The 55,393-nt window shown below is 69.7% G+C and carries 56 protein-coding genes and 1 tRNA gene (1 of these 57 cut by a window edge); 36 read left to right on the top strand and 21 right to left on the bottom strand.

All coding sequences use genetic code 11. The annotated features are described in order from the left end of the window. From AC0NZN_RS16960 to AC0NZN_RS16935, 6 genes are all read left to right on the top strand, one after another. On the top strand, positions 1-565 hold the 3' portion of the coding sequence (locus AC0NZN_RS16960) for an ABC transporter permease (RefSeq protein WP_474593499.1). Its footprint begins 467 nt before the window's first position; the window shows 565 of its 1,032 coding nt (coding positions 468-1,032); its start codon lies off the left edge, out of view; the stop codon is at positions 563-565. Between the two features lie 170 nt (positions 566-735). Further along, positions 736-1,305 (top strand): dihydrofolate reductase family protein, encoded by a 570-nt coding sequence (locus AC0NZN_RS16955; RefSeq protein ID WP_474593498.1) that lies wholly within the window; start codon positions 736-738, stop codon positions 1,303-1,305. Positions 1,306-1,320: 15 nt separating this feature from the next. Further along, on the top strand, positions 1,321-1,674 hold the full coding sequence (locus AC0NZN_RS16950) for a YciI family protein (protein ID WP_474593497.1): 354 nt from the start codon (positions 1,321-1,323) through the stop codon (positions 1,672-1,674). Further along, positions 1,671-2,948 carry an RNA polymerase sigma factor gene (locus AC0NZN_RS16945; protein WP_474593496.1) on the top strand — a complete coding sequence of 426 codons (1,278 nt, stop codon included), beginning with the start codon at positions 1,671-1,673 and terminating at the stop codon, positions 2,946-2,948. Before AC0NZN_RS16950 ends, AC0NZN_RS16945 begins: the two co-directional genes overlap by 4 nt. An 81-nt stretch (positions 2,949-3,029) precedes the next feature. Then, entirely contained in the window at positions 3,030-4,016 is a 987-nt protein-coding gene (locus AC0NZN_RS16940; protein ID WP_474593495.1) for a Dyp-type peroxidase, read from the top strand. A 4-nt stretch (positions 4,017-4,020) separates the two neighbouring features. After that, a complete protein-coding gene (locus AC0NZN_RS16935; protein WP_474593494.1) occupies positions 4,021-5,706 on the top strand; it encodes an AMP-binding protein in 1,686 nt (561 codons plus the stop codon). A 30-nt stretch (positions 5,707-5,736) separates the two neighbouring features. Here the strand turns inward: AC0NZN_RS16935 and AC0NZN_RS16930 are convergent, their stop codons facing one another. Together AC0NZN_RS16930 and AC0NZN_RS16925 are read right to left on the bottom strand one after the other, a co-directional pair. Next, positions 5,737-6,657, bottom strand: coding sequence for a cytochrome c oxidase assembly protein (locus tag AC0NZN_RS16930; RefSeq protein ID WP_474593493.1), 921 nt, complete (start codon positions 6,655-6,657; stop codon positions 5,737-5,739). 100 nt (positions 6,658-6,757) lie between these two features. Then, entirely contained in the window at positions 6,758-7,150 is a 393-nt protein-coding gene (locus AC0NZN_RS16925; protein ID WP_474593492.1) for an SHOCT domain-containing protein, read from the bottom strand. 252 nt (positions 7,151-7,402) lie between these two features. Between AC0NZN_RS16925 and AC0NZN_RS16920 the strand changes: the two genes are divergently transcribed. From AC0NZN_RS16920 to AC0NZN_RS16905, 4 genes are read left to right on the top strand one after another with little or no spacing between them, the layout of a single operon-like run. After that, the gene (locus AC0NZN_RS16920) at positions 7,403-8,224 is read left to right on the top strand and encodes a sulfite exporter TauE/SafE family protein (protein WP_474593491.1); all 822 of its coding nucleotides are present in this window, start codon (positions 7,403-7,405) and stop codon (positions 8,222-8,224) included. Between the two features lie 9 nt (positions 8,225-8,233). Next, the gene (locus AC0NZN_RS16915) at positions 8,234-8,680 is read left to right on the top strand and encodes an FAS1-like dehydratase domain-containing protein (RefSeq protein ID WP_474593490.1); all 447 of its coding nucleotides are present in this window, start codon (positions 8,234-8,236) and stop codon (positions 8,678-8,680) included. Beyond that, positions 8,677-9,096 carry a MaoC/PaaZ C-terminal domain-containing protein gene (locus tag AC0NZN_RS16910; protein ID WP_474593489.1) on the top strand — a complete coding sequence of 140 codons (420 nt, stop codon included), beginning with the start codon at positions 8,677-8,679 and terminating at the stop codon, positions 9,094-9,096. Before AC0NZN_RS16915 ends, AC0NZN_RS16910 begins: the two co-directional genes overlap by 4 nt. Next, entirely contained in the window at positions 9,089-10,225 is a 1,137-nt protein-coding gene (locus AC0NZN_RS16905; RefSeq protein WP_474593488.1) for a UDP-N-acetylmuramate dehydrogenase, read from the top strand. Before AC0NZN_RS16910 ends, AC0NZN_RS16905 begins: the two co-directional genes overlap by 8 nt. A 114-nt stretch (positions 10,226-10,339) precedes the next feature. On the opposite strand, the gene AC0NZN_RS16900 is transcribed toward AC0NZN_RS16905, so the two are convergent. The 4 genes from AC0NZN_RS16900 to aceB all read right to left on the bottom strand — a co-directional run bounded on the left by AC0NZN_RS16900 (position 10,340) and on the right by aceB (position 15,414). Beyond that, a complete protein-coding gene (locus tag AC0NZN_RS16900; protein WP_474593487.1) occupies positions 10,340-11,542 on the bottom strand; it encodes a pyridoxal phosphate-dependent aminotransferase in 1,203 nt (400 codons plus the stop codon). A 110-nt stretch (positions 11,543-11,652) separates the two neighbouring features. Next, positions 11,653-11,997: a YciI family protein gene (locus tag AC0NZN_RS16895; RefSeq protein ID WP_474593486.1), complete on the bottom strand. Its 345-nt coding sequence runs from the start codon at positions 11,995-11,997 to the stop codon at positions 11,653-11,655. A 140-nt stretch (positions 11,998-12,137) separates the two neighbouring features. Beyond that, entirely contained in the window at positions 12,138-13,733 is a 1,596-nt protein-coding gene (locus AC0NZN_RS16890) for an isocitrate lyase (protein ID WP_474593485.1), read from the bottom strand. A gap of 40 nt (positions 13,734-13,773) precedes the next feature. Beyond that, complete coding sequence (aceB, locus tag AC0NZN_RS16885; protein WP_474593544.1) at positions 13,774-15,414, bottom strand: malate synthase A; 1,641 nt, start codon at positions 15,412-15,414, stop codon at positions 13,774-13,776. A 229-nt stretch (positions 15,415-15,643) separates the two neighbouring features. Here aceB and AC0NZN_RS16880 point away from each other — a divergent pair, with 229 nt between their 5' ends. After that, complete coding sequence (locus AC0NZN_RS16880; RefSeq protein ID WP_474593484.1) at positions 15,644-17,101, top strand: helix-turn-helix domain-containing protein; 1,458 nt, start codon at positions 15,644-15,646, stop codon at positions 17,099-17,101. Between the two features lie 227 nt (positions 17,102-17,328). Here AC0NZN_RS16880 and AC0NZN_RS16875 read toward each other — a convergent pair whose 3' ends face one another. Together AC0NZN_RS16875 and AC0NZN_RS16870 are read right to left on the bottom strand one after the other, a co-directional pair. Continuing rightward, positions 17,329-18,702: an NAD(P)/FAD-dependent oxidoreductase gene (locus AC0NZN_RS16875; RefSeq protein ID WP_474593483.1), complete on the bottom strand. Its 1,374-nt coding sequence runs from the start codon at positions 18,700-18,702 to the stop codon at positions 17,329-17,331. Between the two features lie 166 nt (positions 18,703-18,868). Continuing rightward, positions 18,869-20,392, bottom strand: a complete 1,524-nt coding sequence (locus AC0NZN_RS16870; protein ID WP_474593482.1) for a PucR family transcriptional regulator — start codon at positions 20,390-20,392, stop codon at positions 18,869-18,871. 90 nt (positions 20,393-20,482) lie between these two features. On the opposite strand from AC0NZN_RS16870, the gene gabT reads away from it, so the two are divergent. From gabT to AC0NZN_RS16850, 4 genes are all read left to right on the top strand, one after another. Further along, entirely contained in the window at positions 20,483-21,835 is a 1,353-nt protein-coding gene (gabT, locus tag AC0NZN_RS16865; protein WP_474593481.1) for a 4-aminobutyrate--2-oxoglutarate transaminase, read from the top strand. Positions 21,836-21,941: 106 nt separating this feature from the next. Continuing rightward, the gene (locus AC0NZN_RS16860; RefSeq protein ID WP_474593480.1) at positions 21,942-23,312 is read left to right on the top strand and encodes a flavin monoamine oxidase family protein; all 1,371 of its coding nucleotides are present in this window, start codon (positions 21,942-21,944) and stop codon (positions 23,310-23,312) included. Positions 23,313-23,347: 35 nt separating this feature from the next. Further along, positions 23,348-24,814, top strand: coding sequence for an NAD-dependent succinate-semialdehyde dehydrogenase (locus AC0NZN_RS16855; RefSeq protein ID WP_474593479.1), 1,467 nt, complete (start codon positions 23,348-23,350; stop codon positions 24,812-24,814). 15 nt (positions 24,815-24,829) lie between these two features. Then, positions 24,830-26,194, top strand: coding sequence for an NAD-dependent succinate-semialdehyde dehydrogenase (locus tag AC0NZN_RS16850; RefSeq protein ID WP_474593478.1), 1,365 nt, complete (start codon positions 24,830-24,832; stop codon positions 26,192-26,194). A 59-nt stretch (positions 26,195-26,253) separates the two neighbouring features. On the opposite strand, the gene AC0NZN_RS16845 is transcribed toward AC0NZN_RS16850, so the two are convergent. Next, positions 26,254-26,877, bottom strand: a complete 624-nt coding sequence (locus AC0NZN_RS16845) for a hypothetical protein (protein WP_474593477.1) — start codon at positions 26,875-26,877, stop codon at positions 26,254-26,256. Positions 26,878-27,052: 175 nt separating this feature from the next. Between AC0NZN_RS16845 and AC0NZN_RS16840 the strand changes: the two genes are divergently transcribed. From AC0NZN_RS16840 to rplA, 5 genes are all read left to right on the top strand, one after another. Continuing rightward, positions 27,053-27,125 (top strand) — tRNA-Trp (locus AC0NZN_RS16840). 45 nt (positions 27,126-27,170) lie between these two features. Further along, complete coding sequence (secE, locus tag AC0NZN_RS16835; protein ID WP_474593543.1) at positions 27,171-27,443, top strand: preprotein translocase subunit SecE; 273 nt, start codon at positions 27,171-27,173, stop codon at positions 27,441-27,443. 54 nt (positions 27,444-27,497) lie between these two features. Further along, positions 27,498-28,514, top strand: coding sequence for a transcription termination/antitermination protein NusG (nusG, locus tag AC0NZN_RS16830; protein WP_474593476.1), 1,017 nt, complete (start codon positions 27,498-27,500; stop codon positions 28,512-28,514). A 99-nt stretch (positions 28,515-28,613) separates the two neighbouring features. Further along, positions 28,614-29,045, top strand: a complete 432-nt coding sequence (gene rplK / locus AC0NZN_RS16825; RefSeq protein ID WP_474593475.1) for a 50S ribosomal protein L11 — start codon at positions 28,614-28,616, stop codon at positions 29,043-29,045. Positions 29,046-29,059: 14 nt separating this feature from the next. Beyond that, positions 29,060-29,749: a 50S ribosomal protein L1 gene (gene rplA, locus AC0NZN_RS16820; protein ID WP_474593474.1), complete on the top strand. Its 690-nt coding sequence runs from the start codon at positions 29,060-29,062 to the stop codon at positions 29,747-29,749. A gap of 87 nt (positions 29,750-29,836) precedes the next feature. Here the strand turns inward: rplA and AC0NZN_RS16815 are convergent, their stop codons facing one another. Next, positions 29,837-30,112 carry an acylphosphatase gene (locus tag AC0NZN_RS16815; protein ID WP_474593473.1) on the bottom strand — a complete coding sequence of 92 codons (276 nt, stop codon included), beginning with the start codon at positions 30,110-30,112 and terminating at the stop codon, positions 29,837-29,839. A gap of 9 nt (positions 30,113-30,121) precedes the next feature. Here AC0NZN_RS16815 and AC0NZN_RS16810 point away from each other — a divergent pair, with 9 nt between their 5' ends. Continuing rightward, the gene (locus AC0NZN_RS16810) at positions 30,122-30,505 is read left to right on the top strand and encodes an iron chaperone (protein WP_474593472.1); all 384 of its coding nucleotides are present in this window, start codon (positions 30,122-30,124) and stop codon (positions 30,503-30,505) included. Here the strand turns inward: AC0NZN_RS16810 and AC0NZN_RS16805 are convergent. Further along, positions 30,483-31,166, bottom strand: coding sequence for a LysE/ArgO family amino acid transporter (locus AC0NZN_RS16805; protein ID WP_474593471.1), 684 nt, complete (start codon positions 31,164-31,166; stop codon positions 30,483-30,485). The two genes, AC0NZN_RS16810 and AC0NZN_RS16805, sit on opposite strands and share 23 nt — an antisense overlap. Before the next feature lie 44 nt (positions 31,167-31,210). Here AC0NZN_RS16805 and AC0NZN_RS16800 point away from each other — a divergent pair, with 44 nt between their 5' ends. Further along, complete coding sequence (locus AC0NZN_RS16800; protein WP_474593470.1) at positions 31,211-32,101, top strand: LysR family transcriptional regulator ArgP; 891 nt, start codon at positions 31,211-31,213, stop codon at positions 32,099-32,101. Positions 32,102-32,140: 39 nt separating this feature from the next. On the opposite strand, the gene AC0NZN_RS16795 is transcribed toward AC0NZN_RS16800, so the two are convergent. From AC0NZN_RS16795 to AC0NZN_RS16785, 3 genes are all read right to left on the bottom strand, one after another. Beyond that, positions 32,141-32,641, bottom strand: coding sequence for a MarR family winged helix-turn-helix transcriptional regulator (locus AC0NZN_RS16795; RefSeq protein ID WP_474593469.1), 501 nt, complete (start codon positions 32,639-32,641; stop codon positions 32,141-32,143). Positions 32,642-32,651: 10 nt separating this feature from the next. Beyond that, on the bottom strand, positions 32,652-34,373 hold the full coding sequence (locus AC0NZN_RS16790) for an MDR family MFS transporter (protein WP_474593468.1): 1,722 nt from the start codon (positions 34,371-34,373) through the stop codon (positions 32,652-32,654). Between the two features lie 234 nt (positions 34,374-34,607). Beyond that, positions 34,608-35,267 carry a YqaJ viral recombinase family protein gene (locus AC0NZN_RS16785; RefSeq protein WP_474593467.1) on the bottom strand — a complete coding sequence of 220 codons (660 nt, stop codon included), beginning with the start codon at positions 35,265-35,267 and terminating at the stop codon, positions 34,608-34,610. Positions 35,268-35,391: 124 nt separating this feature from the next. Between AC0NZN_RS16785 and AC0NZN_RS16780 the strand changes: the two genes are divergently transcribed. From AC0NZN_RS16780 to rplL, 3 genes are all read left to right on the top strand, one after another. After that, a complete protein-coding gene (locus AC0NZN_RS16780; RefSeq protein ID WP_474593466.1) occupies positions 35,392-35,715 on the top strand; it encodes a 4a-hydroxytetrahydrobiopterin dehydratase in 324 nt (107 codons plus the stop codon). A gap of 332 nt (positions 35,716-36,047) precedes the next feature. Then, the gene (rplJ, locus tag AC0NZN_RS16775) at positions 36,048-36,536 is read left to right on the top strand and encodes a 50S ribosomal protein L10 (protein ID WP_474593465.1); all 489 of its coding nucleotides are present in this window, start codon (positions 36,048-36,050) and stop codon (positions 36,534-36,536) included. Positions 36,537-36,585: 49 nt separating this feature from the next. After that, positions 36,586-36,969, top strand: a complete 384-nt coding sequence (gene rplL / locus AC0NZN_RS16770) for a 50S ribosomal protein L7/L12 (protein ID WP_320941729.1) — start codon at positions 36,586-36,588, stop codon at positions 36,967-36,969. A gap of 46 nt (positions 36,970-37,015) precedes the next feature. Here rplL and AC0NZN_RS16765 read toward each other — a convergent pair whose 3' ends face one another. Further along, positions 37,016-38,032: a LacI family DNA-binding transcriptional regulator gene (locus AC0NZN_RS16765; RefSeq protein WP_474593464.1), complete on the bottom strand. Its 1,017-nt coding sequence runs from the start codon at positions 38,030-38,032 to the stop codon at positions 37,016-37,018. A gap of 221 nt (positions 38,033-38,253) precedes the next feature. On the opposite strand from AC0NZN_RS16765, the gene AC0NZN_RS16760 reads away from it, so the two are divergent. The 5 genes from AC0NZN_RS16760 (at position 38,254) to AC0NZN_RS16740 (ending at position 45,662) form a co-directional block, all read left to right on the top strand. Beyond that, a complete protein-coding gene (locus AC0NZN_RS16760; RefSeq protein ID WP_474593463.1) occupies positions 38,254-39,558 on the top strand; it encodes an ABC transporter substrate-binding protein in 1,305 nt (434 codons plus the stop codon). Positions 39,559-39,616: 58 nt separating this feature from the next. Then, a complete protein-coding gene (locus tag AC0NZN_RS16755) occupies positions 39,617-40,750 on the top strand; it encodes a carbohydrate ABC transporter permease (RefSeq protein ID WP_474593462.1) in 1,134 nt (377 codons plus the stop codon). After that, on the top strand, positions 40,747-41,721 hold the full coding sequence (locus AC0NZN_RS16750; protein WP_474593461.1) for a carbohydrate ABC transporter permease: 975 nt from the start codon (positions 40,747-40,749) through the stop codon (positions 41,719-41,721). Before AC0NZN_RS16755 ends, AC0NZN_RS16750 begins: the two co-directional genes overlap by 4 nt. 17 nt (positions 41,722-41,738) lie before the next feature. Next, positions 41,739-44,132 carry an HAD-IC family P-type ATPase gene (locus AC0NZN_RS16745; RefSeq protein WP_474593460.1) on the top strand — a complete coding sequence of 798 codons (2,394 nt, stop codon included), beginning with the start codon at positions 41,739-41,741 and terminating at the stop codon, positions 44,130-44,132. Positions 44,133-44,432: 300 nt separating this feature from the next. Then, a complete protein-coding gene (locus AC0NZN_RS16740; protein ID WP_474593542.1) occupies positions 44,433-45,662 on the top strand; it encodes a multidrug effflux MFS transporter in 1,230 nt (409 codons plus the stop codon). A gap of 3 nt (positions 45,663-45,665) precedes the next feature. Here the strand turns inward: AC0NZN_RS16740 and AC0NZN_RS16735 are convergent, their stop codons facing one another. Further along, positions 45,666-46,148, bottom strand: coding sequence for a nitroreductase family deazaflavin-dependent oxidoreductase (locus tag AC0NZN_RS16735; RefSeq protein WP_474593459.1), 483 nt, complete (start codon positions 46,146-46,148; stop codon positions 45,666-45,668). 67 nt (positions 46,149-46,215) lie between these two features. On the opposite strand from AC0NZN_RS16735, the gene AC0NZN_RS16730 reads away from it, so the two are divergent. Together AC0NZN_RS16730 and AC0NZN_RS16725 are read left to right on the top strand one after the other, a co-directional pair. Beyond that, the gene (locus tag AC0NZN_RS16730) at positions 46,216-46,359 is read left to right on the top strand and encodes a hypothetical protein (RefSeq protein WP_474593458.1); all 144 of its coding nucleotides are present in this window, start codon (positions 46,216-46,218) and stop codon (positions 46,357-46,359) included. A gap of 42 nt (positions 46,360-46,401) precedes the next feature. Further along, a complete protein-coding gene (locus AC0NZN_RS16725) occupies positions 46,402-46,959 on the top strand; it encodes a GNAT family N-acetyltransferase (protein ID WP_474593457.1) in 558 nt (185 codons plus the stop codon). An 11-nt stretch (positions 46,960-46,970) separates the two neighbouring features. Here the strand turns inward: AC0NZN_RS16725 and AC0NZN_RS16720 are convergent, their stop codons facing one another. Continuing rightward, complete coding sequence (locus AC0NZN_RS16720; RefSeq protein ID WP_474593456.1) at positions 46,971-48,305, bottom strand: permease prefix domain 1-containing protein; 1,335 nt, start codon at positions 48,303-48,305, stop codon at positions 46,971-46,973. Position 48,306: 1 nt separating this feature from the next. Continuing rightward, the gene (locus tag AC0NZN_RS16715; RefSeq protein ID WP_474593455.1) at positions 48,307-48,660 is read right to left on the bottom strand and encodes a PadR family transcriptional regulator; all 354 of its coding nucleotides are present in this window, start codon (positions 48,658-48,660) and stop codon (positions 48,307-48,309) included. 97 nt (positions 48,661-48,757) lie between these two features. On the opposite strand from AC0NZN_RS16715, the gene AC0NZN_RS16710 reads away from it, so the two are divergent. Together AC0NZN_RS16710 and AC0NZN_RS16705 are read left to right on the top strand one after the other, a co-directional pair. Continuing rightward, positions 48,758-51,067 (top strand): FdhF/YdeP family oxidoreductase, encoded by a 2,310-nt coding sequence (locus tag AC0NZN_RS16710; RefSeq protein ID WP_474593454.1) that lies wholly within the window; start codon positions 48,758-48,760, stop codon positions 51,065-51,067. A 9-nt stretch (positions 51,068-51,076) separates the two neighbouring features. Further along, the gene (locus tag AC0NZN_RS16705; protein ID WP_474593453.1) at positions 51,077-51,556 is read left to right on the top strand and encodes a MogA/MoaB family molybdenum cofactor biosynthesis protein; all 480 of its coding nucleotides are present in this window, start codon (positions 51,077-51,079) and stop codon (positions 51,554-51,556) included. 61 nt (positions 51,557-51,617) lie between these two features. Here the strand turns inward: AC0NZN_RS16705 and AC0NZN_RS16700 are convergent, their stop codons facing one another. From AC0NZN_RS16700 to AC0NZN_RS16690, 3 genes are read right to left on the bottom strand one after another with little or no spacing between them, the layout of a single operon-like run. Beyond that, a complete protein-coding gene (locus tag AC0NZN_RS16700; protein WP_474593452.1) occupies positions 51,618-51,899 on the bottom strand; it encodes a DUF6457 domain-containing protein in 282 nt (93 codons plus the stop codon). After that, entirely contained in the window at positions 51,892-52,470 is a 579-nt protein-coding gene (mobA, locus tag AC0NZN_RS16695) for a molybdenum cofactor guanylyltransferase (protein WP_474593451.1), read from the bottom strand. The genes AC0NZN_RS16700 and mobA overlap by 8 nt, the downstream gene beginning before the upstream one ends. Beyond that, the gene (locus AC0NZN_RS16690; protein ID WP_474593450.1) at positions 52,467-53,696 is read right to left on the bottom strand and encodes a molybdopterin molybdotransferase MoeA; all 1,230 of its coding nucleotides are present in this window, start codon (positions 53,694-53,696) and stop codon (positions 52,467-52,469) included. The genes mobA and AC0NZN_RS16690 overlap by 4 nt, the downstream gene beginning before the upstream one ends. A 54-nt stretch (positions 53,697-53,750) precedes the next feature. On the opposite strand from AC0NZN_RS16690, the gene fdhD reads away from it, so the two are divergent. Together fdhD and AC0NZN_RS16680 are read left to right on the top strand one after the other, a co-directional pair. Then, positions 53,751-54,620 (top strand): formate dehydrogenase accessory sulfurtransferase FdhD, encoded by an 870-nt coding sequence (gene fdhD, locus AC0NZN_RS16685; RefSeq protein WP_474593449.1) that lies wholly within the window; start codon positions 53,751-53,753, stop codon positions 54,618-54,620. Then, positions 54,617-54,997 carry a DUF2255 family protein gene (locus tag AC0NZN_RS16680; protein WP_474593448.1) on the top strand — a complete coding sequence of 127 codons (381 nt, stop codon included), beginning with the start codon at positions 54,617-54,619 and terminating at the stop codon, positions 54,995-54,997. Before fdhD ends, AC0NZN_RS16680 begins: the two co-directional genes overlap by 4 nt. Positions 54,998-55,393: the final 396 nt, after the last annotated feature.

Below are 55,393 nucleotides of genomic sequence, written 5' to 3'. Positions count from 1 at the left end.
TGTGGGGCTCAGCGGCATCCTCGCCCGCCCGCTGTTCTCCGTGGCCACCACCTATCTCGTCGTGATGGCGCTCGTCGTCGGCACCGGTATCGCGTTCGCCCTCTCCGGCCTCGCAATCCGCACGGAGGTCACCTACCAGACCCGCGATGTCGTGTTCGACGGCAACAACGAGGCGAGCGGCTGCAGCGACTGGAATCACTACACCTCCGAGCAGCCGCGCTTCGATCAGGTGTGGTGGATGCTCGCGGCCAACCCGTTCGTGATCCTCGCCGACGCGACGCCCGCGACCTTCGACGAGAACGGCTATCCGCGTGATGCGTTCAGCGGGCTCAAGGCGGGGGTCCGCCAGGCGCAGATCGCCCCCGTCACCGAGGTGCGCTACGACGGGTGCCAGCAGTCCACCGGGTTCGATCGGACTCCCGAGCAGGTGGTCGCCACCACGACGCCGAGCTGGGCTGTCGGCCTCGGCATCCAGATCCTGCTCGCCGGCGGAATCCTGCTCTGGGGAGCATCGCGCACGCGTACACCCGCGCGTCGGCTGCCGCGGGGCACTCGCATCGCATAGCCCAGCGATGACTCCTCGCGCCGGCGGACGGTGCTCGACAGCCGAGAAGCCGCGCAAGCCGGCCCCGCAGCGAAACCTGATTATCCGGGGCGTGTCCGAATCCGCCGCGCTCGTTCGACGGAACAGGTGAAGGGGCCGAAAGGCGGCCCCGCCCACCGGAAGGACCGCTCATGCGGAAGATCGTCGCGTTCGCGCACATGACCCTCGACGGGTACGCCGCGTCGAATGAGGGGATGGGGCTCGAGTGGACCCATCGCGCCTACACCGAGGAGCTCGCCGACTACGCGCAGCACATCCAGGAGGACTTCGACCTGCCCGTCTACGGACGGGAGACCTACCTCGGCATGTCGGGCTACTGGAGCGCCCAGCCCACGGCCGAGAGCACCGAGACCGAGCGCGAGCACGCCGAATGGGTCAACGCCGTCGACAAGATCGTGGTCTCGACGACCCTCGAGTCGGCGGACTGGAACAACACCCGGCTCGTCGGCGGTGACCTCGCGGCCGAGTTCGGGCGGCTCAAGGAGACGGATGGCGGGACGATCGCGATCTACGGCAGCCCCAGGCTCGTCCACTCCTTCCTCGCCCTCGGCCTCATCGACGAGTTCCGGATCGTGGCGCACCCCATCGTGATCGGCGGCGGGACGCCGCTGTTCCCTGCGGGAACCGCGCTCGAGCTCGACCCCGTGGAGACGAAGCCGTTCGAGAGCGGCGCCGTGTACCTGCGCCTGACCGTGGCGTAGGGGAGGATCGGACACATGCGCTACCTGATGCTGATCCGGCCCGACATGGAGAACCTTCCCCAGTGGGGACCGGACGAGAAGCTGGAGGAGGAGATGGGCCGGCTCATCGAGGAGATGACGAAGGCCGGCGTGCTCCTGGACACGGCAGGGCTCCGCCCCTTCGACGAGGCCGCCCGCGTCCGACTCGCGAACGGCGAGACGACCGTGCTCGACGGCCCGTTCACGGAGTCGAAGGAGGTCGTGGGCGGTTACTGCCTGCTGCAGACCCGCTCGCGCGACGAGGCCATCGAGTGGGCGACGCGGTTCCTCCGCATCCACGGCCCCGAGTGGACGATGGAGCTCGAGCTGCGGGAGCTGGACGAGGCGTGACGGACGTGCCCATCGACCGCGCGGTCGCCCGCGCGGTCGATGCGGCCTGGCGGATCGAGTGGCCGCAGCTGGTCGCGGTGCTGACGCGGCTGGTCGGCGACATCACGACCGCCGAGGACATCGCCCAGGACGCGCACGTCGCCGCCCTCGAGCAGTGGCCGCGCGACGGCGCGCCGGCGAACACGGGGGCGTGGCTCATGACGACCGCGAAGCGGCGGGCGGTGGACCGCATCCGCCGGGAGGCGACCCTTGCCCGCAAGCTTCCGCTGCTCGAGGGCGAGCTTCTCGCTGACCTGGACTCGGCACCGGGGGACCCGGCATCCATCGTCGACGGCGAGATCGCCGACGACCTGCTGCGGATGCTGTTCACCACCTGCCATCCCGTGCTGTCGCGGGCGTCGCAGGTGGCCCTGACCCTGCGCCTGGTCGGCGGGCTCACGACGGAGGAGATCGCCCGGGCGTACGTCGCGGCGACGCCCACGATCGTGCGTCGCATCTCGCGCGCCAAGCGGACGATCGCGCAGGCGGGCGTCCCGTACGAGGTGCCCTCGGGCGCGGAGCTCGCGACGCGGCGGGATGCCGTGCTCGAGGTGATCTACCTCGTGTTCAACGAGGGCTACGCCGCGACGGCGGGCGACGACTGGATGCGCGCGGAGCTCTGTGCCGAGGCGCTGCGCCTCGTGCGGATGCTGTGCGGGCTGATGCCGGCGGAGCCGGAGGTCTTCGGACTCGCCGCGCTCCTGGAGCTGCAGGCGTCGCGCCTGCGCGCCCGGCACGATGCGAGCGGCAGGCTCGTCCTGCTGCGCGATCAGGACCGCACCCGCTGGGACCGGCTGCTCATCCGACGCGGCTACGCCGCTCTCGGCAAGGCGCATGCCCTCGCGCACGAGCGCGGACGGGCTCCGGGGCGCTACGCGCTGCAGGCCGCGATCGCCGCTCTGCATTCCATGGCCGCGACCGCCGACGACACCGACTGGCGACGGATCGCCGGGCTCTACGCCATCCTCGCCGCGCGCTTCCCGTCGCCGATCGTCGAGCTGAACCGCGCGGTCGCGGTGGCGGAGGTGCACGGCCCGTCCGCAGGTCTCGACCTTCTCGACGCGGTGGTGGATGCCGGGTCCCTCGACGAGTACCACCTGCTGCACGCCGTGCGCGGTGACCTGCTCGCCCGACTCGGTCGCCTCGCTGAGGCGCGCGAGGAGTTCCTGCGCGCGGCGGAGCTCACAGCGAACGCGGCCGAGCGGGCGCTCATGCTGAGCCGGGCGGACGAGTGAGCCGCGATCAGGCGGCCGACGACCGGACAGCGCGGCGTCGGTCTCTTCCGCGCCCGGCGCGTCGCGTGCCACGATGACCGCATGACTCTCGAGGCCTCTCCGCGCGATGTCCAGGATTCCTCCGTGCCCGCCGCGTCGCCGGGCGACTCTCCGCAAGCCGTGGATGCGCCGCTGACCCGGTCGGCGGTGTTCCTCGTGCTGGCGCTGCGCGACGGCGACGCAGCCGCGGCCACCGCCCGCGACGTGCTCGGCGGCATCGACGACCTCGTCAAGACGGTGAACTTCCGCGACATGCGCGCTTCCCTCGTGTGCGTCGCCGCCATCGGCTCGCGCGTGTGGGATGCGATCACCGGCCTCCCGCGACCGGCCGAGCTCCACGAGTTCGAGCCGGTCGCCGGAGCGGTACACACCGCCCCCGCCACCGAGGGCGATCTGCTCTTCCACATCCGCGCCGACAGTGCCGACCTGTGCTTCGAGTTCGAGCGTCTGCTGCTGGCGGCACTCGGCGAGGCGGTCGAGGTCGTCGACGAGACCATCGGCTTCCGCTACTTCGACGCGCGCGATCTGCTCGGCTTCGTGGACGGCACCGCGAACCCCGTCGGACGCGCGCTGCCGACCGCGACCATCGTCGGCGACGAGGACCCGCTGCATGCCGGCGGCTCGTACGTCGTCGCCCAGAAGTACGTGCACGACGTGACCGCCTGGCAGGCGCTCACCACCGAGGAGCAGCAGGCCGTCATGGGCAGGACCAAGGTCGACAACGTCGAGCTCGCCGATGCGGAGAGTGGCCAGAAGTCGCACAAGACGCTGAACACGATCCGGGACGACCACGGCGAGCATGCCATCCTGCGCGACAACATGCCTTTCGGGAGCGCCGCGGCGGGCGAGTTCGGCACGTACTTCCTGGGGTACACGCGACACTTGTGGGTGATCGAGCGGATGCTGCAGCGCATGTTCATCGGCGACCCGCCGGGACTGCACGACCGGCTCCTGGACGTCTCGACGCCGAGGACCGGCACGGTGTTCTTCGCCCCGAGCGCCGAGACGCTCGCCTCATGGGGGGACTGATCGCATGGCTGGCATCGAGGCATACCGCGCCGCCCGTGACCGTCTGATCGAGCTGCGGAAGGACCGCGATGACGCGGTTGTCGGATTCGCCTGGCCGGCTGTGGGGGACACCTTCAACTGGGCCGTCGACTGGTTCGACGCCATCGCCCGGGGCAACGACGCTCCCGCCCTGGTGATCGTCGAGGAGGACGGCAGTCGCACCGAGCGCTCGTTCGACGAGATGGCGCGTCGCTCCGACCAGGTCGCGGTCTGGCTCGCGCAGCACGGCGTCGCGAAGGGCCACTCGGTCATGCTCATGCTCGGCAACCAGGTGGAGCTGTGGGAGGCGATGCTCGGCATCTTCAAGCTCGGCGCCGTCGTCCTGCCGACGACCACCGCCGTCGGAACGCGCGACCTCATCGACCGCGTCGAGCGGGGCGAGGTGCAGCACGTCATCGCGACCGGCGCCGACACGGCCAAGTTCGACGAGGTGCCGGGGACGTACACGCGCATCCGCGTCGGCGACGGCCCCGACCACTGGGCCGACTTCGACTGGGCGTTCGCCGAGCCGGCGCCGCCCGCACGCCATCCCCGCACGAAGCCGGACGATCGGATGCTGCTCTACTTCACGTCCGGCACCACCTCGTCGCCGAAGCTCGTGGAGCACACGCAGGTGTCCTACCCCGTCGGGCACCTGTCCACGATGTACTGGATCGGGCTGAAGCCCGGCGACGTGCACCTCGCGATCAGCTCGCCGGGGTGGGCGAAGCATGCCTGGAGCTGCTTCTTCGCGCCGTGGATCGCCGAGGCCACGATCTTCGTCTCCAACTACGCGCGTTTCGATGCGGCGGCCCTCCTCGGGCAGCTCCGCGACAACCGGGTGACGACGTTCTGCGCTCCGCCGACGGTGTGGCGGATGCTGATCCAAGCCGACCTGTCCGCCGGTCCCGGGTCGCTCCGTGAGATCGTGTCGGCGGGCGAGCCCCTCAACCCCGAGGTGATCAACCACGTGGGCGCCCAGTGGGGCATGACCATCCGAGACGGCTACGGCCAGACCGAGATGACCGCAGTCATCGGCAATCCGCCCGGCGCATCGGTGCGCGCGGGGTCGATGGGGCTGCCGCTGCCGGGTTGCCCGGTGGTCCTCGTCGACCCGATCACCGACGAGGTCGCGGAGGAAGGCGAGATCTGCATCGACCTGGCGCGGCATCCCGTCAACATCATGACCGGGTATGTGGGCGACTCCGCGCGGAACGCCCAGGCGACGGCGGGCGGCCGGTACCACACCGGCGACATCGCGCGCCGCGAGGACGACGGACACCTCACGTATGTCGGCCGCGCGGACGACGTGTTCAAGGCGTCGGACTACAAGATCAGTCCGTTCGAGCTCGAGAGCGTCCTGATCGAGCACCCCGCCGTCGCCGAGGCCGCCGTGGTGCCCGCGCCCGACCCGACGCGGCTCGCCGTGCCGAAGGCGTACATCGCGCTCGCGGTCGGACACGAGCCGAGCGAGGAGACCGCCCGCGCGATCCTGCAGTACGCGCGTGACCACTTGGCGCCGTTCCAGCGGGTGCGGCGGGTGGAGTTCTTCGAACTGCCGAAGACGATCTCGGGCAAGATCCGCCGGGTCGAGCTGCGGGAGCGCGAGATCGAGATCCACAACGGGCGCATCACGACCATCGAGTGGCGGGACACGATCCTCTTCGACTGACCTCTCTCGCGTCCTGGCCCGCCGGGCGGGTCACTTCCGGAATCGGTCCGCGAAGCGCGGGTCGTCGAGCCACCAGAGGCCCCCGCCGTCGGCGTCCGGGGGATCGGCGGGGTGGGGCTCGTCGGCGCGCGACGGCGCCTCGACCGCGTCCAGCGGGCGGGCCGCAGGGGGGCTGGCGGCGGCATCCCGAGCATCCAGCTCCGCGTCGATCTGCTTCTGCTCCTCGGCATCGGCGCGCACCCACATGACGACGGTGGCGGCGATCATCGGGATGCCGACGACCTCCGCGATCGCGAGCAGCGCGCCGCCCGAGTACTTGTTGACGAGCAGCATCATGACGAGGCCGGGGATCGCGTCGAACAGGCCGTCCGCGAAGGCGATGAGCGTCTTGACCGCGGGGGTCGCCCACTCGGGCATGAGGTCGTCGCTGAGCAGCGGGAGGTTCACCGCCAGGCCCGTCACGAAGGCGGCGAGCAGCAGCAGCGCCCACGGCAGCGGCTGGGTGAGCGCCGCCTGGTACCACTCCGATGTGATCGCGTACGTGAGGACGATCGCGCTCAGCAGGGAGGCAACGCCGGGAAACATGAAGAACCGCGCGACGCGCCCACGCGCCCAGCCGATGCGCCGGCCGCGCAGCAGCTCGATGAGCTTGACCGGATCGCCGAGCGCGACGCCGAGCGGCAGCACGGCGGCGGACATGCCGATCGAGACGCCGTCCATCCACGGGTTCACGTCCCGGAGGGCCTGCGGGGGACCGGCGAGGGTCCACGCGGCGAGGACGCACGTCACCATCCAGATCACGATGCGCCAGGCGGGCCAGTGGATGCCGCGGCCCCGCGCGACGATCACGCCGACGGCGTACCCGATCGCGGCGAGAGCCGGGATGCCGAGACCGACGAGGCTCGGCGCCCAGGGGCTGAACAGCGCATCCACCCGTGAAGTCTCGCTCATCCGCTCAAGAATCGGCTGAACGGCGGACCGATCAGTGGTCGCCCCGGAAAGACGAGCACCCCGGGTTTCTGGAACCCGGGGTGTTCTGTCGTGATGAGGGTCAGGAGGCCAGGGCCTTGGCCTTGATCTGGTCGAACTCGGCCTGCGTGATGGTGCCGGCCTTCAGCAGCTCGCTCGCGTGCGCGATCTCGTCGGTCGGGCTCTTCGCGCCGGCCACGTTGCGGATGTATGCATCCGTGTCGCGCTGCACCGCGGCGGCCTCCTTCGCGCCGCGCTCGGCCATGCCGTTGCCGCGGGCGATGAGGTAGATCAGCGCCGTCAGGAACGGCACGAAGATCAGGAAGAGAATCCACACCGCCTTCCACCAGCCGCTGAGCTTGCGATCGCGGAAGAGGTCGCCGATGATCGCGAACAGCGCGAACAGATAGGCGACGAAGACGAATACCCACAGGAACCACCAGATGAGGTTCCCGAAGTTGTTCCAGAAATTCATGCTGTGCCTTTCGTTCAGGTCGTGGACGACAGCATAGAAGCCGTCAACGTCCATTTCGACCAGCGATACGCCGATGCCGAGAAGTCCTTTCCGTGTGCCATTCCGGTGTCTCATTCGGTGCACCCCGTCCCGGCACTCGGAATGGCGCGAATGGTCGCCGGAAGTCGCCGGTGGCCGGTCCCCGCTTAGGCTGAAGAGTCATCCCACGCGCATCCCGCGTCGACGAGGATGCGCACGGAGGCGAGGAACGGCATGGGCGAGACGGATGCGGGCAGCGCCGCCGCGAGGCGGACGCCGACGTTCGTCTTCGCGTGCATCGGCATCGGGCTCCTGGCCGGGCTCCTCTCGGGCCTGTTCGGCGTCGGCGGCGGGACGGTCATCGTGCCGATGCTCGTCCTGCTCCTGGGCTTCGATCAGCGGCTGGCGTCCGGCACCTCCCTCGCGGCCATCGTGCCCACCGCGGCGGTGGGTGTGGTCTCGTACGCCGTCCACGGGTCGGTCGCCTGGGTCGCGGGCATCATCCTCGCCGTCGGAGCGGTCATCGGCGCGCAGATCGGCACGTGGATCCTCCACCGGATCTCGGTGGTCGCGCTGCGCTGGGCGTTCATCGCCTTCCTCGGCCTCGTCGTCGTCAGCCTCTTCGTGGTGATCCCCTCCCGCGGGGCTCAGCTCGAGATCACCTGGGGCGTCGGCCTCGCGCTCGGCGCGACCGGCGTCGTCACCGGCATCCTGTCGGGTCTTCTGGGCGTCGGCGGCGGCGTCGTCGTGGTTCCCGCGCTCATGCTCGGGTTCGGCACGAGCGACCTCGTCGCCAAGGGGACCTCGCTCCTGATGCTGATCCCGACCGCGATCTCGGGAACCGTCGGCAACATCCGTCGGAAGAACGTCGATCTCGTCACGGCCGCGATCATCGGTGTCGCCGCCTGCACGACGACGGCACTCGGCGCCTGGATCGCCTCGCTCCTGAACCCGTTCGTCGGGAACATCCTGTTCGCACTGTTCCTCGTGTTCATCGCGGTGCAGATGGCGGTGCGCCTGCTGCGCGAGAAGAGGGCGCGCGAGGCCGCTCGGTAGGATTCCAGGGTGGCAGTGAATCCTGATCTGGTCGGGCGCGCGTTCGCGCCGACCGCCCCCTACCTCGTCGGGCGCGAGAAGGTGCGCGAGTTCGCGCGCGCCGTCTTCGCGGACGCCCCCGAGCACACCGACCTCGAGGCGGCCCGGGCGCTCGGCTACCCCGACCTCGTCGCCCCGCCGACCTTCGCGATCGTCGTGCAGGAGCTCACCCTCCGCCAGCTCATGTCCGAACCGGACAGCGGCATCGCCCTCGAGCGCACCGTGCACGGCGAGCAGCGCTTCCGCTGGACGCGACCCATCGTCGCCGGCGACGAGCTGACCGCCCGACTGTCGGTGGCGTCCGTGCGCGCACTGGGCGCGAACGCGATGGTGACCAGCGAGACGGAGATCACGGATGCCGACGGCGCCCACGTCGTCACCGCCACGTCCGTGCTCGTGATCGGAGGCGACGCGTGAGCGAACTGGCTGTCGGCGACGTCGTCGCCGAGCGCACCGTCCACCTGACCCGGGACTCCCTCGTGCGGTACGCGGGGGCCTCCGGTGACTTCAATCCGATCCACTGGAGCGACGCCGTCGCCGAGCGCGTCGGCCTGCCGGGCGTGCTCGCCCACGGCATGCTGACCATGGGTCTCGCCGTGGCGACCCTCGACGCGTGGCTCGGAGACCCGGGCCGCGTCCTGGAGTATGGCGTCCGGTTCACCCGCCCGGTCCTCGTCGACCAGGAGACTGGCGCCGACGTCCACGTCGTCGCCAAGGTCGGGGCGGTGTCCGAGGGCGAGGCGCGCATCGATCTCACCGTGAGCAGCGGCGAGCAGACGGTGCTCGGCAAGGCTCAGGTGCGGGTGGCGCTGCATCCCGTCGCGCATGCCTGAGGTCGACCCCATCCCGCTGTCGCAGCTGACCACGCTGCGCACAGGCGGAACCCCTGCGCGCATGATCGACGCCCACACCTCCGACGAGCTCGTCGACGCGATGCGCGAGGTCTGGGCCGGGGACGGTGACTGGCTCGTGCTCGGCGGCGGCTCCAACCTCTTCGTCGGCGACGACCCGTTCGACGGCACCGTCGTGCGCGTGCTCACCGAGGGGATCGAGCGGATGCCGGCCTCCCGCCCCGGCTTCGCCCGGCTGCGCGTGCAGGCCGGCCACGACTGGGACGACCTCGTCGCCTCCGCGGTCGAGCAGGGCCTCGCGGGCATCGAGGGGATGTCGGGCATCCCCGGCACCGTCGGCGCCGCGCCCGTGCAGAACATCGGCGCTTACGGCCAGGAGATCGTGCAGACCCTCGTCGAGGTCGAGCTGATCGACGAGCGCACCGGCGACGTGTCGGTCGTGCCGGCCGCCGAGCTCGGGCTCGGGTTCCGCACCTCGGTGCTGAAGGCCCACTACGGCTCGGCCGCCCGGCGTTCGGCCGTGATCCTCTCGGTGACGCTCGAGCTGCCCGAGGTCGGGCACGGTGCACGGCCGGTGGCGGGCGTGCAGCTGCGCACGTCGCTGCGACTCGAGCCCGATGAGGCGGTGACGCTCGCCTGGATCCGCGAGCGGATCCTCGACATCCGCGCGAGCAAGGGCATGGTGCTCGACGCCGACGATCCCGACACCTCCAGCGCCGGATCGTTCTTCCAGAACGCGATCGTGAGCGAGGAGTTCGCGCGCACGCTGCCGCCGGAGTGTCCGCGCTGGCCCGTGACACCCGACCTCGACCCCGTGCTCGTCATCCCCCTCGAGCGGTTCGACGGCTACATCCCGCCGACGGCCACCGTCGAACGCGACGTCAAGGTCAGTTCGGCGTGGCTCATCGAGCAGTCCGGGTTCCGCAAGGGCTTCGCGCTGCCGCGCTCGCGCGCGGGCCTGTCGACCAAGCACGCGCTCGCACTGACCAACCGCGGGGGAGCGACGGCGCGCGAACTCGCCGAGCTGGCGCGCTACATCCGCGGCCGGGTGCAGTCCGAGTTCGGGCTGCTGCTGCATCCCGAGCCCGTGCTCGTCGGCGTCGAGCTGTAAGGCCGCCCACTCCTCCGCGAGCCCGCAATCAATGCGCGAGCCCGCACTCGATTCGCGCGAATCGAGTGCGGGCTCGGCAAAGGGATGCGGGCTCGCGGAGTGGCCGACGCGATGTCAGGAGGCGAAGAGCCGCTGCATTCGGCGGACGCCCTCGAGCAGCTGCTCGTCGCCGAGCGCGTACGAGAGTCGGATGTACCCGCTCGGGCCGAACGCCTCGCCGGGCACCACGGCGACCTCGGCCTCGTCGAGGATCAGGTCGGCGAGCTCGAGCGACGTCGTCGGCGTCTTCCCCGCCCACGTGCGACCCAGCAGGCCGGTGACATCCGGGTACACGTAGAACGCGCCCTGCGGCGTCGGCACCCTCATCCCGTCGATCTTCGACAGCTCGGCGACCATCAGCATGCGGCGGCGGTCGAAGGCCTGGCGGAACTGCTCGACCTCGTCCCGCGGCCCGTTCAGCGCCGCGGCGGCGGCGAGCTGCGCCACGTTGTTGACGTTGCTGCACAGGTGCGACTGCAGGTTGCCCGCGAGCTTGATCGCGTCGGCGGGTCCGACCATCCAGCCGACGCGCCAGCCGGTCATCGCGTAGGTCTTCGCCACGCCGTTGACGAGGATCGTCTGGGTCGCGGCATCCGGCACCGCCTCGACGATCGAGACCGCCTTCACCCCGTCGTAGACGAGGTTCTGGTAGATCTCGTCGGAGATGATCCAGATGCCGTGCTCGACGGCCCATTCGCCGATCGCCTTCGTCTCCTCGGGCGTGTACACGGCTCCGGTGGGGTTCGAGGGCGAGACGAACACGAGGACCGTCGTGCGCGCGGTGCGCGCGGCCTCGAGCTGCTTGACGGTGACCTTGTACTCCTGGTCGGCTCCGGCGAAGACCTCGACGGGGATGCCGTCGGCCAGGCGGATCGCCTCCGGATACGTCGTCCAGTACGGCGCGGGCAGCAGCACCTCGTCACCGGGGTTCACCACGGTCTGGAAGGCCTGGTAGACCGATTGCTTGCCGCCGTTCGTCACGACGACCTGGCTCGGCGAGATCTCGAGACCCGAGTCGCGGAGCGTCTTCGCGGCGATCGCCTCGCGCAGCGCCGGCAAGCCGGCAGCGGGGGTGTAGCGATAGTTCTTCGGATCGGCCAGAGCCTTCGCCGCGGCATCCACGACGAACTGCGGCGTCGCGAAGTCGGGCTCGCCCGCGGCATACGACACGACGGGCCGCCCGGCGGCCTGCAGCGCCTTGGCTTTGGCGTCGACCTTGAGGGTCGCGGACTCGGCGATGGCGGAGATCTTGCGGGAGAGCGGGGCGCGTTCGGTCACGCCACCAGCGTAGTCGCGGGGCTTCCGACGGAAATCGCCCCGGCGTACAGTGCGGTACCGACCGCTGTACGCCGGGGCGTGCCCGTTCAGAGGCAGTTCGGCCAGGCGGATCAGCCGAGGTCGAGCTCGAGCGGCCAGAACGGTCGCAGGTCGATGATTCCGAGGGCGGCCATCGGATGCTTCGACGCGACCTCGATCGCCTCGTCGAGGTCCTTCACCTCGAGGATGTCGAAGCCGGCGATGTACTCGCGCGTCTCGGCGAACGGGCCGTCGGTGACGACCAGCTCGCCGCCGCGGCGCCGAACGGTCGTGGCGTCCGGCGGTGGCCGCAGCCGCTCGCCGGTGATGTCGACGCCGCGGTCGACCATCTCATTCACCCAGCTCTCGATGGGCATGGGCTCGGGGTCGGGGTTCTGCAGGTCGGGGTCGGCGACCACCAGCATGAGGAATCGCATCACGGGATCCTTTCGTCGAAACGGATGTTCTCACCCGGTACGTCGAACGGGGAAGCACCGGATCGACACCACGGCGGAAGAATCTTCCGGAGACCGATGGATGCCGCCACCCGGCGGGTGGCGGCATCCATCGCGCGAACTCAGGTGAACTGGTTCATCGTGTTGTGCTGGCCGCCGGCCTTGAGGGCCGCCGCACCCGCGAAGTACTCCTTGTGGTTGTCGCCGAGGTCGCTTCCGGCCATGTTCTGGTGCCTGACGGTCGCGATGCCCTCGCGGATCTCTCGGCGCTGCACGCCCCTCACGTAGGCGAGCATGCCCTCATCGCCGAAGTAGCCCTTGGCGAGGTCGTCGGTCGACAGAGCGGCCGTGTGGTACGTCGGCAGCGTGATGAGGTGGTGGAAGATCCCGGCGCGAGCGGAGCCGTCGCGCTGGAACGTGCGGATCTTCTCGTCCGCCAGACGCGCCAGCTCGGTGTCGTCGTACGCGACGTTCATCAGGTCGTCGCGGTCGTAGCCGGCGACGTCCGCTCCCTGCTCGGCGAGCTGGTCGTAGGCCTGCTGCCGGAAGTTCAGCGTCCAGTTGAACGACGGGCTGTTGTTGTAGACGAGCTTCGCGTTCGGGATCTCCGCCCGGATGGCGTCGACCATGCCCGCGATCTGCTCGATGTGCGGCTTCTCGGTCTCGATCCACAGCAGGTCGGCCCCGTTGCGCAGCGACGTGATGCAGTCGAGCACGACGCGCTCCTCCCCGGTTCCGGGGCGGAACCGGTACAGGTTGCTCGCGAGGCGCTTCGGGCGCAGCAGCACACCGTCGCGCTTGATCACGACGTCGCCGTTGCCGAGGTCGGCATCCGAGATCTCCTCGACGTCGAGGAACGAGTTGTACAGGTCGCCGAGGTCGCCGGGCTCGTGCGTGACCGCGATCTTCTGCGTGAGGCCGGCGCCCAGCGAGTCGGTGCGGGCGACGATGATGCCGTTCTCGATCCCCAGTTCGAGGAACGCGTAGCGGACCGCGTTGAGCTTCGCGATGAAGTCCTCATGCGGAACGGTGACCTTGCCGTCTTGGTGGCCGCACTGCTTCTCGTCCGAGACCTGGTTCTCGATCTGGATCGCGCAGGCCCCCGCCTCGATCATCCTCTTGGCGAGGAGGTACGTGGCCTCGGGGTTGCCGAAGCCCGCGTCGATGTCGGCGATGATCGGCACCACGTGGGTCTCGTAGTTGTCGATCTGCGACTGGATGAACTCCACCGCGGTCTCGTCGCCGGCCGCGCGTGCCCGGTCGAGCTGCGTGAACAGCAGGTCGAGCTCGCGGGCGTCGGCCTGGCGCAGGAACGTGTAAAGCTCCTCGATGAGGGCGGGCACCGCCGTCTTCTCGTGCATCGACTGGTCGGGCAGTGGCCCGAACTCCGAACGGAGCGCGGCGACCATCCACCCCGACAGATAGAGGTAGCGCTTGTTCGTCGACTTCAGGTGCTTCTTGATCGAGATCAGCTTCTGCTGCCCGATGAAGCCGTGCCAGACGCCGAGCGACTGCGTGTAGACCGATGCGTCGGCGTCGTACTCGGCCATGTCGCGGCGCATGATGTCGGCGGTGTACTGGGCGATCTCCAGCCCCGTGCGGAAGCGGTTCTGCGCCCGCATGCGCGCGGCGGACTCGGGGTCGATGGCGTCCCAGCTCGAGCCGTGCTGCTCTTTGAGCGCGCGGATGGCTTCGATGTCGTCCTGGTAGGCGGTCATTCTTCTGTTCCTTGTCTTGTGAAGCGTTCGGGGATGCCGGTCACTCGGACTCGATGAGGTACCGGTTGTAGGCGGGCAGCGTGAGGAAGGCCGGGAAATCCTGGCCGAGCGCCACCTCGCGGAAGATCTCCGCCGCATCCTCGAACCGGTCGCCGGCGTGATGGGTCACCTCACGGAGCACGCGGGCGATGAGGTGTTCCACGTACTCGCGGGTGATCGGCGTGCCGTCATCCGTCGTGCGGTCCTGGTGGATCCACTGCCACACCTGCGAACGCGAGATCTCGGCGGTCGCCGCATCCTCCATGAGGTTGTCGATGGCGACGGCGCCGATGCCCCGCAGCCACGCCTCGAGGTACCGGATGGCCACCGAGACGTTGTCGTGCACGCCCTTCGCGGTGATCGGGCGGCCGATGTGCACGTCGATGAGGTCGGCCGCGGTCACCCGGACGTCGGAGCGCTGCCGGTCGAGCTGGTTCGGCCGGTCGCCCAGTACCGCGTCGAATTCGGCGCGTGCCACCGGGATCAGGTCGGGGTGCGCCACCCACGTGCCGTCGAACCCGTCGCCGGCCTCGCGTTTCTTGTCGGCGGCGACCTTCTCGAACGCCCGCGCGGTCACCTCGGGGTCGCGGCGGTTCGGGATGAAGGCGCTCATGCCGCCGATCGCGAAGGCGCCGCGCTTGTGGCACGTCTGCACGAGCAGCTCGGTGTAGGCCCGCATGAAAGGCACCGTCATGGTCACCTCGCTGCGGTCGGGCAGCACGAACCGGGCGCCGCGTCCGCGGTAGTTCTTGATGATCGAGAAGATGTAGTCCCAGCGTCCGGCGTTCAGGCCCGCGCAGTGGTCGCGCAGCTGGAACAGGATCTCCTCCATCTCGAATGCGGCCGGCAGGGTCTCGATCAGCACCGTCGCGCGGATCGTGCCGTGGGGGATGCCGACGTACTCCTCGCTGAAGGAGAAGACGTCGTCCCACAGCCGCGCCTCTTCGGAGCTCTCGAGCTTGGCGAGGTAGAAGTACGGGCCCCGGCCGTTCGCGATGAGCTGCAGCGCGTTGTGGAAGAAGTACAGACCGAAGTCCACCAGCGACCCCGACGCGGGAAGGGTGCGGCCGATGCGGTCGGTGAACCGCAGGTGGTGCTCGGGGAGGTGCCAGCCGCGCGGCCGCATCACGATCGTGGGCGTCTCGGTCGCAGTCACCTCGTACCGCTTGCCGTCGGGGCTCGTGAACGCGAGCTCGCCGCGGATCGCATCGCGCAGCGACAGCTGCCCCTCGATAACGTTCGTCCAGGTGGGGCTCGTGGCGTCCTCCTGGTCGGCGAGCCACACCTTCGCGCCGGAGTTCAGCGCGTTGATCGTCATCTTCGGGTCGGTCGGCCCGGTGATCTCGACGCGGCGGTCCTCGAGGCCCGGGCCGGCACCGGCGACCTGCCACTCGGCGTCCTCGCGGATGTGACGGGTGTCGTCGCGGAACTGCGGGTCGTGACCGTTGCCGATCTCGAAGCGGCGGCGCATGCGGTCGGCGAGCCGGTCGTGCCGGCGGGCGCCGAAGCGGTCGTGCAGCTCGATGAGGAACCGAAGCGCGCCGGGCGTCAGGATCTCGTCGTAGCGGGCGCCGATGCGCCCCTCGATCTCGAGCGTCGGCTGGTGGGTCTGGGTAGGGATCGATCCGGTGCGCGTGCGCATCGGGGTGGCGGTTGCAGGTGTCATGTCCCTGTCTTCCTGTGAACGAGTGAGAGTGTGTGAGGGATGCCGCGCCCCGGCGTGTGGGCCGGAACCGGGCATCCCGTGATCCGCGTTCTGGATCGATCGGTCGGGGTCGTGAGTCCACTATCCGGTGAAGTTCGGGGGCCAGCATGACCAAATCGACTGTGAAGATTCAGCGATCTTCTGTTTCTGTGACAGAATCTCGGCCATGACCGACCTGCTCGCCGAGGAAGCCGAAGACATCGACGCGCTCGCGCTGGGGCGCCGCATCCGTCGCCTGCGCACCGAGCGCGGCATGACGCTGGATGATCTCGCCGCCGCGGTGGACCGCGCGCCCAGCCAGCTGTCGATGATCGAGAACGGCAAGCGCGAGCCGAAGCTCACGCTGCTGCAGGCGATCGCGCGGGCACTCGGCACGAGTCTCGACGGGCTGCTCGAGGCTGTCCCGCTCGACCCCCGCGGCGAGGCGGAGCTCGCGCTCGAGCGGGCCATGAAGGGGCAGACGTTCCAGGCGCTCGGCATCCCTGCGTTCCGCATCGGCAAGTCGATCCCCACCGAGGCGCTCACCGCCATGCTCGCGCTGCATGCCGAGATCGACCGCCTGCGCGACGAGCGCGCGGCCACGCCCGAGGAGGCCCGCCGCGCCAACGTCGAGCTGCGTCGGCTCATGCGCACGCAGGACAACTACTTCCCCGAGCTCGAGGCGCAGGCGCGCAGCATCCTGGATGCCGTCGACCATCCCGGAGGTCCGCTGACGCAGCGCACCGCGTCGGATATCGCCGCCCACCTGGGCTTCTCGATCCACTACGTTCCCGATCTGCCGCAGACCACGCGCAGCGTCGCCGACCTCAAGAACGGGCGGCTGTACCTGTCGAGCCGGCTGACGTCGAAGGGCGACCCGCGCACCGCGGTGCTGCAGGCGCTGTCGAGCCGGATGCTCGGGCACACCGAGCCGGCGAGCTACGCGGAGTTCCTGCGCCAGCGCGTGGAGACGAACTACCTGACCGGTGCGCTGCTGATTCCCGAGGCGCACGCCGTGCCGTTCCTCGAGGATGCCAAGCGCGACCGGGCGGTCTCGATCGAGGACCTCCGGGACGCCTACTCGGTGTCGTACGAGACCGCGGCCCACCGCTTCACGAACCTCGCGACGCGACACCTGGGGATCCGTGTGCACTTCCTCAAAGTGCACGAGTCGGGGACCATCACGAAGGCCTACGAGAACGACGACGTGAACTTCCCGACCGATCGGCTGGGCTCGATCGAGGGGCAGATGTGCTGCCGCAAGTGGACGTCGCGGGTCGTCTTCGACGTCGACGACCACTTCAACCCGTACTACCAGTACACCGACACGGGCAACGGCACGTACTGGTGCACGGCCCGCGTCGAGAACTCGAGCGAGGGCGCGCACTCGGTGTCTGTGGGGGTGCGGTTCGACGACACGAAGTGGTTCCTCGGCCGCGACACGCAGAACCGCGGCGTCTCGCCGCACGCGACCGAGGTGTGCTGCCGCCGTGCTCCGGCCGATCTCGAGGCGGCGTGGAGAGGAAGCTCCTGGCCGAACGTCCGCACCCCGCGGACGCTCCTCGCCACCCTGCCGACCGGCGCCTTCCCGGGCGTGGACACGACCGACGTGTACGAGTTCCTGCAGGCGCACGCCCCGGCGTGAGCCTCGAGGGCTCGGCGCCCGAGCCGCATCGCCTCGCCTCGTTGGCGGTGGCGGTGGCGGTTGTGGTCGTCGGTCGCGCTGGTGTTTCGATCATGAGCTGCTGTTTCGGTGGCCGCGTCTGCACCTTTCAGCAGCGCGTGCAGCAACAAGCAGCGCGAGGCGCAGCGCAAAGCGCAGCGAGGGGCAGCGCGAAGCGCAGCGAGAGGCAGGGAGGGGCAGCGCGAAGATCAGTGCTGGCCGGCGATGAGGTCGGCGATGCTCGCGGGCCACGCATCCCGATCCGATGAGCGCGAGGACTCCATGCGGTCGGCCACGCGGTACGCGGTGTAGATCGCGTTGACGGCGGTCCAGCGCAGCGGCTCGACCTCCCACTTCTTCGCGTGATGGCCGACCCAGGGCAGGCGAACGAGGCCGGTGTCGCGGCCGAGGACGAGGTCGGCGAGCGTGCGACCGGCGAGGTTCGTCGCCGTGACGCCCGTGCCGACGTATCCGCCGGCCCAGCCGACGCCGGCCGCGCGGTTGAGGCCGACACTCGCCGACCAGTCGCGCGGCACGCCGAGCACGCCGGCCCACGCGTGCGCGATCGGCACGTCGGCGGCGGCCGGGAAGAACGAGTGCAGGAGGGATGTCAGCGCTCGCACGGTGCGCTCCTGCGTCGTGCCGTCGGTGTCGACGCGTGAGCCGTAGCGGTACGGCACGCCGCGGCCGCCGAAAGCGATCCGGTCGTCCGCCGTGCGCTGCGCGTACATGTACACATGGGCGAAATCGCCGAGGGTCTCGCGGCCGCCCCAGCCGACCTCGTCCCAGAAGGCGGCGGGCAGCGGCTCGGTCGCGATCATCGACGAGTTCATCGGCAGCCAGGTGCGGTGCGTGCCGTCGAGGTCGGGTGTGAAGCCCTCGGTCGCGCGGATCACGTAGTCGGCGCGGACGGTTCCGCGGTCGCTCACGGCGGCGCCCGGACGGATGCTGCGCACCCGCGTGCTCTCGTGGATGACGACACCGGCGCGCTCCGCCGCGGCGGCGAGGCCGGCGGCCAGCTTGGCCGGATGGATCCGGGCGCAGTGCGGATGCCACAGCCCTCCGAGTGCGCCGCCGACGCGGATGCGCTCCGCCGTGGCCGCGGCATCCAGCAGTTCCGTGTCGGTGTGCGGCCACCGGGCCTCGGCGGCAGCACTCGCGCGCAGGCGCGCCAGCTGTGCGGGCGTGCGGGCGACGTTGAGCTCGCCGCCCTTGACGATGTCGGCGTCGATGCCCTCGCGTGCCGCGACCGCGATGACCTCGTCGACGCTCTCGTTGAGGGCGAGCTGCTGGGCCGCGCCGGCATCCTGTCCGTACCGTGCGCGCCCGCCGGTCACGGAGTTCGTGAGCCAGCCACCGTTGCGGCCGGACGCTCCGAAGCCCGCGAAGCGCTGCTCGAGCACGACGACACGGAGGTCCGGCTGCAGGGTCTTGAGGTAGTAAGCGGTCCACAGGCCGGTATATCCGGCGCCCACGATGCAGACGTCGGCGGTCGCATCACCAGGGAGGGGCGGCCGCGTGTGCGCGGGCAGGCCCTCCTGTCGCCACCAGAACGAGATCCCGCCGTTGACCGTCGCCGTCACGTGGTCAGGCTATCGGCCGTCCGGTGCACCACCCGCGGACGGAATGTGCCGTCTTGCGGCCCGACAGGACGTCGTGTCCTCGCACGTCCGTCACGTTGTGCGGCGCCGTGCGTGTGATGGTGACTGATGAGCACCATTCGAGGGGACGGATGCCGCCGCGAGAAGCTCAGCCGACGACCTGCAGCGCGGTCCAGAGCTCGGCGCGCGCGCCGAACGACGAGAGGTCGAGGCCGAGCAGCCGCTGCACGAGGGCGATGCGCGCGCGCACCGTATGACGATGCACGCCGAGGGCGGACGCCGCGGCCTCGATGCGCGTGTCGTTCTCGAGCCAGGCGCGCACGGTGTCGACGAGGGCTGTGCCGTCCTCGGCATCGCTGCGGACCAGGGGCTCGAGCATCCCGGCGGCCAACGCGCGGGCATCGTCGTTGTCGAGGGCGGCGAGCATCCCGGTCGCCTGCACCTGCGCGAAGGTGGACACGCCGTCGCCGCCGCGGTGCAGCGCCGTGCGCGCCTCGGAGTGCGCGCCCGAGAAGCCCGAGTACCCCACGGCCGACGAGATGCCGACCCGGACGTCGAATCGGTCGGCGAGCGCGCCGACCACCCTGGTGTCAGTCGCCGCTGTGACGAGTACGAGCTCGTGGTCGTGCCACCCGAAGGCGAGGTCGCTCCGATGCTCGGCGGCCTGCAGGTCGAGCCATTCGTCGAGGGCGTCGGAGCGGCCGACATCGGCCACCGCCACTGCGATCGGCGCGGTGGGCAGGCCGCCCACGAGGTCGCGCGCGATGCGCCGGGCCAGCGCAGGCTCGTCCGTGAGGAGCGACTCCACGAGTGCGGAGCGCAGCGCCGCCATGGCTCGCGCGAGCCCGCGGTTCTGCTCGAGGGCGAGCCCCGCCATCGCGACGACTGCGGTGACCACCCCGCGGCCCTCGGGGTCGAGCTCGCCCGCGGCGATGGCGATCACCCCGCGCAGGTGCCCGGTGCGGCCGAGGGTCTGGAAGGTCAGGGGAGTGCGGCCCTCGTGGAGCGCCGCGCCGGCGCGCGACCCGCGCCGCAGGAGGGTGGAGGCCTCGTCCGCGGCGATCGCGAGAGTCTGCGCATCCACTCCGCGGGCCGGATGCTCGCGCGTCAGCTGCCCGGATGCGTCGAACAGGCCGACCCACGTGTGCAGCTGCTTGGCGAGCTCGGCGAGGGTCGCGCCGAGACCGTCCGGCCGCAGGGCCGCCAGTGCGATGGCGCGCTGCGCGTCGAGGGCCCACGAGCGCCGGGCGTACGCCTGCGCGGCCACGGCCTCGGCATTCGCGCGGGCGACCGCGATGAAGGGCGTGCGGTACGGCACCTCGAACAGCGGCATGCCGAGCTCGTCGCATGCGGCCACGAGGCCCGCCGGCACGCCCGCGCGCACGACCTGGGTTCCGAAGCCCAGGGCGATGATCCCGCGGCTCACCACACGGCGGACGTAGTCGGCGTAGGCGAGGGAGTCATCCGCCTCGCCGGCGAACTGCGTGCCGGTGGTCAGCAGCACGAGGTCGTCTGCGAGGAACGGCGTGGGGTCGACGAGGTCGCTGTTGTGCACCCACCGCACGGGACGCGACGAGGCCTCGGGGGTGATGCCGCCGATGGGCCGCAGGTGCAGCTCGCGGCGCCCGAGCAGGCTCTGGAGGGTCGGGGCGGATGCAGGGTCGACGGCCATGGCGCTCCTGTACGAGCTGGACAGAATGGATGCCTCGAATGTACACGTGGGCGAGTGCAGCCCGTGAGAGCCGCGGCCTACGCTCGGGGCATGAGCATCGTCGACACCACCGTTCCCGTCGGCGGCCCCACCCTGACCCAGGAGCGCCGCCTCGTCACCGCCATCCCCGGCCCGCGCTCGCAGGAGCTGCTCGACCGCAAGGCCGCAGCCGTCGCGGCCGGCGTCGGACACACCGTCCCCGTCCACGCTGTCGCCGCCGGCGGCGGAGTCATCGTCGACGCCGACGGCAACTCGCTGATCGACCTCGGCTCGGGCATCGCCGTCACCACCGTCGGCAATGCGCATCCGAAGGTCGTCGCGGCCATCCAGGCGCAGGCGGCGCAGTTCACGCACACCTGTTTCATGGTCTCGCCGTACGAGTCGTACGTGGAGGTCGCCGAGGCCCTCAACCGGGTGACCCCCGGCGACCACGCCAAGAAGAGCGCCCTGTTCAACTCGGGCGCCGAGGCCGTCGAGAACGCCGTCAAGATCGCACGCAAGTACACGGGCAAGCAGGCCGTCGTCGCATTCGACCACGGCTACCACGGCCGCACCAACCTCACCATGGCCCTCACCGCCAAGGCGATGCCGTACAAGAGCGGCTTCGGCCCCTTCGCGCCCGAGATCTACCGCGCGCCCCTGTCGTACCCGTTCCGCGACGGGCTGACCGGGCCCGAGGCCGCGAAGCGCGCCATCTCGATCATCGAGAAGCAGATCGGCGCCGACAACCTCGCCGCGATCATCATCGAGCCGATCCAGGGCGAGGGCGGCTTCATCGTCCCGGCGGAGGGCTTCCTCCCGGCCCTCGTCGATTGGGCCCGCGCCCATGGCGTCGTCTTCATCGCCGATGAGGTGCAGACGGGCTTCGCCCGCACCGGCACGATGTTCGCGAGCGAGCAGTTCGGCATCGTCCCCGACCTCATCACGACGGCCAAGGGCATCGCCGGCGGCATGCCGCTCGCGGCGGTCACCGGTCGCGCGGAGATCATGGATGCGTCGCACTCCGGCGGGCTCGGCGGCACCTACGGCGGCAACCCCGTCGCGTGCGCCGCCGCCGTGGCCTCGATCGACGCCTTCGAGAACGACGGCCTGGCCGCCCGCGCGCAGGAGATCGGTGCGATCCTCACCGACCGCCTGACCGCCCTGCAGGCCGCCGACCCCCGCGTCGGCGACGTCCGTGGCCTGGGCGCGATGGTCGCCGCCGAGTTCGTCGACCCGATCACGAAGGAGCCCGACGCCGCCCTGACGGCAGCCGTCGCCAAGGCGTGCATCGCGCAGGGCGTCGTCGTCCTCACATGCGGCACCTACGGCAACGTCATCCGCTTCCTCCCGCCGCTGTCGATCGGCGACGACCTGCTGGGCGAGGGCCTGGACATCGTCGCCGCCGCGCTCGCGGCCCACTGACGCGCATCCGCCCTGGCCGGCCGGGGGGCTCCGGCCGGGGCGGTGCCGTCTCGCCGCCCGTCCACAACCGAACACCCGACTGTCAGGCAACCGAAGGAGTTTGAAATTGACCGAGATCACCAGGGACGTCGTCATCATCGGCGCCGGAGCGGCGGGCCTCACCGCCGCGAACGAGCTGAAGAAGGCGGGCCTGTCGGTCGCGGTCCTGGAGGCGCGTGACCGCGTCGGCGGACGGCTGTGGACGGATGTCATCGACGGCCAGATGCTCGAGATCGGCGGCCAGTGGGTGTCGCCCGATCAGGACGCCCTCATCGAGACGCTCGACGAGCTCGGACTCGAGACGTACGAGCGCTACCGCGAGGGCGACAGCGTCTACATCGGCGAAGGCGGCACACTGACCCGCTTCACCGGGGAGATCTTCCCCGTGAAGCCGGAGACCGAGAAGGTCATCGTCGAGCTGATCGAGAAGCTCGACGCGATGGTTGCGCTGGTCGACCCCGACCGGCCGTGGGAGTCGCCGGATGCGGAGGCCCTCGACGCGATCTCGTTCGAGGAGTGGCTGAAGCAGCAGACCGACGACACGGAGGCGCGCGAGAACATCGCGCTCTTCATCGCGGGGGCAATGCTCACGAAGCCCGCCCACGCGTTCTCCACCTTGCAGGCCCTGCTGATGGCGGCGAGCGCCGGCAGCTTCTCGCACCTCGTCGACGCGGACTTCATCCTCGACAAGCGCGTCGTGGGCGGACTCCAGCAGGTCCCGCTGCTGCTCGCCGAGCGCCTCGGCGACGACGTCCACCTGAACGCGCCCGTGCGCACGCTGCGCTGGGGCGACGACGGCGTCACGGCCGAGGCCGAGGGGATCACCGTTCACGCGCGCCAGGCGGTGCTCGCTCTCGCGCCCGTGCTCTACAACCGCATCTCGTTCGTGCCGGCCCTTCCCCGCCGCCAGCACCAGATGCACCAGCACCTGTCGATGGGCTTCGTCATCAAGGTGCATGCCGTCTACGACCGCCCGTTCTGGCGCGCGCAGGGGCTCTCCGGCACGGCGTTCAGCCCGTTCGAGCTCGTGCACGAGGCCTACGACAACTCCAACCACGGCGACGAGCGCGGCACCCTCGTGGGCTTCGTCTCCGACAAGAACGCCGACGGCGTCTTCGACCTGTCGCCGGAGGAGCGCAAGCAGCGCATCCTCGCGTCGCTGTCGCACTACTACGGCCCCGAGGCCGAGAACCCGGTCGTCTACTACGAGAGCGACTGGGGCAGCGAGGAGTGGACCCGCGGCGCCTACGCCGCGAGCTTCGACCTCGGCGGCCTGCACCGCTACGGCCCGGACCTCCGCGCCGCCGTCGGTCCGATCCAGTTCGCGTGCAGCGACCTCGCCGGAGCCGGCTACCAGCACGTGGACGGAGCGATCCGGATGGGCCGACTGGCCGCCGAGCGCATCGTCGTCGCGGATCGCACCCTGCTCGAGGTCTGACGGCCCGGGCATCCGAAGCAGAGAGAAGGAACGCAATGAGTGCAGAGAACGAGGCGGCCCTGCTGGCGCAGGTGCCCACGGGACTGTTCATCGGCGGCGAGTGGGTCGATGCCGAAGGCGGCCGCACGTTCGACGTGCGCGACCCCTCGACCAACAAGGTCATCCTCACGATCGCCGACGCGAGCCCGGCCGACGGCCTCCGCGCCCTCGACGCGGCCGTCGCCGCGCAGGAGGCGTGGGCGGCCACCCCGCCGCGCACGCGCAGCGACATCCTGCGCCGTGCGTGGGAGCTGCTGCAGGAGCGCAAGGAGGACGCGGCCCTGCTCATGACCCTCGAGATGGGCAAGCCGCTCGCCGAGGCCCGCGGCGAGGTCGCCTACGGCGGCGAGTTCCTGCGCTGGTTCAGCGAGGAGGCCGTGCGCATCACCGGCCGCTACGGCATCAACCCCGAGGGCACAGGGCGCATGGTCGTGTCGCAGCGCCCTGTGGGCCCGTCGTTCTTCATCACGCCGTGGAACTTCCCGCTGGCGATGGCGACGCGCAAGATCGCGCCGGCGCTGGCGGCGGGCTGCACGGTGGTCATCAAGCCCCCGGCGCTGACCCCGCTGTCGACGATCTTCTTCGTGAAGCTCCTCGAGGAGGCCGGCCTGCCGAAGGGCGTCGTGAACGTCGTCGCGACGACCACCTCCAGCAAGGTCTCCGGTCCGATCATCGCCGACCCGCGCCTGCGCAAGCTGTCGTTCACCGGCTCCACCGAGGTGGGCCGCGCCCTCATCGCGCAGGCCGCCCAGGGCGTGCTGCGCGTGTCCATGGAGCTCGGCGGCAACGCGCCGTTCGTGGTGTTCGAGGATGCCGACCTCGACAAGGCGGTGGACGGCGCGATGGCCGCCAAGTTCCGCAACATCGGCCAGGCGTGCACGGCGGCGAACCGCTTCATCGTGCACGAGTCCGTCGCCGAGGATTTCGCCGACCGCGTCACCGAGCGCGTCAGGGCGATGAAGATCGGACGCGGCACCGAGGACGGCGTGGCGATCGGCCCGCTCATCGACGGCGACGCGGTGGCGAAGGCCGTCGAGCTCGTGACCGATGCCGTCGAACGCGGCGCGAAGGTCCGCACCGGCGGGGCGGCCATCGAGGGCGAGGGCACGTTCTTCGAGCCGACCGTCGTGACCGAGGTGCAGGCGGGCAGCGACATCCTCCGCGAGGAGATCTTCGGCCCGGTGCTCGCGATCGCCACCTTCCGCGACGAGGACGAGGCCGTGCGCCTCGCCAATGACACCGAGTACGGCCTGGTCTCGTACGTCTACACGCAGGACCTCGCCCGCGGCCACCGCATGATCGACCGGCTCGAGACCGGGATGATGGGTCTGAACGCAGGCGTCGTCTCCAACGCGGCCGCCCCGTTCGGCGGCGTCAAGCAGTCCGGAGTCGGCCGCGAGGGCGGCTTCGAGGGCATCCACGAGTACCTGTCCACCAAGTACACCCTCATTCCCGCTGACTAATCAGGAGATCAGACAATGAGCGACTACGCAGTCGTGAACCCCGCCACGGGCGAGACCCTGGCGACGTATGACACCTTCACCGATGCGCAGGTCGAGGAGGCGCTGACCCTCGCTGCAGACGAGTACCGCGACTGGTCGCAGCGACCTGTCGCCGAGCGCGCCGAGCTGATCCGCCGCGTCGCGCAGCTGCACCGCGAGCGCCGCGACGACCTCGCCGCGATCATCGTGCGCGAGATGGGCAAGCCGCTGGCCGCGGCCTACGCCGAGGTGGACTTCGCCGCCGACATCACGGAGTTCTACGCCGACAACGCCGAGACCATCACGGCCGATCAGCCGCTGCAGATCCTCGGCGAGGGCACCGCGGTCATCCGCAAGGCGCCGATCGGGGTGCTCCTGGGCATCATGCCGTGGAACTTCCCGTACTACCAGGTCGCGCGCTTCGCCGCCCCGAACCTCGTCATCGGCAACACGATCCTCCTCAAGCACGCGCCGCAGTGCCCGGAGTCGGCCGCCGCCATCGAGAAGATGTATCTGGATGCGGGCCTGCCGAAGGGTGCGTACGTCAACGTGTACGTGACGAACGACCAGGCGGCGACCATCATCGCCGACCCCCGTGTGCAGGGGGTCTCGGTGACGGGCTCCGAGCGCGCCGGCGCGGCCGTGGCCGAGCTGGCCGGGCGCAACCTGAAGAAGGTGGCGCTCGAGCTCGGCGGGTCCGACCCGTTCATCCTCCTGTCGACGGACGACCTGGATGCGGCGATCACCGCCGCGGTCGACGCGCGCCTCGACAACAACGGCCAGTCCTGCAACGCGCCCAAGCGCTTCATCGTGGTCGACGCCCTGTACGACGCATTCCTCGAGAAGTTCACTGCTGCGATGAAGTCGCAGGTCGTGGGCGACCCGTTCGCCGACGACACCACGGTGGGCCCGCTCTCGTCGCTCCTCGCGGCCGAGCGCCTGGCGGCCCAGGTCGACAGGGCGGTCGAGGAGGGCGCGACCCTCGTGACCGGCGGCACCCGCGACGGGGCCTACTACACGCCGACGGTCCTCACCGACGTCACGCCGGAGATGAGCGTGTACCGAGAGGAGCTGTTCGGGCCGGCATCCGTCGTCTACAGGGTTGCCGACGAGGACGAGGCCGTGCGCCTCGCCAACGACACGAGCTACGGCCTCGGGTCCTACGTGTTCACGACCGACCCCGAGCAGGCCGACCGCGTCGCCGACAAGATCGACGCCGGCATGGTCTACGTCAACGTCACCCTCGCGGACAGCCCCGAGCTGCCGTTCGGCGGCGTCAAGCGCAGCGGCACCTCGCGCGAGATGGGTCTGCTCGCCGCCGACGAGTTCGTCAACAAGAAGCTCGTCCGCGTCGGCGCCTGATGCGGATCCGAACAGCACCCCCGCCGGCGCCAGGCCCGCGGGGGTGCTGTCGTCCGGGTCTATGCGAGCTGTGCGAGCGTCTCGGCGATCGCCTCGTCGGCCCACCGCACCTGCTGCGGCGTGCCCCAGCGCTCTGCGGCATCGCGTGAGGCGACGAAGGATGCCAGCGCCTCGTCGTAGCGGCCCGCGTCGAAGCGCGCCCACCCGCGGTTGTTGTGGAGGCCGACCCGCCAGCGGAGGGTCCGCTCGTCGGTCACGCCCTCGAGGACGCGGAGTGCGGAATCCGTGGCCGCATCGGCGTCGTCGGGCGATGCGATGGCGATCATGTGCAGCGCGTCGACCTGCAGGAACGTCAGTCCTGCCGCCGCTGCAGTCCGCTCGGCGTCGGCGAAGAGCGGGACGGCGGCGCTCGGGTCGCCGGAGGAGTTCCGCAGCCGTCCGCGCTCGAGCGCCACGCGGGTGCGCACGGCGGCATCTGCAGCCCCGCTGGCAGTGACCGCGTCGAGCACCGCGTCCGCCTCGTCGAAGCGGTCCTGCAGTCCGAGCGCGCGGGCGACCTGCGTCAGGAGCTCGGCGCGCTGCGCGCCGGTCTCGGCCTCAGCAGCCTCGCGGAGCCGCTGCTCGGAGGCCGGCGCATCGGCGAAGTCCCACAGCTCGTCGAGCTGCGTCTGGGTGAGGGGCATGTCGGGCATGCTACGCGTCTGAGCAGGGCGCGCTCGGTTCGCGCCCCGCCGAGCCATGCCGTAGACTGGACGACGCAGTGATTGTCTGCATTCTTTCGCCGTGCCCGTCAGTGGAGCGGCCCCCGAAACTCAGGTGACGGGGAGGGATGCTGGCTCCCGAGGCCTCCGGGTCTCTAGGGCGGTAGCTCAATTGGCAGAGCAGCGGTCTCCAAAACCGCAGGTTGCAGGTTCGATTCCTGTCCGCCCTGCGCGTCAGCGAACGCTGGCACATGGAAAGCAATACGGGTGGTTCGATGGTGCAGGACGAGAGGGGCGAGGTCGTCGCGGCAAGCGACGCGCCCCGCACGAAGAAGCCGGGCTTCTTCGCACGCGTGAGCACCTTCATGCGTCAGGTCTTCGCTGAGCTTCGCAAGGTCGTCACACCGACGCGCCAGGAGCTCGTGAAGTACACGGGCGTCGTGCTCGGATTCGTCATCGTCATGATGGCGCTCGTCTACGGGCTGGACGTGCTCTTCGTCTGGCTCACGACGGTGGTGTTCGGCACTCCGGGCAGCGCCGCATCCTGACCGCCGACACGGATCGGGCCGACGCGCCCGGTTCCGCGAACGGAAGAGAAGCAAGTGTCTGAAAAGTATCTCGACGACGCCGATTGGGCGACCGCTGCCGAGCAGTCCAGCGAGGACGACGAGGCGCAGGAGGGCAACATCCTGTCCGCTGAGGAGCGTTCGGTGCAGTCGGCTGAGACCGCTGCGATCCACGTCGTGGACGACGAAGCCCCGGACGACTCCGACCTGGAGGACATCGACATCGACGACCCGGAGGCCGACGCCATCGTGAACGACGCGCTGAACATCGACGAGGCCGCTGAGGCCGAGGCTGCGGCCGAGGTCATCAACGACTCCATCGCCGACGAAGTCGCCGAGCGGCTCGCCGAGGCGGCCGAGGAGGTCGCGCCGTACGACGGCCCCGCCCCGGACGACGGCGAGGAGGAGTCCGAGACCGACGACGCCGAGCTCGACCCGTTCGAGGCGTTCCGCGCCGAGCTGCGCTCGCTGCCGGGCAAGTGGTACGTGCTGCACTCCTACGCCGGGTTCGAGCGCAAGGTGAAGGCCAACATCGAGCAGCGCAAGTCGACGCTCGAAGTCGAGGACGACATCTACCAGGTCGAGGTCCCGATGGAGGACGTCGTCGAGATCAAGAACGGTCAGCGGAAGATGGTCAACCGCGTCCGGATCCCGGGCTACGTGCTCGTGCGCATGGAGCTCAACGAGGACACCTGGTCGGTCGTGCGCCACACGCCCGGCGTCACCGGCTTCGTGGGCAACGCCCACAACCCGACGCCGCTGCGCTTCGAAGAGGCGTACAACATGCTCAAGGCCAACGTGGAGGTCAAGGAGACCCCCGCGACCAAGGCCGCCGGCGGCAAGGGTGCTCCGGCCGCTGCGCGCAGCGTGATCACCGAGGTCGACTTCGAGGTCGGCGAGACGATCACCATCAAGGAGGGCTCGTTCGCAGGCCTGCCCGGCTCGATCAGTGAGATCAAGCCCGAGAGCGGCAAGCTCACGGTGCTCGTCTCGCTCTTCGAGCGCGAGACGCCGGTCGAGCTCTCTTTCGACCAGGTCACCAAGCAGATGTGAGACTTCCCGGCGCACGTCGCCGGGAGAACCGCGGTCCGGAAAGGCCGGACGCGCGGGAGAACGGATGCGCACCGCATCCGCTCGATGAAAGGAAAGAGAATGGCACCGAAGAAGAAGGTGACCGGCCTGATCAAGCTTCAGATCAACGCCGGTGCAGCCAACCCGGCGCCGCCGATCGGCCCCGCGCTCGGTCAGCATGGCGTCAACATCATGGAGTTCTGCAAGGCGTACAACGCCGCGACCGAGTCGCAGCGCGGCAACGTCATCCCCGTGGAGATCACCGTCTACGAGGACCGCAGCTTCACGTTCATCCTGAAGACCCCGCCGGCAGCTGAGCTCATCAAGAAGGCCGCCGGTGTGCAGAAGGGCTCGAAGACGCCGCACACGGTCAAGGTGGCGAAGCTCACCAAGGAGCAGGTCCGACAGATCGCAGAGCAGAAGATGCCCGACCTGAACGCGAACGACATCGAGGCCGCCTCGCTGATCATCGCCGGCACCGCCCGCTCCATGGGCATCACGGTCGAGGGCTGAGGGGGATAACGACAATGGCTACCAAGTCCAAGGCTTACGAAGCAGCCGCCGGCAAGATCGAGGCCGGCAAGTTCTACACGGGTTCCGAGGCTGTCGCCCTCGCGAAGGAGACCGGCTCGAAGAAGTTCGACTCGACCGTCGAGGTCGCGCTGAAGCTCTCGGTCGACCCGCGCAAGGCCGACCAGATGGTGCGCGGCACCGTCATCCTCCCGCACGGCACGGGCAAGACCGCCCGCGTCATCGTCTTCGCGACGGGCCCGGCCGCCGAGGCCGCCATCGCCGCGGGTGCTGACGAGGTCGGCGGCGCCGAGCTCATCGAGAAGGTCGCCGCCGGCTGGACCGCGTTCGACGCGGCCGTCGCCACGCCCGAGCTCATGGGCCAGGTCGGTCGTCTGGGCAAGGTCCTGGGTCCGCGCGGCCTGATGCCGAACCCCAAGACCGGCACCGTGACCCCCAACGCGGCCAAGGCCGTCGAGGAGATCAAGGGCGGCAAGATCGAGTTCCGCGTCGACAAGCACGCCAACGTGCACTTCGTCGTCGGCAAGGCCTCGTTCACGGCCGAGCAGCTGGACGAGAACCTGAAGGCGGCGCTCGAGGAGATCGTCCGCCTGAAGCCGTCGAGCTCGAAGGGCCGCTACATCCAGAAGGGCGCCGTGTCGACCACGTTCGGCCCCGGCATCCCGCTGGACGTCGCCGCGATCTGACGCTGAAGCACTCGAGAAGGGTCCCGCCCCACGGCGGGGCCCTTCTTCGTCTTCCGGCGGCGCAGCCCTGCGTCGTGCGCACTGCTCTCAGGCGGTCGCCCGCACCTCGAAACCGCGGCCCCCGGCCGGCGGGATCTCATCGACCTTCGCGTTCGACGGGCGCGAGCCGGGAGGTCCCTCGGCCATCCACGCGAGGACCTCGTCGACCTGGTCGCCGGTCCCCTCGACCTCCGCCTCGACGGAGCCGTCGCGGCGGTTTCGCACCCATCCTGTGACGCCGACGTCACCCGCGACCAGGCGCATCGTGTAGCGGTAGCCGACGCCCTGCACATCGCCCGTCACGATCACATGCACCCGCCGCATGCCCCGATCATGCCAGGATGCGGTCATGGGGACGATCACGATTACCTCTCCGGGCTCGAGCCGCGCGATCGCGAGGTCATCGCGCACGCGTACGCCGTCGCGGGCGAGGGCATCGAGGCGGTGCAGGGAACGAGCTACGCGATGCCTGCGCTGCTGTATCAGGGCAAGGCGCTCATCTCCGTGATGCGGACGAAGAAGCACATCGGCGTCTACCCCTTCAGCGGGCGGGTGCCCGAGGCCGTCGCCGACGCGCTCGAGGGATTCGAGCACGACAAGGGGACGATCCGGTTCCAGCCGGAGCATCCCTTGCCCGACGAGGCGATCCGCGCCATCGTCGCGGCGCGCATCGCCGAGATCGAGGACCCGGGATTCAGGAGCCGAGCGCGAGGTTGATCGCGATCGCGACCATCACGACGGCGATGACGCCGTCCAGGATGCGCCACGCCCGCGGCGTCGCGAGCCACCGTCCGAGGTAGCGCGCGCCGTAGGCGAGTCCGAAGAACCAGATGACACTGGCGGTCATCGCGCCGCCGGCGAAGGCCCAGCGCTCGTCGCCGTGCGAGTTGGCGATCGAACCGAGCAGGAACACCGTGTCGAGATACACATGCGGATTCAGCCAGGTCAGAGCCAGGCACGTCAGGATGACGGCGCCCAGACGCTGAGCGGCGACCGTCGCCGTGCCGCCGGGGCGCGCGTGCGAAAGGGGAGCGGGCGACGATGCGTCGGCGACGAGCACCTCACCGGACGGACGCACGGCGCGCCACGCGGCCATGCCCGCGTAGACCAGGAGGAACGCGGCGCCCACCCAGCGGACGACGCCGACGAGCCACGGAGTGGCCTGGAGCGCGAGCCCGATCCCCGAGACTCCGAGCGCGATCAGCACCATATCCGACAGGGCACAGATCAGCGCGACCGCCAGCACGTGCTCACGACGCAGGCCCTGCCGCAGGACGTAGAGGTTCTGCGCGCCGATGGCGACGATGAGCGAGAAGCCGAGGCCGAGACCGGCGAGGACGGAGGTGGGCACCCTTCGACGGTAGGGGCCCGCATCCATTCAGTCCAGCTCATGATTCTTCAGATGCATTAGCGTGACTGTTGATGAGGATTCCGTTCGAGCTCGCCGAGACCGTCGCCGCCGTCGTCGACGAAGGCACGCTGGATGCCGCGGCCCGCAGGCTGCACATCACTCCGTCGGCGGTCAGCCAGCGCATCAAGGCTCTCGAGCACGAGGTCGGGCGCGTCCTGCTCGTGCGGTCCAAGCCGGTACGCGCCACCCCGGCGGGCACCGTCGTCATCCGGCTCGCGCGGCAGCTCGCACTCCTCGAGCACGATGCGCGCACGGCACTCGGCGGGGAGGGCGAGGACGACGCGCCGCGCGTCACCGTGCCGCTCGCCGTGAACGCCGACTCGCTCGCGACGTGGTTCCTCCCGCCGCTCGCGCGGCTGGCGCACGAGCATCCCGTCGCCTTCGAGCTGCACCGCGACGACCAGGAGTACACGACCGGCCAGCTCGAGGAGGGGCTCGTGATGGGCGCCGTCACGTCGCAGGCGGAGGCGGTCGCGGGATGCAGCGTCGTTCCGATCGGGACGATGAGCTACCGTGCCGTGGCTGCGCCGGCGTTCGCGTCGACCTGGTTCCCGGAGGGCGCGACCGCCGTCGCGCTCGCGCTCGCTCCGGTCGTCGACTTCAATCGCAAGGACGAGCTGCAGACCGAGTGGCTCGTCGCCCGCGGCGCCGATCCCGCCGCTCCGCCCCGGCATCACGTGCCGTCGTCGGCGGACTTCGCCGCGGCTGTCCGGCTCGGGATGGGGTGGGGGATGCTGCCGCCCTTCCAATGCGACGACGATCTGGACGCCGGACGCCTCGTCGACCTCGGCGGGCCGCCCATCGACGTGCGCCTGTACTGGCAGCAGTGGAATCTGCGCTCCGGGCTGCTCGATGCCGTGGGCGCGGCGATCGTCGAGGAGGGGCGTCGTGCCCTGCGCTGACCGGGCCCGTCCGTCGGGATCCGTCGTGACGGGGCCCGTTCAGCGCGCGGGCGCCTGCTCGCTCAGCAGCGCGTGCATGAGGCGGGTGAGCTCGCGGATGTCGTCGATGTGCCACTCGGCCAGTGCGTGGGCGAGTCCGTCCTCCTGCGGGACACGGGCCGCCTCGAGGCGAGTGAGCCCCTCGGCGGTGGGGGAGAGGATGCTGGAGCGCCCGTCTCGTGGATCGGGCATCCGCGTGATCAGGCCGAGCTGCTCGAGCTCGCGGACCGTGCGGCTGAGCTGGCCCTTGTCCATCATGAGCATCTCGGCGAGCGCCGACATGGTGGTGTGCTCTCGCCGGACGATCGTCGTGAACACCTTGTAGGCGCCGGGCAGCATGCCCGGGCTCACGCGATGCGCTGCCTCGGTGATGAGGCGACGGAAGCGGGCGATGAGCTCGCCGAACTCCGCCTCGAGAGCCTGGACGGCGTGAGCGTGCTCGTCGCCCGCAGAGGCCCGCGCCGCGTGGGTGCGGACCTCTGGGGTCTGGGTCGTGACCATGGGAATGAGGCTACTTCTCCGAGTCGATGCCGGAGGTGTGAGCATCCCGTGCCCCCACGGTCGCCAGCGAACCGGTGGCGGTGAGAACGGCCATGCCCTCGTCGACCGAGACCGTCGCGAGATCGGCCTCCCCGGCGTGCAGGCGCTCGCTGGTCGTCATGCGCGTGAGCGGCTTGTTGGGAAGGAAGATGATCGCGATGAGGCTCACCACGGCGAACGGCACCGCGATCAGGAACGAGTGCGAGATGCCCTGCGCGTAGATGTCCTCGAAGATCACCTGGAGAGCGTGCGGCATGGCCGACACCTTGGGCAGCGACGACGACTTCAGCACGGCGGCCCAGTGCGGCGCGTCCGCCCCGAGGCTCATGACCGCCTTGATGAGGTCGTCCTTCGCATCGCCGAGCAGCTGTGTCACGCGCGAGGCCAGGGCCGCGCCCATGAGCGAGACTCCGATCGTTCCGCCGAGGCTGCGGAAGAACGTGACACCCGAACTTGCGACACCGATCTCGCTCGGCTTCGACGAGTTCTGGACGACGAGCACGAGGTTCTGCATCGTCATTCCGACGCCCGCGCCGAGGATGAACATGTAGACCGAGACCAGCGCGAAGTTCGTGTTGTAGTGGATGGTCGACAGCAGGTACGCGCCGGCGGTCAGCAGCACGGCTCCGACGATGAGGTACGGCTTCCAGCGCCCGAACTTCGTGACCAGGCCGCCGATGCCGACGGATGCCACGAGCAGGCCGGCGATCATCGGGATCGTCATGAGGCCGGCCTGGGTGGGCGTCGCGCCTCGGGCGAGCTGCATGTACTGGCTGAGGAAGACGGATGCGCCGAACATCGCGATGCCGGTCGCGATCGATGCGATGACAGCCAGGCTGAATGTGCGGTCGCGGAAGAGGGTCAGCGGGATGAGCGGCTCCTTCGAGCGCAGCTCGACGACGATGAACAGGAGCGTGGCGAGGATCGCGCCGCCGACCATGAGGACGGTCATGAGGCTCCACCAGTCGTTGTTGGCGAGGTCCGACCACTCGCCCGCAGTGGCGGTGCCCGCGTTCGTGACCCAGATGAGCAGAAGCGACACGGCGGCCGACAGCAGGACGATGCCGAGGTAGTCGATCGACACCGCGCGCTTCGCGCGGGCCGGGAGGTGCAGTGTCTTCTGGACGATGATCAGCGCGACGATCGCGACCGGCAGGGCGACGAAGAAGTTCCAGCGCCAGCCCCACGCGTCGGTGATGACACCGCCGAGGAGCGGGCCGCCGATCGTGGCGAGCGCCATGACCGCGCCGAAGAGGCCCATGTATCGACCGCGCTCGCGGGGGCTGATGATGTCGGCCATCAGCACCTGGCTGAGGGCCGCGAGGCCACCCGCGCCGACACCCTGCAGAGCGCGGGACGTGATGAGCATCTCGGGGTTCTGCGCGAATCCCGCGGTCGCCGTCGCGACGACGAAGACGACGATCGCGAGCTGGAACAGCAGCTTGCGGTTGAAGAGGTCGGCGAGCTTGCCCCAGATCGGGGTCGAGATCGCCGTGGTGAGCAGGGTCGCTGTCACGACCCACGTGAATGCGGCCTGGTTGCCGTCGAGGTCGTGCACGATGACCGGCAGCGACGACGACACGACGGTCGACGCGAGCATGGACACGAACATGCCGAGCAGGAGACCGGACAGTGCCTCGAGTACCTGGCGGTGCGACATCTTGGGTGCCTCGACGGCGGATGAGGTGGACATGGTTTCCTTCGCGAATGCGGGGCCGCGGCCCCGAATGCGGGGCCGCGGCCGCGCATGGTTGATATCTGTCAACAGTTGAACTGAGTCAACTATATTCAGAACCGTTGACGAAGGTCAACTATTCCCGCGGCGGCGCATCGCAGGTGCGTCGCTACCGAGCATCGGCGCCTCACACGTGGCCGTGCGCCGTCGTCGGGCGAGCGCCGGCGAATCGGAAGAGAGTGACCGGGCGACTCAGGCGGAGTCGGCGAGGGCGAGCGACCGGTACATCTCGCGGGATGCGTCGACCCGCGGCATCCCGTCGCTGCGCCCGTGCTGCGTGCGCAGGTACAGCTCGTCGATGAGCGCGGTCGCGAGACTCACGAGCTTCGCGATCTCGGCCTCGTCGCGGTCGACCCAGGCGCACCGGGGCTCGTCGTCGACGGGCACGAACTCGGTGTGCTGCTCCCACGCGACGAGGGTGCGCTCGGCGCCGAGGACGTGCTGCTGCCACCACACCTGACGCAGATACGACCGGGGGATCGATCGCCAGGCCTTGTTCGTGGTCTTGATCTCGGCGAGGAGGACGTGACCGTTGGCATCCACCGCGATGCCGTCGGGCGTGGCGAGGTGCCGCTTCTCGACCACGGCGTGGAAGAGGGCCGAGGACGGCTGGATGCCATGCGTCGCCGCGACCCAGGCGGCGATCTCCGGCTCCCGCCGCCTGCCGTGGTCGGTGAAGGCGTTGCCCGAGAATCCGGAGCCGTGGAGCTTCGCGTCGGCCGCCCGCGAGATGGCGCGCGCACTCGTGAGGGTCGCGACATCCGTCGCCGTGATGCCGCGCGAGCGCGCCCGCACCCAGGCCACCCTGTCACGCGAGTCCGCGACGATGCGAGCTGCCAGTTCCGGGGTCACCCGTCGAGCGTACGCCGGAGCACGGACGCCCGCAGGCTGCGACGCGGGTGTGCGCGGCATCCACGCGCGAGACTGTCCTGTCCAGGGCCTTGCGATCGGTCTGTGCAGTGGCATCGTCGGATGCATGGACACCATCACCCCTCAGGAGTTCCGCGCGCATGACCGTGTCGAGGACTGGAACCCGACCGGATCGGGGGCCTTCGCCACCTTCGAGACTGGCGACTTCGCGACCGGGGCGCGACTCTTCTCCCAGATCGCGACGCTCGCCGACGCGGCCGATCACCATCCCGACGTGGACGTCAGGTACGGAACCCTGCGGGTTCGGCTCTTCACGCACTCCGCGAACGGGCTGACGGAGGCGGATGCTGCGCTGGCCGCCCGCATCTCGCTGGCGGCGCAGGACATGAAGCTCCACGCGCGCCCTGACGACGCCCACGGCATGGGATGAGAACGAGCGCCCGCCCCGATGGCGCCCGCCGGCGCCCCCGTGCGACGCGCACCGCGAGCGACCGACAGCCCCCGCGGGCCCTCGATTTGGGCAGGCACTGCGCATCCCGTACACTTGATCGAAGCCGAAGACCGCCGGTCATCGTGGCGCGCGAAAGCGCAAGACGATCGAAGCTCTGCGAAGCAGGGGCCCGCGCAGGTGACACGAATGAGATTCGAAAGGATCCGAGCTCCGTGCGCTTGCGCCGGAGCTTTTCTGTTTTTCCGGGGCCGGCCGGCACCGAGGCTCACGAGCCGCCACTGCGGCGCGTGACGTACATACAAGGAGTGACCATGGCGCAGAAGGATGCATCGGTCGCCGAGCTCACGAAGAATTTCGAGAACTCGAACGCCGTACTGCTGACCGAGTACCGCGGTCTGACGGTCGCCCAGCTCAAGCAGCTGCGCAACAGCATCCGTCAGGACGCGGAATACGCCGTGGTGAAGAACACGCTGACCAAGATCGCCGCGAACAATGTGGGGATCACGGCGCTGGACGACGACCTGAAGGGTCCGTCGGCCATCGCATTCGTGCACGGCGACTTCGTCGCCACCGCGAAGGCTCTGCGTGACTTCGCCAAGGCCAACCCGCTTCTCGTGATCAAGGGCGGTGTGTTCGAGGGCAACACCCTCAGCGCCGACGAGGTCAACAAGTACGCCTCGCTGGAGAGCCGTGAGGTTCTGCTGGCGAAGGCCGCGGGCATGATGAAGGCGACGATGGGCAAGGCTGCCGCGACCATCGACGCGCTTCGCGAAAAGCTGGAGGCCGCCGAGGCCGCGTGAGCGACCGGCGATCTCTTCCACAAACCCCCATCTATCTAGGAGATACACCATGGCGAAGCTCACCACTGAGGAGCTGCTCGACCAGTTCGCTGGTCTGACCCTTGTCGAGCTCAGCGAGTTCGTGAAGGCGTTCGAGGAGAAGTTCGACGTCACCGCTGCCGCTCCCGTCGCCGTTGCCGGCGCCGGTGGCGCGGGTGCCGAGGCCGAGGCCGAGGAGGAGAAGGACTCGTTCGACGTCATCCTCGAGGCTGCCGGCGACAAGAAGATCCAGGTCATCAAGACCGTCCGCGAGCTCACCTCGCTGGGCCTCGGCGAGGCCAAGGCCGTCGTCGACGGCGCCCCCAAGGCCGTCCTCGAGGGCGCGACCAAGGAGGCTGCCGAGAAGGCCAAGGCCGCTCTCGAAGAGGCCGGCGCGACCGTTACCCTGAAGTAACGACGCCTTTTCGAAAGCCCCGGATGCGACGCATCCGGGGCTTTCGTCATGCCTGAGCCGCCTCGAGCGGAGGCGCGGTCGAATTGCGCACCACGAGCCGCGCCTGCGGCTGCGGGACGGGGACGACCGGCGCGCCGGGTTCGGCGGCGATGCGGCGCAGCAGCAGGTCGACGGCGACCGCTCCCTGGCCGCGCGCATCCTGAGCCAGCGTCGTCAGCAGGAACATGCCCGCGTACTCGTGGTCGTCGACGCCGATGATGCTGAGGTCATGCGGGATGCCGATGCCGAGACGCTGCGCCGCGATGATCGCGCCGATCGCGACCTCATCGGCCAGGGCCACGATGCCCGTCGGCCGGGCGCGCAGGTCACCGAGGATGTCGGCCGCCGCCGCGTAGCCGCCGGGGACGGAGACGTCGCAGCGCACATGGGTCACACGCTCGCCGAGGCCCGCGGCATCCATCGCGGCGCGGTATCCCTCGAATCGGCGGCTCTCCACGCTCGTCTTGCGTGCGGTCCCGCCGCCGAGGAAGAGGATGCGTCGATGCCCGAGTCCGAGCAGGTGCTCGGTCGCGCGGCGCGACACATCGATGTCGTCGATCGCGATGTCGGCCGGGAAGCCTCCGCTGGCGACACTCACGACGGGGCATCGGATGGCCTCGATGCGTTCGAGCTCCGCGTCGTGCGGCTCCACTCCGACGGCGATCAGGCCGTCGAAGCGGCGGCGTGCGAGGAAGTCGTCGAAGATGCGCCGGCGGCCGGGGGTGCCGATGCGGGCGTCGTAGAGGACGAGGTCGAGCCCCGCAGCCAGAAGCGACTCCTGGATGCCTTCGAGCACCTGGGCGAAGAACCACCGGGTCACCCCGGGGAGCACGACGCCGACGCTCCTGGTGCGACCGCTCGCCAGGCTCACGGCTGACGCGGACGGCACGTAGCCGACCTGGGATGCGGCGGATGCGACTCGCCGCCGGGTCTCCTCCGACACGTACCCGCCGCCCGACAGGGCGCGGCTGGCGGTCGACTTCGATACGCCCGCAACCCGAGCGACCTCCGCGATCCCGTTCACAACGCCGCCTCCCTCGCCCACATGCTACGCCGCGGCGCACCGAAAAGGGAACCGGTTCCAGAAAGAATGCCGAGTGGCTGGGAGCGCTCTCCGCCATGGGTTATGGACTTGTGATCCAGTCACGTTGTATATCCGGGATTTATCCAATACCTTTGCGTGGAATCGGTTCCTGAGTTCAGAAGATGAATTCATGGGCCGGACACTCGAAGAGGAGGAATCACATGGGGAATCCGCAGCGCCGCCGCATCCTGGCTCCGCTGGCCCTGGCCGCCGCGGCGGGCATCGTGCTCGCCGGTTGCTCGGGCAACACCGGCGGAAGCAGCTCCGGTGACAACACCGTCACCGTGTACGGAACGATCGTCGGCGACGAGGCGAAGCTTCTGCAGCAGTCGTGGTCGGACTGGGCCAAGAAGAACGACATCAAGATCAAGTACGAGGGCAACCAGGAGTTCGAGAAGCAGATCGGCATCCGCGCGCAGGGAGGCAACCCGCCGGACGTCGCGATCTTCCCGCAACCCGGTCTGTTCGCCGACTTCGCGACGCGCGGCTACCTGAAGGCGGCACCGGACTCGGTGAAGACCAACGCCGAGAAGTACTGGTCGAAGGACTGGCAGAACTACGGCACCGTCGACGGCACCTTCTACGGCGCACCCCTGATGGCGAACGTCAAGGGCTGGGTCTGGTACTCGCCGGCCAAGTTCCAGGAGTGGGGCGTCCAGGTCCCCAAGACGTGGGACGAGATGACTGCGCTCACCTCGACCATCGAGGCGAAGACGGGCAAGCCCGCGTGGTGCGCCGGATTCGGATCGGACGCGGCCACCGGCTGGCCGGGAACCGACTGGATCGAGGACTACATCATCCGGTTCGACGGCACGCAGGTGTACGACGACTGGGTGAAGGGCAAGATCAAGTTCACGGACCCCCGTATCAAGGAGGCCTTCGACGCGATCGGGAAGATCCTGCTCGATCCGAAGAACGTCAACGCGGGCATCGGCGACGTGAAGTCGATCAACTCGACGCCGTTCGGCGACGTCGCCAACCCGGTCGTCAAGGGAGACTGCGCGCTCACCCACCAGGCGTCGTTCTTCGATGGATTCCTGAGCCAGGCCGGCGGTCAGGTCGGCCCCGACAAGGCCATCTGGGCGTTCATGACGCCTCCGAAGGAGGCCGGCGGCCAGGCGATCACCGGTGGCGGCGAGATCGTCGGCGGCTTCAGCGACAAGCCGGCGGTGCAGAAGTTCCTGACCTACCTCTCGAGCCCGGAGTGGGCGAACTCGCGGGTCAAGCTCGGCGGCGTCATCTCGGCGAACAAGGGCCTGAACCCGGAGAACGCCTCGAGCCCGATCCTGAAGGAGTCGATCAAGATCCTCCAGGATGACAAGACGACGCTCCGCTTCGACGGCTCAGACCTGATGCCGGGCGCTGTGGGCGCGGGCACGTTCTGGAAGGGCATGGTCGCGTGGGTGAACGGCACCCCCGTCGACCAGGTGGTCGAGCAGATCCAGGCCGGCTGGCCGTCCGACTGAATCGGCGACGGGCCGCCCCGATACCGGGGCGGCCCGTCCTCACTCTCGAAGGGGCGAGATGACTGCTCTGTTCACGTCGATCGGGACGCTGCATCCCATTCTTCAGGCGATCGTGGTGGTGCTTGCCTTCCTCGTCGTCGTGGGACTGATCCTGTTCCTCATCGACATCGCGCCCCGCTCGGGCACGCGCTATACGTGGATGCGTCTCGGGATGTGCGTGCTCATCCCGGTGGTCGTCGCCACCGCCTTCAACTCCCTGCCGTGGGCGGTCGTCGTGGCCGCCGTGCTCGGCGCCGGCCTGTTCCTGCTCGACTTCCGCTCGCGAGCGGGCCGGGGCTACCTCATCCAGCTCATCGCGTTCCTCACCCCGGCGGCCCTGCTGCTGCTGGTGGGCCTCATCCTCCCGTCGATCAAGACGTTCGTCGCCTCCTTCATGAACTCCGCCGGCAACAAGTTCGTCGGCCTCGACAACTTCGTCTGGGTGTTCACGCAGCCCGACGGCATCCGCGTCGTCGTGAACACGATCGTGTGGGTCCTCGTCGTCCCCGTCGTCTCGACCGCGGTCGGACTCGCTTACGCCGTGTTCATCGACCGCACCCGCGGCGAGAAGGTCTACAAGGTCCTCGTCTTCATGCCGATGGCGATCTCGTTCGTCGGCGCGAGCATCATCTTCAAGTTCGTGTACGCGTATCGCGGCGAGCAGTTCCCGCAGATCGGCCTGCTCAACCAGATCCTCGTGTCTCTCGGTCTTCCGCCGCAGCAGTTCCTGCTGAACTCGCCGTGGAACACGGGCTTCCTCATCGTCGTGCTCATCTGGGTGCAGACCGGTTTCGCGATGGTCGTGCTCTCCGCATCCATCAAGGGCGTGCCCACGGAACTCCTCGAGGCGGCCCAGCTCGACGGCGCCAATGCCTGGCAGCGCTTCCGGGCGGTGACGGTCCCCGCCATTCGTCCGGCGATCATCGTCGTCCTCACGACCATCTCGATCGCGGCGCTGAAGGTCTTCGACATCGTCCGCACCATGACCGGCGGCAACTTCGAGACGTCGACCCTCGCGAACGAGATGTACACCCAGTTCACGAACTTCGCGGCGGGGCGCAGCGCCGCGTTCGCCGTGATCCTGTTCATCCTGATCCTGCCGATCGTCATCTACAACGCACGCCAGATCGCGAAGCAGAGGGAGATCCGATGAGCGAGGTCATGCCGATCGACCTGCCTCTCGACGAAGAGACGCAGGCGAGCCTCACCCGCGGTGAGCGTCGCATGGAGGGCACAGCCCGACGCACGCGCAAGACCCTTTCCAAGCCGTGGGCGTCGGCCGCGGCGATCGTCATCGCCGTCGTCTGGACGATTCCGACGTTCGGCCTGTTCGTGTCGTCCTTCCGGCCGCAGGTGCTCATCCAGACGACCGGCTGGTGGACGTTCTTCCAGAACCCGCAGCTGACGCTCGAGAACTACATCAAGGTCCTCGACGCCGGCAACACCCAGTTGACGATGGCGGACGCCTTCATCAACTCCATCGCCATCACGGTGCCCGCGACGATCGTGCCGCTGACCATCGCCGCCCTCGCGGCCTACGCGTTCGCGTGGACGGACTTCAAGGGACGCAACATCCTGTTCGTCTTCGTGTTCGCGCTGCAGATCGTGCCCATCCAGATGGCCCTGGTTCCCCTGCTGAGCTCGTTCTCGCGCGGGCTCAACCTCTTCGGGCTGCAGGTCACGGGACCGCTCGGCATCGCGGGCGGGTACGCCCAGGTGTGGATCGCCCACTCGATGTTCGCGCTGCCGCTCGCGATCTACCTGCTGCACAACTTCATGGCCGAGATCCCCTCCGAGATCATCGAGGCCGCTCGTGTGGACGGCGCCTCCCGCGGCCAGGTCTTCTTCCGCATCGTCCTCCCGCTGACGATGCCGGCCATCGCCTCGTTCGCGATCTTCCAGTTCCTGTGGGTGTGGAACGACCTGCTGGTCGCCCTCATCTTCGCGGACGGAGAGGTCGCCCCCATCACGAAGCTCCTCGCCGAGATCACCGGCTCGCGCGGCAACGACTGGGCCCTTCTAACGGCGGGTGCGTTCGTCGCGATCCTCGTTCCGCTCATCGTCTTCTTCTCGCTGCAGCGCTACTTCGTGCGGGGCCTGCTCGCGGGGTCGACGAAGGGCTGAGCACTATCGTGTGACGCATGGATGCCGTGACCCTGGACGGACTCAGTTCAGCCGAGGTCGCGGAGCGGACAGCTGCGGGGCAGACGAACGCCTTCGAGGCCGACACCAGCCGCACGTGGTGGAACATCGTCCGTGCGAACGTCTTCACGCTGTTCAACGGCATCGTGATCGGGTGCTTCGCCGTCCTCCTGCTCCTCGGTCATTGGCAGGATGCGCTCTTCGGCTTCGCGGCGATCTTCAACACGCTGATCGGCTGCTACCAGGAGATCCGCGCCAAGATCGCGCTCGACCGCCTCGCGCTGCTCCACGCGCCTCGGGCGCGGGTGCGTCGGGACGGCGCCGACGCAGAGGTCGCCCAGGGCGAGGTGGTGCTCGACGACCTCCTCGTGCTGCGGGCCGGCGACCAGATCGCCGCTGACGCCGTGGTCCGCGGCGAGCGGGGGCTGCAGGTCGACGAGTCCATGCTCACCGGGGAATCCGACCCCGTGGACAAGCGGAGGGGCGACGAGCTGCTGTCCGGATCGATCGTGGTCGGGGGAGAGGGCACGGCGCAGGCGACCCGGGTCGGCGCGGACTCCTACGCCAATTCGTTCGCCCACGAGGCTCGCTCGTTCTCGATGATGCGGTCGGAGCTCAAGCGCGGGATCGATCGTGTCCTGACGTGGGTCGGCTGGGCGATCGGGCCGGTGGCCCTGCTCGTCACCAATTCGCAGGTGCAGGTCCAGGGCGGGTGGCGCGTCGCCCTGGAGACGGGCGGATGGCGGGATGCGGCGGTCTCCTCGATCGCGATCATCATCGCCATGATCCCGCTGGGTCTCGTGCTCATGACGAGCATCGCCTTCGCGGTCGGCGCCGCCCGCCTGGCGAGCCAGCAGGTGCTGGTGCAGGAGCTGCCCGCCGTCGAGGGTCTTGCACGGGTGGACGTCATCTGCCTCGACAAGACCGGCACTCTGACCTTCGGCGACATCGCCTTCGACGCCGACCATCCGCTCGCCGAGGTCGACGGCTGGCTGGACGTGCTGGCGTGGTTCGGTGCGGCGCCGGATGCCAACGCGACGGCACGCAGCATCGGCGAGGGGCACCCGGTGATACGCGCGCTGACCGAGGAGCGCAGCATCCCCTTCTCCTCCGCACGAAAGTGGAGCGCGGTCTCGGTCGCGGAGATTCCCGGCACGTGGGTCCTCGGCGCCCCGGGCCTGGTCTTCCCCGATGCCGCGAACACCGTCGTCGACGACGGGGTTCGGCTCGCGGATGCGGTGCGCGAGCTCGCCTCCCAGGGCAAACGGACACTGGTCCTGGCGTACGGCAGGGCGGTGCTGGACGACGCCGACGTCGAGGCCGAGCGGCTGCCGCCCGTTGCTCCGGTCGCGCTCGTCACACTCATCGAGCAGGTGCGTCCGGATGCTGCGCAGACCCTCGCGTACTTCGCCGAGCAGGAGGTCACCGTGAAGGTGATCTCGGGCGACAGCCCGGACACCGTCGCCGCGATCGCGCGGCGGGTCGGGCTGGAGGTGGATGCCGGCATCGACGCGCAGACGCTGCCGGACGATGTCGACGCGCTCGCGGAGGCGCTCGAGGCGCACACCGTGTTCGGTCGCGTCTCGCCCGATCAGAAGAAGGCGATGGTGGCCGCTCTGCAGAGCCGCGGACACACGGTCGCGATGACGGGCGACGGCGTGAACGACGCCCTCGCGATCAAGAACGCCGACATCGGCATCGCGATGGAGTCCGGGTCCGCCGCGACCAAGGCCGTCGCCCGTCTCGTGCTGCTCGACGGCAAGTTCTCGCACCTTCCCGGCGTCGTCGCCGAGGGTCGGCGCGTGACGGCGAACATCGAGCGCGTCTCCATGCTCTTCCTGTCCAAGACGACGTACGCGGCGGTGATCGCGGTCCTGTTCGGCGTGCTGCTGCTGCCCATCCCGTTCCTGCCGCGCCAGCTCTCGCTGACGGATGGCCTGACGATCGGCATCCCGGCGTTCTTCCTCGCCCTGCTGCCGAACGCGAGCCGGTACCGGTCCGGATTCCTGCGGCGATCGCTGAGCTTCGCCATCCCGGCCGGTGTCATCATCGGCGTCGCGATCACCTCGTATTCGCGGATCGCGGGGGAGGAGTGGCACGTGGCGACCGAGCTCGTGCGCACGGGCGCGACCCTCATCATCGCGTTCCTCGGGCTCTGGGTGCTCGTGCTCGTCGCGCTGCCGTTCACGTGGATCAAGGCCGCGATCGTGGGCGCGATGGTGATCGGGCTCGGGCTGGCGCTCGCCATCCCGTTCGTCGCCGACTTCTTCAAGATGACGCCGCCCTCGGGGGACGCGCTGTCCCTCGTGTGGTGGATCTCGGCCGTCGGCATCGCGCTCATCGGGATCGCGCGCGCGATCCAGCTCGCGTGGTTGCGCCGCACCGAATCGTAGCTGTTGGCACCGGTCACATTCCGCTATCCTGGATCTTTGATCGAATCGATTCGACGCCTTTCGGCAGATTGACCCTCCGTGCCCGACACCACGACCATCCCCGTCGTCCCCGCCTCCGCACAGATCATCCCGCAGCCCCCTGCTTCCGCCCCTGAGCGCATCCCCACGCCCACCCCGGACGCCGCAGACGCGCAGACCGGGGCGTCCGCGCGCGGGGACGCACAGACCGGCTCGATCCGGGTCCCCGGTTCCACCGGAGCCATCCGCACGCTGGGCAGCAATCCGGCCACCGCCCCGATCATGCTGCACCCGGGCGATGCGATCCCGCACGCCCGACGCGTCGTCTACGTGATCCTGCTCGGTGCGCTCACCGCCCTCGGTCCTTTCACGGTCGATCTGTACCTGCCCGCGTTCCCCATCGTCGAGAACGACTTCCACACGACGGCCGCGATGGTGCAGCTGACCCTCACCGCGACGATGATCGGCTTCGGGCTCGGGCAGCTGATCGTCGGCCCGCTGAGCGACAAGGTGGGGCGTCGCATCCCGCTGCTCTCCGTGACCGCGCTGCACATCCTGGCAAGCCTCGGCGCCGCGCTCGCGCCGACGCTGGTGCTGCTCGGCACCGCGCGGGTATTCCAGGGGATCGGCGCCGCCGCCGGCGGTGTCGTGGCCATGGCGATGGTGCGCGACCTCTTCGGCGGACGGCGGCTCGTCGTCATGCTGAGCCGCCTGGCGCTCGTCTCGGGAGTCGCCCCCGTGCTCGCGCCCCTGGTGGGATCGACCCTCCTGCTCGTCATGCCGTGGCGGGGAATCTTCGTGGTGCTCGCGGTCTACGGGGCGCTCATGCTCATGTGCTCGCTGTTCATCCTCCCCGAGACGCTGCCGAGAGCGCGCCGACACGATCGCGGTGCGACGACGGTCTGGCAGCGTTACCGGAGCGTGCTCAGCGACCGGGTGTTCATCGGCGTGCTGATCATCGGCGCCATGACCTTCAGCGGGCTCTTCTCGTACCTCTCGAGCTCGTCCTTCCTCTTCCAGCAGGGGTACGACTTCACGCCACAGCAGTTCGGGCTGCTGTTCGCGGCGAACTCGCTCGGGGTCGTCACCGGCGTGCAGTTCGCCTCACGCCTCGCGGCGCGCTTCGGACCGCAGTGGGTGATGGCGTGGTCGACGTCCGTGCTCGTGCTCGCGTCGGCATCCATCATCGTGACCGACCAGCTGCACCTCGGCCTGTGGGGCACGATCGTGCCCCTGTTCGTCTTCATGACGGCGTGCGGATTCACGTTCCCGTGCGTCCAGGTGCTCGCCCTCGACCGGCACGGCAAGGCCGCGGGAACGGCGGCATCGCTCATCGGCGCGTCGAACAACGCGATCGCGGGGCTCGTGTCGCCGCTCGTCGGATGGCTCGCGCGAGACTCCGGCATCACTGCCACCACGATGGCGAGCGTCATGGTGGCCTGCGCGCTGATCGGCGTCGCATCGCTGTGGCTGCTGGTGCGCCCGCGCTCCGTGCCGATGCTGACGCCCTGACGATCAGACGGGCTGCAGCCGGAAGAGCCGCACGGTGCGGCCGGAGTCCCGTTCGTAGGCGCGATATCCGGGCCACTGCGCCTCGATGCGCGCCCACGTCGCGTCGCGCTCGGCGTCGGGGACGAGTGCGGCGCGCACGCGGAGCTCGCGGCCGCGGACGGTGACGGATGCGTCGGGGTGCGCGAGCAGGTTCGCCGTCCACGCGGGATGCCTCGCCCCGGCGAAGTTCGTCCCCGCCACGATCGCCCGGCCGCGACCGTCGGGCGTGTACATGAGCGGAACGTCGCGCACCTCGCCGCTGCGCGCTCCGATCGTATGCAGGACGAGCGAGGGGACGAGCAGAGCGCTCAGCTGGACGCGACCTCCCGTCAACGCCGTGAGCAGCTGCTCGATCGGCGGCAGCAGAGCGGGTGCCGCCCACCGGAACAGACGGGTCCGGGTGAGCGGAGCGACGATCGAGCGGACGACGGAGACGACACCGGCCATGCCTCGATTCTGCCCGTGCCCAGGGGGTGCCCGTGCCCCGGGGGTGCCCGTCAGTAGGCTGACGTCCATGACGGACGTCGCTGTCACCGCCGCAGCAGCCGAGCTCGCCCGCCTCCGCGCCGAGGCCGCCAGGGCGCGCACCGCGGCCAGCGGGCAGGACTCGAAGCCCGAGGCATCCGTCACCGGGTACTGCGGCACCGGGCGGCGCTGAGTGGCGCACATCCGTCCCTTTCAGCCAGGGGACGAGCCCGCGTTGTCGGACATCTGCACCAGGACGGGGGATGCCGGCGCAGATGCGACCGGCCTCTACTCGAGCGACGACCTCCTGGGCGCGATCTTCGTCCTGCCCTACGTCGCGCGTCACCCGGACTGCGCGTGGGTCGTCGAGTCGGACGACGGGCGGGTCGTCGGCTACGTGGTGGGCGCTCCCGACACGCGGGCCTTCGACACGTGGTTCCGCGACGAATGGTGGCCGCGCTATCACGAGCGGTTCCCGCGGCCTGCGGCCCTCGAGTCCGAAGAGGACCGCATTCTCGACGGCGCCTACCGTCGCGCCTTCGATGCCGCAGAGGACGCCTTGAGCGACTACCCCGCCCACCTGCACATCGATCTGCTGCCCGAGGCGCAGGGGCAGGGGTTCGGCCGGGCCTTGATCGAGACGCTCGTGGACCGGCTCTGGGATGCCGGCGTCCCCGGCGTCCACCTCGTGGCGTCGGCGCGCAACACGGGCGCAGCGGCGTTCTATCCGCGCGTCGGCTTCACGCTCGTACCGTCGGAGCCCGGCATCCTGGTGTACGTCCGGCGGCTCTGATCCGGCGACGCCTACGCGAAGTCGAACACCGGCGGGAAGACGACCACGACGATCGTGGCCCACGCGAGGTAGACGGGCAGGAACCCGGTCTGCCAGCGCTCCAGTCGCCCGATCCCGACGCGTCCGCGGACGAAGCCGAGCTGCATCCAGAGCGATCCTGCGAGATTCACGAGCAGGATGACGTTGAGCCCGAGCGAGGCGATCTTGTTGGCGCTCGCGCCGAACGCTCCGATCCTGCCCACCATCGCGATGAGCACCAGCAGGTCGACCACGATCGCGGCGGCGACCAGCAGAACCTGCAGGCGGTCGAACCAGCCGGGGCGCAGCTCCGGGCCGCGCGCGGAGAGCGCGTACAGGAGCAGTCCCACCACGACCACGAGCACCAGATCGAAGATGATCAGCACCTCGCGCTGCGCATCCACGAATCCACCGGTCGAGACCGCCTGCACCGCCGCGGCGACGATGAGGGCGAGCAGCAGCAGCGTGAACAGCGGCGTGAAGACCTTCGTCAGCACGGGTGCGATGTTCTCGATGACGGCCTGTTTCGCCTCCACGAGCCAAGCCGCGACGACGATGGCTCCGGCCGCGCCGCAGGGCACCAGCCAGTTCCCGACGAAGGAGCTCGCGTCCACGCCGACCGCCGAGAAGACCCCCATCGTGAGGGCGACGAGGACGCCGCCGCCGAGCGCGATGAGCGCGTAGTAGACCACCCATTCGCCCGTGAAGCGGATGAAGTCCATCCGGGCGCGCTCGCTGCGCCACTCGCCGCGGGCGTACGCGATCCCCGTGACGATCCAGAGCGCGACGGCGCTGTGGACGGCGGCGAGCACAACAGTCACCCCGTCGGGCACGAAGGGGTAGACGTTGAGGAGCACCGCCGCGGCGACGAACGGCACCGCGACCGCGATGATCGTCGCCGGCGACGCCCGCCGGCAGACGAGGAAGTAGGCGGCGAGGGCGGGAAGCAGCAGCACCGCGGCGTTGCGCGCGATGTCCGGCGTCGGCACGCCGAACAGCGACGGCGCCTTGACGAGCACGGCACCTGCGACGGCGAACGCGAGGGCGAGCCACAGGCCCGTCCCGCGCCGCATCGGCTCGGCGCTGCCGACGACGAGCTGCTTCCACAGCCGGTCGCTGTGCTCACGCGCGAACTCCTGCGACAGCTCATCGAGCCTGCCCATGCGCGAGACCGCGATCAGAAAGGCCTCATCGTCGGAGAGCCCGGATGCGACGAGCGCGTCGATCTGGTCGCGCAGATGCGACTCGAGTTCGTCGACGTCGGTGCCGATCGCCTCGCGCTTCGCGACGAACCCGCGCCATTCGATGATGCGTTCTTCCACTCCCATGTCACGCCCCTGCCGGTACGAAGGAGGATCGGTCGTCCCACACCCGCGAGAGGGCCTCGCTGACGACGGTCCACTGACGGTGGTGCTCGGCGAGCGCGGCCGCACCGGACGAACTGAGGCGATAGTGCTTGCGCGGGCGTCCGGTGGGCGAGGCCCCCCACGCCGCCTCGATCTGGCCGAGCCTCTCGAGACGGTGCAGCAGGGGATACAGCATCCCGTCGCTCCACTCGAGCTGTCCGTTCGACAGCGCGTTCACGCGCTGCAGGATGGCGTAGCCGTATGACTCGCCCTCCGTCAGGATCCCCAGCACCAGGGGCGTCGCGGCGGCCGCGACCAGGTCCTTGCCGATGTGCATCGCATACCTCGCAGTTCTATGTACCTTGCAGCACAAGGTATCACGATCCGCCCATCGGACCGCGCCTACGATGGAAGGCGAACGAGGAGGTTCTGCGATGGCCCGCAAGGCACCGACCACCGACATCGACGAGGCGAAGACCCGTGTCACCTCGCGCAAGAAGGTCGCCGTCGGCGTTCCGGCGGTCATGCACGCGCTCGAGATCTCCTACGACCAGATGGGCGTCTCCCGGAGCGTGCAGACACTCCTCCGGGTGAACCAGAAAGACGGGTTCGACTGCCCGGGATGCGCGTGGCCCGAGGCCGATCACCGGCACATCGCCGAGTTCTGCGAGAACGGCGCGAAGGCCGTCGCCGAGGAGGCGACCGTGCGCCGGGTCGGCCCGGAGTTCTTCGCCGAGCACTCGCTGGCAGACCTCGCCGGCCACGACGACTGGTGGCTCGGCCAGCAGGGCCGGTTGACGCATCCGATGATCCTGGACGAGGGCGCCACGCACTATCGCCCCATCTCCTGGGACGACGCCCTGCGAGAGATCGCGGACGCCCTGCGCGCGGTCGAGCCTGACGAGGCCGTCTTCTACACCTCCGGGCGCACCTCCAACGAGGCCGCGTTCCTCTACCAGCTGCTCGTGCGCGGGCTCGGCACGAACAACCTCCCCGACTGCTCCAACATGTGCCACGAGTCCTCCGGCTCGGCGCTCACGCAGACGCTCGGCATCGGCAAGGGCACGGTCTCGCTCGAGGACGTGTGGAACGCCGACCTCCTGATCGTCGCCGGCCAGAATCCGGGAACCAACCACCCGCGCATGCTGACTGCGCTCGAGAAGGCGAAGAGCCGCGGCGCGACAGTCATCGCGGTCAACCCACTGCCCGAGGCAGGTCTCGTCAGGTTCGAGAACCCGCAGACGGTCAAGGGCGTGATCCTCGGCGGCACCAAGATCGCCGACCAGTTCCTCCAGATCCGTCTCGGCGGCGACCAGGCGCTGTTCCAGGCGATCGGAAAGCACCTGCTCGAGGCCGAAGAGAGCCGCGGAAACGTGCTGGACCACGAGTTCATCGATGCGCACACGAGCGGCTTCGATGAGTACAGCCAGGCGATGGCGGATGCGCCGTGGTCCGAGTTCGTCGCCGCCACCGGTCTGCCCGAGCAGACGCTGCGTCGCGTCGGTGAGGCGGTGCGCACCTCGCCCTCCACGATCGTGTGCTGGGCCATGGGCCTCACGCAGCACAAGCACGCGGTCGCGACCCTGCGCGACGTCGTCAACCTCCTGCTGCTGCAGGGCAACATCGGCCGTCCTGGCGCCGGCGTGTGCCCGGTGCGGGGGCACTCCAATGTCCAGGGCGACCGGACGATGGGCATCTACGAGAAGCCCTCCGAGACGTTCCTGGCCGCGCTCGACCAGGAGTTCGCCTTCCAGGCGCCGCGCGCGCACGGCTACGACACCGTCGAAGCCATCAAGGCGATGCGCGATGGCGCGGTGCGCGTGTTCATGGCGATGGGCGGCAACTTCGTCTCCGCGACCCCCGACACGAACGTCACCGAGTCCGCGCTGCGCTCCACCGACCTCACGATCCAGGTCTCCACGAAGCTCAACCGCTCGCACGTCGTCGTCGGTCGTCGGGCGATCATCCTCCCGACCCTCGGCCGCACCGACCGCGATGTCCGCGGCGGCGTGGAGCAGAAGGTCACGGTCGAGGACTCGATGAGCGCCGTCCACTCCTCCCGGGGCCGGCTCGTGCCGCCCACCGGCGACATGCTGAGCGAGGTCGCGATCCTCACGCGCCTGTGCGCGCTGACCTTCGAGGGCGACGCCGATGCCCCCCAGGCGGACTGGTCTGCGCTCGAGACCGACTACACGCGCATCCGCTCCCACATCGAGGCCGTCATCCCGGGCTTCGGCGGATTCGAGGGCAAGATCGACAAGGGGCGCACCTTCGTCCTGCCGAACGGCCCGCGCGACGAGCGCACCTTCGCCACGGCGACCGGCAAGGCGATGTTCACCGTTAATCCGCTGGAGTATCCCCGCATCCCGCGCGGGCGTCTGCTGCTGCAGACCCTGCGCTCGCACGATCAGTACAACACCACGATCTACGGCAAGGACGACCGGTACCGCGGCATCCACGGCGGCCGCCGCGTGATCCTCGTGAACGCGCACGACATCGGCGCGCTCGGCTTCGCGGAGGGCGACGTGGTCGACCTCGTCTCGGAGTGGCAGGCGCCGGACGGCACGACCGAGGAGCGAAGGGCGGAGGAGTTCCGGATCGTCGCGTACGACACGCCTCGCGGCAATGCCGCCGCGTACTATCCGGAGACCAACGTCCTCGTGCCGCTCGAGTCGGTCGCCGACGTCAGCGGAACCCCGACCTCCAAATCGGTCGTCGTGCGGCTGGAACGGCGCGCCGCTTAGGCTTGGCCGGTGCGATACACCGCGGCCGTCATCACCGTCTCCGACCGCTCGGCAGCGGGAACGCGAGTGGATGCCGGCGGCCCGCTGGCCGTGTCAGCCCTGCGCGAGGCGGGCTTCGACTGCGACGACGCGTCCATCGTCCCCGACGGAGCCGAGAGCGTCGAGGGCGCCCTGCGGTCGGCGCTCGCGACGGGCGCGCGTCTGATCGTCACCACGGGCGGCACCGGCGTCGGCCCACGGGATCGCACGCCGGAAGGCACGCGCCCCGTGCTGGATCGCGAGGTGCCGGGCATCGCCGAGGAGCTCCGTCGCCGCGGGGCGGAGGTCCTGCCCGCAGCGATGCTGACGCGCGGCCTGGCCGGCATGGCCGCCACGGCGCTCATCGTCAACCTGCCCGGGTCGCCCGGAGGCGTACGAGACGGGATGCCGGTCATCCTCTCGGTCGCGGCGCACGTCCTGGCGCAGGCCGACGGCGACGATCACGGCTGAGGCCGCTCGGGGCGGCCTCCTCTCGGTATGCGGCTGCGCGTCGGGCGGGGTTCCCGGTGCGTCAGGCGGGTGTCCCGGGCGCGTGGACCCAGTCCGCGGCCATGCGGGAGATCTCAGCGACCGTCTCGCGGACGCTCTCGGGGCTCCCGCCTCGGCGCTCCGCGACGAGCCCGGCGACGTAGGCGCTGAAGGGCGCGGCGGGCCGGGCGACACCCCGTGAGACGTCTCCCGCGAGATCCAGGATGAGCGCGATCGGCACGTCCTCCGTCGCGAGCCCGAACCGCTCGCACAGCGCCGCGGCCCAGTCGTCGAGTGCTTCCGGGGGCAGGTGGTTCTCACTCATGGCGGTCCTCCTCGATCTCCTGCAGATCCTCCCACGTGTCGATGTCGCGCGCGGCGCGCGGAGCTGTGACGACGGCGATCGCGAGCTCGTCGATCAGCGCGCGGACCGGCGCATCCCGTCCGCGATCGGGGAGGGTGGATGCCGCCTCCCGCAACGCGCCCGTCCGGTAGAGGCCCGTGAGCCACTGCGGCCGGCTCGATCCGTCGCCGAGGCACACCCCGTCGACGTCCGCGGGAAGGATGCCCATCGCATGGGTCAGCGCCGCGACCGCGTCCTCCACGAACGGAAGGTCGCACGCGAGGACGTAGGTCCAGTCGCTCGCATCGATCAGGCCGACGGCGGCCACGATCGCGGCGGCCGGTCCGCCGAACGGCGGATCCTCGCGCACCCACACGGGCTGCTCGCCCTCGATGGGGGATTCCGGCCCGACGACGACGATCGGGGAGCAGCCGTGCACGGCATCCACAGCCCTCTGCAGGAGGGACCGTCCGCGCACCTCGACGAGCGGCTTGTCGATGCCGCCCATGCGCTCCGCACGTCCACCTGCGAGAAGGATCGCCGCGGCCCTCACGCGAGTCCGCCGAGCAGGATGGTCTCCACAGGATCGCCGGGATGCACGGCGGTATCCGGGGGGATGACGGCGAACCCGTCGGTCACGGCGAGCACAACGCTCGAATGCCCGTGCGCGGAGGCCGGACGGACGGCCCACCCTGCACCGCGGTCGATCGCGACCGGCACGTAGCGCCGGAACCCCGAGCGTGCGCCCCAGCCGGCTGCAGCGGGCAGCCGCAGCATCGGGTGCTGCAGGTCCGTCCGCCCCTGCATGGCGAGCAGCGCGGGCCGCACGAAGACCTCGAACGAGACCGCGGCCCCGACCGGCGTGCCCGGAAGTCCGAACACGAGCTCCCCGTTCGGCAGCCGGCCGAAGCCCTGTGGGCGACCCGGCCGCATCGCCACGGTCACGAAGCTCATGGGGCCGTCGAGGGCGATGCGCACCACCTCGTAGGCGCCGGGACCGACGCCTCCCGACGTGATGACGGCATCCGCGCGCGCGGATGCGGCGGCGGCCAACGCCTTCTGGAACGCCGCAACGTCGTCGGGAACGGTCGCGGTGTGCACCACGATCGCACCCGCTTCCTCAGCCAATCCTGAGAGGAGCGGAACGTTGGACTCGGGGATCCGCCCACGCGTCGGTGCCTCTCCGGCAGGCGCCAGCTCCGACCCCGTGGAGATGACCGAGACCCGCGGCCCCGGAGCGACGGTCACTTCGCTCACCCCGGCCGACGCGAGCGCGGCCAGCTGCAGCGTGCCGAGGCGTGCACCGGCGGGCAGGATCTCGGCGCCCGCCCATACGTCCTCGCCCGCGCGGCGGATGTTGGCGCCCAGCGCGGGCGCTCGCACGATCTCGACCTCGCCGGGGTGGTCGAGGCCGCCGATCGTGTGCTCGAGGGGGACGACCGCATCCGCGTCGGTCGGAACCGGGGCCCCGGTCATGATGCGTGCCGCCTCACCCGGCCCGAGCACGGGGTCCGACCCGGTGCCGGCCGGCAGGTCCGCCACGACCCGCAGCCGTGCCGGCGCGTCCGGCGCGGCGGAGGTCGCATCCGATGCCCGCACAGCGAATCCGTCCATCGCCGAACTGTCGAAGGCGGGCCCGTCCACACGCGCGTGCGCGGCACGAGCGAGCGTGGAGCCGACGGCGTCACGCAGCCCCACCGTGACAGCTTTCGGAGGCGGGATCTCCGCGAGGATCTCCGCGAGGTGCTCGTCGACGGTGCGGTGGGCTCTCGCGGGCATACCGCCAGCGTAGTTCCGGTGTCGGCGCAGGAGTTCGGGCATAGGCTGTCGCTTATGGGACGCCTCACGATGCGGCGCCCGGTGCGCCGGATCACCGTGGATGCGGGGGAGACCCGCCGCGTCGACACGCTCGCCGTCGAAGAGCCCCTCGAGATCCGCGTGGGCGGCGAACCGCTGTCGGTCACGATGCGGACCCCGGGCCATGACGTCGAGCTCGCCGCCGGCTTCCTCGTCTCCGAGGGTGTCATCTCGCGGGTCGACCAGTTCCGCTCCGCCATCCACTGCGGCGGCCCCGGTACCGGCGGGGCAGAGAACACCTACAACGTGCTCGACATCGCCCTCGCCCCGCATGTGCATGTCCCGCTGCGCGATCTGGCCCGCAACGTGTACACGACGAGCTCCTGCGGTGTGTGCGGCAAAGCCTCGATCGACGCTGTCCGCACCGAGTCCGCCTTCGATGTGGCGTCGGATGGGACGACGGTGGATGCCGCGCTCCTCACGACCCTGCCCGACGCCTTGCGTGCGCACCAGGAGGTGTTCGACAAGACGGGCGGTCTCCATGCAGCCGGCCTGTTCGACGCCCAGACCGGCGAGCTCCTCGTCCTGAGAGAGGACGTCGGCAGGCACAACGCGGTCGACAAGGTCGTCGGCTGGGCGCTCCTCGCGGGTCGGCTCCCACTCCGGGGCACGGTCCTCATGGTCTCCGGACGCGCGGGGTTCGAGCTGGCGCAGAAGTCCGTGATGGCCGGCATCCCGATCCTCGCCGCCGTGTCGGCTCCGTCGTCGCTCGCCGTGGAGCTGGCGGTGGATGCCGGTCTCACCCTCGTCGGATTCCTCCGCGGGCCCTCGATGAACGTGTACGCCGGCATGGAGCGGGTGCGGGTGGATGCTGCCACCCCTGTCGCAGTGGAGGAACGAGTATGACCGCCTGGACGCCTGCCCTCCTGAGCGCCCTGGGGTCCGCGCCCCAGGCCTTCCTGTCGGCGCGCGAATCCGACGGCACTCTCAGTGCTCCGGCACCGGTGTGGATCGCCCGCGCCTATGACGAGCTCTACGTCCGGTCGATCTACGGTGCCAACGATCCGTTCTTCCTGCGCGCGATCGGGACGGGCCGCGCATCGATCCTCGCGGGGAAGGCGCAGCAGGAGGTCCTGCTCCAGCAGCTCTCCATGACACCCGCAGAGTTCACCGTGGTGGATGCCGGTTTCCGCTCGAAGTACGCCGTGTCACCGCCCGCCATCATGGGTGCTGTTGCGGGCGGTCTGGCAGCTCAGGCGACCCTCCGGATCGTGCCCGCGTGAGCGCGACACGCCCGGGTGAGCGGCTCGATTTGTCCTGCCTCGGGCCGTCACGTAATGTTCTTGTTGTTCGCCCCAAAGGGTAGAGCGAAGGGCCGGAAGGCCTGGCTCCCCTCAAGCAGTGAACAGAACCCCTTCTGAAGCTCCGTCGCCTTGTGCGGCGGGTCGCCTCCGGGCTAGGATGGGTGCTTCCCCTGTTGTTCTCGTGGCGCTTCGGCGACTGCGGATGAGCGAGGATCGCGTTTTGACAGAGCGATTCGGTCGGGGTAAGCTTGAGAAGTTGCCCTGCGGGTCTGGCTGAGAGGTCGGGTTTGTGGGTGCGTCCGATCCTTGAGAACTCAACAGCGTGCACTTGTCATATGCCAAATTATCCTCGTCCAATCCTTTTTGGGTTGGTTG

The sequence above is a fragment of the Microbacterium sp. sgz311019 genome, assembly GCF_056135325.1.
The sequence above is the reverse complement of the archived record's forward strand: the minus strand, read 5'-3'. Positions and strand labels throughout refer to the sequence as shown.

Bases quoted from the DNA above. Each gene is read 5' to 3' on its own strand.
- AC0NZN_RS16955 (WP_474593498.1), top strand. From the start codon at position 736: ATGCGGAAGATCGTCGCGTTCGCGCACATGACCCTCGACGGGTACGCC.
- AC0NZN_RS16950 (WP_474593497.1), top strand. From the start codon at position 1,321: ATGCGCTACCTGATGCTGATCCGGCCCGACATGGAGAACCTTCCCCAG.
- AC0NZN_RS16940 (WP_474593495.1), top strand. From the start codon at position 3,030: ATGACTCTCGAGGCCTCTCCGCGCGATGTCCAGGATTCCTCCGTGCCC.
- AC0NZN_RS16935 (WP_474593494.1), top strand. From the start codon at position 4,021: ATGGCTGGCATCGAGGCATACCGCGCCGCCCGTGACCGTCTGATCGAG.
- AC0NZN_RS16930 (WP_474593493.1), bottom strand. From the start codon at position 6,657: ATGAGCGAGACTTCACGGGTGGATGCGCTGTTCAGCCCCTGGGCGCCG.
- AC0NZN_RS16925 (WP_474593492.1), bottom strand. From the start codon at position 7,150: ATGAATTTCTGGAACAACTTCGGGAACCTCATCTGGTGGTTCCTGTGG.
- AC0NZN_RS16920 (WP_474593491.1), top strand. From the start codon at position 7,403: ATGGGCGAGACGGATGCGGGCAGCGCCGCCGCGAGGCGGACGCCGACG.
- AC0NZN_RS16905 (WP_474593488.1), top strand. From the start codon at position 9,089: ATGCCTGAGGTCGACCCCATCCCGCTGTCGCAGCTGACCACGCTGCGC.
- AC0NZN_RS16895 (WP_474593486.1), bottom strand. From the start codon at position 11,997: ATGCGATTCCTCATGCTGGTGGTCGCCGACCCCGACCTGCAGAACCCC.
- AC0NZN_RS16890 (WP_474593485.1), bottom strand. From the start codon at position 13,733: ATGACCGCCTACCAGGACGACATCGAAGCCATCCGCGCGCTCAAAGAG.
- aceB (WP_474593544.1), bottom strand. From the start codon at position 15,414: ATGCGCACGCGCACCGGATCGATCCCTACCCAGACCCACCAGCCGACG.
- AC0NZN_RS16880 (WP_474593484.1), top strand. From the start codon at position 15,644: ATGACCGACCTGCTCGCCGAGGAAGCCGAAGACATCGACGCGCTCGCG.
- AC0NZN_RS16870 (WP_474593482.1), bottom strand. From the start codon at position 20,392: ATGGCCGTCGACCCTGCATCCGCCCCGACCCTCCAGAGCCTGCTCGGG.
- gabT (WP_474593481.1), top strand. From the start codon at position 20,483: ATGAGCATCGTCGACACCACCGTTCCCGTCGGCGGCCCCACCCTGACC.
- AC0NZN_RS16855 (WP_474593479.1), top strand. From the start codon at position 23,348: ATGAGTGCAGAGAACGAGGCGGCCCTGCTGGCGCAGGTGCCCACGGGA.
- AC0NZN_RS16850 (WP_474593478.1), top strand. From the start codon at position 24,830: ATGAGCGACTACGCAGTCGTGAACCCCGCCACGGGCGAGACCCTGGCG.
- AC0NZN_RS16845 (WP_474593477.1), bottom strand. From the start codon at position 26,877: ATGCCCCTCACCCAGACGCAGCTCGACGAGCTGTGGGACTTCGCCGAT.
- secE (WP_474593543.1), top strand. From the start codon at position 27,171: ATGGTGCAGGACGAGAGGGGCGAGGTCGTCGCGGCAAGCGACGCGCCC.
- rplK (WP_474593475.1), top strand. From the start codon at position 28,614: ATGGCACCGAAGAAGAAGGTGACCGGCCTGATCAAGCTTCAGATCAAC.
- rplA (WP_474593474.1), top strand. From the start codon at position 29,060: ATGGCTACCAAGTCCAAGGCTTACGAAGCAGCCGCCGGCAAGATCGAG.
- AC0NZN_RS16815 (WP_474593473.1), bottom strand. From the start codon at position 30,112: ATGCGGCGGGTGCATGTGATCGTGACGGGCGATGTGCAGGGCGTCGGC.
- AC0NZN_RS16810 (WP_474593472.1), top strand. From the start codon at position 30,122: ATGCCAGGATGCGGTCATGGGGACGATCACGATTACCTCTCCGGGCTC.
- AC0NZN_RS16805 (WP_474593471.1), bottom strand. From the start codon at position 31,166: ATGGATGCGGGCCCCTACCGTCGAAGGGTGCCCACCTCCGTCCTCGCC.
- AC0NZN_RS16800 (WP_474593470.1), top strand. From the start codon at position 31,211: ATGAGGATTCCGTTCGAGCTCGCCGAGACCGTCGCCGCCGTCGTCGAC.
- AC0NZN_RS16795 (WP_474593469.1), bottom strand. From the start codon at position 32,641: ATGGTCACGACCCAGACCCCAGAGGTCCGCACCCACGCGGCGCGGGCC.
- AC0NZN_RS16790 (WP_474593468.1), bottom strand. From the start codon at position 34,373: ATGTCCACCTCATCCGCCGTCGAGGCACCCAAGATGTCGCACCGCCAG.
- AC0NZN_RS16780 (WP_474593466.1), top strand. From the start codon at position 35,392: ATGGACACCATCACCCCTCAGGAGTTCCGCGCGCATGACCGTGTCGAG.
- rplJ (WP_474593465.1), top strand. From the start codon at position 36,048: ATGGCGCAGAAGGATGCATCGGTCGCCGAGCTCACGAAGAATTTCGAG.
- rplL (WP_320941729.1), top strand. From the start codon at position 36,586: ATGGCGAAGCTCACCACTGAGGAGCTGCTCGACCAGTTCGCTGGTCTG.
- AC0NZN_RS16760 (WP_474593463.1), top strand. From the start codon at position 38,254: ATGGGGAATCCGCAGCGCCGCCGCATCCTGGCTCCGCTGGCCCTGGCC.
- AC0NZN_RS16755 (WP_474593462.1), top strand. From the start codon at position 39,617: ATGACTGCTCTGTTCACGTCGATCGGGACGCTGCATCCCATTCTTCAG.
- AC0NZN_RS16750 (WP_474593461.1), top strand. From the start codon at position 40,747: ATGAGCGAGGTCATGCCGATCGACCTGCCTCTCGACGAAGAGACGCAG.
- AC0NZN_RS16745 (WP_474593460.1), top strand. From the start codon at position 41,739: ATGGATGCCGTGACCCTGGACGGACTCAGTTCAGCCGAGGTCGCGGAG.
- AC0NZN_RS16740 (WP_474593542.1), top strand. From the start codon at position 44,433: ATGCTGCACCCGGGCGATGCGATCCCGCACGCCCGACGCGTCGTCTAC.
- AC0NZN_RS16735 (WP_474593459.1), bottom strand. From the start codon at position 46,148: ATGGCCGGTGTCGTCTCCGTCGTCCGCTCGATCGTCGCTCCGCTCACC.
- AC0NZN_RS16730 (WP_474593458.1), top strand. From the start codon at position 46,216: ATGACGGACGTCGCTGTCACCGCCGCAGCAGCCGAGCTCGCCCGCCTC.
- AC0NZN_RS16720 (WP_474593456.1), bottom strand. From the start codon at position 48,305: ATGGGAGTGGAAGAACGCATCATCGAATGGCGCGGGTTCGTCGCGAAG.
- AC0NZN_RS16715 (WP_474593455.1), bottom strand. From the start codon at position 48,660: ATGCACATCGGCAAGGACCTGGTCGCGGCCGCCGCGACGCCCCTGGTG.
- AC0NZN_RS16710 (WP_474593454.1), top strand. From the start codon at position 48,758: ATGGCCCGCAAGGCACCGACCACCGACATCGACGAGGCGAAGACCCGT.
- AC0NZN_RS16700 (WP_474593452.1), bottom strand. From the start codon at position 51,899: ATGAGTGAGAACCACCTGCCCCCGGAAGCACTCGACGACTGGGCCGCG.
- AC0NZN_RS16690 (WP_474593450.1), bottom strand. From the start codon at position 53,696: ATGCCCGCGAGAGCCCACCGCACCGTCGACGAGCACCTCGCGGAGATC.
- fdhD (WP_474593449.1), top strand. From the start codon at position 53,751: ATGGGACGCCTCACGATGCGGCGCCCGGTGCGCCGGATCACCGTGGAT.
- AC0NZN_RS16680 (WP_474593448.1), top strand. From the start codon at position 54,617: ATGACCGCCTGGACGCCTGCCCTCCTGAGCGCCCTGGGGTCCGCGCCC.